The organism is Azotobacter bryophylli (assembly GCF_042643485.1).
Lineage (GTDB): Bacteria > Pseudomonadota > Gammaproteobacteria > Pseudomonadales > Pseudomonadaceae > Azotobacter > Azotobacter bryophylli.
Map to the genome: position 1 here is coordinate 101994 of NZ_JBHRSJ010000016.1, position 57671 is coordinate 159664.

Annotated in this window: 46 protein-coding genes and 3 tRNA genes (1 of these 49 only partly in view); 22 read left to right on the forward strand and 27 right to left on the reverse strand. The window is 61.8% G+C overall.

All coding sequences use genetic code 11. From position 1 onward, the window contains the following. Positions 1–25 precede the first annotated feature (25 nt). The 4 genes from ACFOJE_RS09040 to ACFOJE_RS09055 all read right to left on the reverse strand — a co-directional run bounded on the left by ACFOJE_RS09040 (position 26) and on the right by ACFOJE_RS09055 (position 7196). The gene (locus ACFOJE_RS09040; RefSeq protein WP_377813990.1) at positions 26–2725 is read right to left on the reverse strand and encodes a nitrate reductase; all 2700 of its coding nucleotides are present in this window, start codon (positions 2723–2725) and stop codon (positions 26–28) included. A gap of 125 nt (positions 2726–2850) precedes the next feature. Beyond that, on the reverse strand, positions 2851–3177 hold the full coding sequence (gene nirD, locus ACFOJE_RS09045) for a nitrite reductase small subunit NirD (protein WP_377813991.1): 327 nt from the start codon (positions 3175–3177) through the stop codon (positions 2851–2853). A 73-nt stretch (positions 3178–3250) separates the two neighbouring features. Further along, positions 3251–5701: a nitrite reductase large subunit NirB gene (gene nirB, locus ACFOJE_RS09050; RefSeq protein ID WP_377813992.1), complete on the reverse strand. Its 2451-nt coding sequence runs from the start codon at positions 5699–5701 to the stop codon at positions 3251–3253. 283 nt (positions 5702–5984) lie between these two features. Further along, positions 5985–7196: a NarK family nitrate/nitrite MFS transporter gene (locus ACFOJE_RS09055; protein ID WP_377813993.1), complete on the reverse strand. Its 1212-nt coding sequence runs from the start codon at positions 7194–7196 to the stop codon at positions 5985–5987. 585 nt (positions 7197–7781) lie between these two features. Between ACFOJE_RS09055 and ACFOJE_RS09060 the strand changes: the two genes are divergently transcribed. Beyond that, the gene (locus tag ACFOJE_RS09060; protein WP_377813994.1) at positions 7782–8708 is read left to right on the forward strand and encodes a 1-phosphofructokinase family hexose kinase; all 927 of its coding nucleotides are present in this window, start codon (positions 7782–7784) and stop codon (positions 8706–8708) included. Positions 8709–8754: 46 nt separating this feature from the next. Here the strand turns inward: ACFOJE_RS09060 and alaC are convergent, their stop codons facing one another. From alaC to acnB, 4 genes are all read right to left on the reverse strand, one after another. After that, on the reverse strand, positions 8755–9996 hold the full coding sequence (gene alaC / locus ACFOJE_RS09065) for an alanine transaminase (RefSeq protein ID WP_377813995.1): 1242 nt from the start codon (positions 9994–9996) through the stop codon (positions 8755–8757). Between the two features lie 116 nt (positions 9997–10112). Then, entirely contained in the window at positions 10113–10691 is a 579-nt protein-coding gene (locus ACFOJE_RS09070) for an ANTAR domain-containing response regulator (RefSeq protein WP_377813996.1), read from the reverse strand. Then, entirely contained in the window at positions 10673–11923 is a 1251-nt protein-coding gene (locus tag ACFOJE_RS09075) for a CmpA/NrtA family ABC transporter substrate-binding protein (RefSeq protein WP_377813997.1), read from the reverse strand. Before ACFOJE_RS09075 ends, ACFOJE_RS09070 begins: the two co-directional genes overlap by 19 nt. A 215-nt stretch (positions 11924–12138) precedes the next feature. Continuing rightward, positions 12139–14748 (reverse strand): bifunctional aconitate hydratase 2/2-methylisocitrate dehydratase, encoded by a 2610-nt coding sequence (gene acnB, locus ACFOJE_RS09080; protein ID WP_377813998.1) that lies wholly within the window; start codon positions 14746–14748, stop codon positions 12139–12141. Positions 14749–15142: 394 nt separating this feature from the next. Here acnB and ACFOJE_RS09085 point away from each other — a divergent pair, with 394 nt between their 5' ends. Then, complete coding sequence (locus ACFOJE_RS09085) at positions 15143–15619, forward strand: DUF1289 domain-containing protein (RefSeq protein ID WP_377813999.1); 477 nt, start codon at positions 15143–15145, stop codon at positions 15617–15619. Positions 15620–15644: 25 nt separating this feature from the next. Here the strand turns inward: ACFOJE_RS09085 and ACFOJE_RS09090 are convergent, their stop codons facing one another. Continuing rightward, positions 15645–16523 carry a universal stress protein gene (locus ACFOJE_RS09090; protein ID WP_377814000.1) on the reverse strand — a complete coding sequence of 293 codons (879 nt, stop codon included), beginning with the start codon at positions 16521–16523 and terminating at the stop codon, positions 15645–15647. A 235-nt stretch (positions 16524–16758) separates the two neighbouring features. On the opposite strand from ACFOJE_RS09090, the gene miaE reads away from it, so the two are divergent. Beyond that, entirely contained in the window at positions 16759–17355 is a 597-nt protein-coding gene (miaE, locus tag ACFOJE_RS09095; RefSeq protein WP_377814001.1) for a tRNA-(ms[2]io[6]A)-hydroxylase, read from the forward strand. Between the two features lie 10 nt (positions 17356–17365). On the opposite strand, the gene lpxH is transcribed toward miaE, so the two are convergent. Together lpxH and ACFOJE_RS09105 are read right to left on the reverse strand one after the other, a co-directional pair. Further along, on the reverse strand, positions 17366–18088 hold the full coding sequence (gene lpxH, locus ACFOJE_RS09100) for a UDP-2,3-diacylglucosamine diphosphatase (protein WP_377814002.1): 723 nt from the start codon (positions 18086–18088) through the stop codon (positions 17366–17368). A 5-nt stretch (positions 18089–18093) separates the two neighbouring features. Beyond that, entirely contained in the window at positions 18094–18588 is a 495-nt protein-coding gene (locus ACFOJE_RS09105; protein WP_377814003.1) for a peptidylprolyl isomerase, read from the reverse strand. Positions 18589–18743: 155 nt separating this feature from the next. On the opposite strand from ACFOJE_RS09105, the gene ACFOJE_RS09110 reads away from it, so the two are divergent. After that, a complete protein-coding gene (locus ACFOJE_RS09110; RefSeq protein WP_377814135.1) occupies positions 18744–20414 on the forward strand; it encodes a glutamine--tRNA ligase/YqeY domain fusion protein in 1671 nt (556 codons plus the stop codon). Beyond that, a complete protein-coding gene (cysS, locus tag ACFOJE_RS09115; RefSeq protein ID WP_377814004.1) occupies positions 20415–21800 on the forward strand; it encodes a cysteine--tRNA ligase in 1386 nt (461 codons plus the stop codon). Between the two features lie 78 nt (positions 21801–21878). On the opposite strand, the gene folD is transcribed toward cysS, so the two are convergent. Further along, entirely contained in the window at positions 21879–22733 is an 855-nt protein-coding gene (folD, locus tag ACFOJE_RS09120) for a bifunctional methylenetetrahydrofolate dehydrogenase/methenyltetrahydrofolate cyclohydrolase FolD (protein WP_377814005.1), read from the reverse strand. A 261-nt stretch (positions 22734–22994) separates the two neighbouring features. Here folD and ACFOJE_RS09125 point away from each other — a divergent pair. From ACFOJE_RS09125 to ACFOJE_RS09165, 9 genes are all read left to right on the forward strand, one after another. Then, positions 22995–23071, forward strand: a tRNA-Arg gene (locus ACFOJE_RS09125). Positions 23072–23100: 29 nt separating this feature from the next. Then, positions 23101–23176, forward strand: a tRNA-His gene (locus ACFOJE_RS09130). A 57-nt stretch (positions 23177–23233) separates the two neighbouring features. Then, positions 23234–23318: transfer RNA gene (locus tag ACFOJE_RS09135), tRNA-Leu, on the forward strand. A 126-nt stretch (positions 23319–23444) separates the two neighbouring features. Next, on the forward strand, positions 23445–24755 hold the full coding sequence (gene tig, locus ACFOJE_RS09140) for a trigger factor (RefSeq protein ID WP_377814006.1): 1311 nt from the start codon (positions 23445–23447) through the stop codon (positions 24753–24755). A gap of 88 nt (positions 24756–24843) precedes the next feature. Further along, positions 24844–25482 (forward strand): ATP-dependent Clp endopeptidase proteolytic subunit ClpP, encoded by a 639-nt coding sequence (clpP, locus tag ACFOJE_RS09145; RefSeq protein WP_377814007.1) that lies wholly within the window; start codon positions 24844–24846, stop codon positions 25480–25482. Positions 25483–25586: 104 nt separating this feature from the next. Further along, positions 25587–26867: an ATP-dependent Clp protease ATP-binding subunit ClpX gene (gene clpX / locus ACFOJE_RS09150; RefSeq protein WP_377814008.1), complete on the forward strand. Its 1281-nt coding sequence runs from the start codon at positions 25587–25589 to the stop codon at positions 26865–26867. A 130-nt stretch (positions 26868–26997) separates the two neighbouring features. Then, the gene (gene lon, locus ACFOJE_RS09155; protein ID WP_377814009.1) at positions 26998–29391 is read left to right on the forward strand and encodes an endopeptidase La; all 2394 of its coding nucleotides are present in this window, start codon (positions 26998–27000) and stop codon (positions 29389–29391) included. A gap of 132 nt (positions 29392–29523) precedes the next feature. Further along, on the forward strand, positions 29524–29796 hold the full coding sequence (hupB, locus tag ACFOJE_RS09160) for a nucleoid-associated protein HU-beta (RefSeq protein ID WP_028237830.1): 273 nt from the start codon (positions 29524–29526) through the stop codon (positions 29794–29796). A 220-nt stretch (positions 29797–30016) separates the two neighbouring features. Further along, positions 30017–31891, forward strand: coding sequence for a SurA N-terminal domain-containing protein (locus ACFOJE_RS09165; RefSeq protein WP_377814010.1), 1875 nt, complete (start codon positions 30017–30019; stop codon positions 31889–31891). Between the two features lie 64 nt (positions 31892–31955). On the opposite strand, the gene fabI is transcribed toward ACFOJE_RS09165, so the two are convergent. From fabI to gloB, 8 genes are all read right to left on the reverse strand, one after another. Continuing rightward, positions 31956–32750 (reverse strand): enoyl-ACP reductase FabI, encoded by a 795-nt coding sequence (gene fabI / locus ACFOJE_RS09170; RefSeq protein WP_377814011.1) that lies wholly within the window; start codon positions 32748–32750, stop codon positions 31956–31958. A gap of 19 nt (positions 32751–32769) precedes the next feature. Then, positions 32770–34383, reverse strand: a complete 1614-nt coding sequence (locus ACFOJE_RS09175; RefSeq protein WP_377814012.1) for an ABC transporter ATP-binding protein — start codon at positions 34381–34383, stop codon at positions 32770–32772. Between the two features lies 1 nt (position 34384). After that, complete coding sequence (locus ACFOJE_RS09180) at positions 34385–35404, reverse strand: ABC transporter permease (protein ID WP_377814013.1); 1020 nt, start codon at positions 35402–35404, stop codon at positions 34385–34387. A 2-nt stretch (positions 35405–35406) separates the two neighbouring features. After that, a complete protein-coding gene (locus ACFOJE_RS09185; protein ID WP_377814014.1) occupies positions 35407–36492 on the reverse strand; it encodes a microcin C ABC transporter permease YejB in 1086 nt (361 codons plus the stop codon). 3 nt (positions 36493–36495) lie between these two features. Beyond that, complete coding sequence (locus ACFOJE_RS09190) at positions 36496–38292, reverse strand: extracellular solute-binding protein (protein WP_377814015.1); 1797 nt, start codon at positions 38290–38292, stop codon at positions 36496–36498. A gap of 44 nt (positions 38293–38336) precedes the next feature. Further along, a complete protein-coding gene (locus tag ACFOJE_RS09195) occupies positions 38337–40166 on the reverse strand; it encodes an extracellular solute-binding protein (protein WP_377814016.1) in 1830 nt (609 codons plus the stop codon). A 147-nt stretch (positions 40167–40313) separates the two neighbouring features. Then, on the reverse strand, positions 40314–41885 hold the full coding sequence (locus ACFOJE_RS09200) for a LysM peptidoglycan-binding domain-containing protein (RefSeq protein WP_377814017.1): 1572 nt from the start codon (positions 41883–41885) through the stop codon (positions 40314–40316). Between the two features lie 98 nt (positions 41886–41983). Next, positions 41984–42766 carry a hydroxyacylglutathione hydrolase gene (gloB, locus tag ACFOJE_RS09205; protein ID WP_377814018.1) on the reverse strand — a complete coding sequence of 261 codons (783 nt, stop codon included), beginning with the start codon at positions 42764–42766 and terminating at the stop codon, positions 41984–41986. Between the two features lie 222 nt (positions 42767–42988). Between gloB and ACFOJE_RS09210 the strand changes: the two genes are divergently transcribed. The 7 genes from ACFOJE_RS09210 to ACFOJE_RS09240 all read left to right on the forward strand — a co-directional run bounded on the left by ACFOJE_RS09210 (position 42989) and on the right by ACFOJE_RS09240 (position 50891). Next, complete coding sequence (locus ACFOJE_RS09210; protein ID WP_377814019.1) at positions 42989–43753, forward strand: class I SAM-dependent methyltransferase; 765 nt, start codon at positions 42989–42991, stop codon at positions 43751–43753. Beyond that, a complete protein-coding gene (gene rnhA, locus ACFOJE_RS09215; RefSeq protein ID WP_377814020.1) occupies positions 43754–44209 on the forward strand; it encodes a ribonuclease HI in 456 nt (151 codons plus the stop codon). A gap of 16 nt (positions 44210–44225) precedes the next feature. Then, positions 44226–44966 (forward strand): DNA polymerase III subunit epsilon, encoded by a 741-nt coding sequence (dnaQ, locus tag ACFOJE_RS09220; RefSeq protein WP_377814022.1) that lies wholly within the window; start codon positions 44226–44228, stop codon positions 44964–44966. Positions 44967–45058: 92 nt separating this feature from the next. After that, the gene (locus ACFOJE_RS09225) at positions 45059–47311 is read left to right on the forward strand and encodes an Orn/Lys/Arg family decarboxylase (RefSeq protein ID WP_377814023.1); all 2253 of its coding nucleotides are present in this window, start codon (positions 45059–45061) and stop codon (positions 47309–47311) included. A 252-nt stretch (positions 47312–47563) separates the two neighbouring features. Further along, a complete protein-coding gene (locus ACFOJE_RS09230; protein ID WP_377814024.1) occupies positions 47564–49207 on the forward strand; it encodes a ferrous iron transporter B in 1644 nt (547 codons plus the stop codon). Next, positions 49207–50037, forward strand: coding sequence for an NAD(+) diphosphatase (gene nudC / locus ACFOJE_RS09235; protein ID WP_377814025.1), 831 nt, complete (start codon positions 49207–49209; stop codon positions 50035–50037). Before ACFOJE_RS09230 ends, nudC begins: the two co-directional genes overlap by 1 nt. Before the next feature lie 206 nt (positions 50038–50243). Continuing rightward, positions 50244–50891, forward strand: coding sequence for a hypothetical protein (locus ACFOJE_RS09240; protein ID WP_377814026.1), 648 nt, complete (start codon positions 50244–50246; stop codon positions 50889–50891). A 69-nt stretch (positions 50892–50960) separates the two neighbouring features. On the opposite strand, the gene ACFOJE_RS09245 is transcribed toward ACFOJE_RS09240, so the two are convergent. Then, positions 50961–51275 (reverse strand): SCP2 sterol-binding domain-containing protein, encoded by a 315-nt coding sequence (locus ACFOJE_RS09245; RefSeq protein WP_377814027.1) that lies wholly within the window; start codon positions 51273–51275, stop codon positions 50961–50963. Between the two features lie 56 nt (positions 51276–51331). After that, complete coding sequence (locus ACFOJE_RS09250; protein WP_377814136.1) at positions 51332–52030, reverse strand: histidine phosphatase family protein; 699 nt, start codon at positions 52028–52030, stop codon at positions 51332–51334. A gap of 323 nt (positions 52031–52353) precedes the next feature. On the opposite strand from ACFOJE_RS09250, the gene sohB reads away from it, so the two are divergent. Continuing rightward, positions 52354–53376: a protease SohB gene (gene sohB, locus ACFOJE_RS09255; protein ID WP_377814028.1), complete on the forward strand. Its 1023-nt coding sequence runs from the start codon at positions 52354–52356 to the stop codon at positions 53374–53376. A gap of 57 nt (positions 53377–53433) precedes the next feature. Here the strand turns inward: sohB and ACFOJE_RS09260 are convergent, their stop codons facing one another. From ACFOJE_RS09260 to ACFOJE_RS09280, 5 genes are all read right to left on the reverse strand, one after another. Then, positions 53434–53931, reverse strand: coding sequence for a DUF934 domain-containing protein (locus ACFOJE_RS09260; RefSeq protein WP_377814029.1), 498 nt, complete (start codon positions 53929–53931; stop codon positions 53434–53436). Continuing rightward, positions 53915–55573 carry a nitrite/sulfite reductase gene (locus ACFOJE_RS09265; protein WP_377814030.1) on the reverse strand — a complete coding sequence of 553 codons (1659 nt, stop codon included), beginning with the start codon at positions 55571–55573 and terminating at the stop codon, positions 53915–53917. The genes ACFOJE_RS09260 and ACFOJE_RS09265 overlap by 17 nt, the downstream gene beginning before the upstream one ends. 348 nt (positions 55574–55921) lie before the next feature. Continuing rightward, the gene (locus tag ACFOJE_RS09270) at positions 55922–56140 is read right to left on the reverse strand and encodes a DUF2970 domain-containing protein (RefSeq protein WP_377814031.1); all 219 of its coding nucleotides are present in this window, start codon (positions 56138–56140) and stop codon (positions 55922–55924) included. A gap of 60 nt (positions 56141–56200) precedes the next feature. Then, positions 56201–57364 (reverse strand): cyclopropane fatty acyl phospholipid synthase, encoded by a 1164-nt coding sequence (gene cfa / locus ACFOJE_RS09275; RefSeq protein ID WP_377814032.1) that lies wholly within the window; start codon positions 57362–57364, stop codon positions 56201–56203. A 282-nt stretch (positions 57365–57646) separates the two neighbouring features. After that, positions 57647–57671, reverse strand: partial view of a thioredoxin family protein gene (locus tag ACFOJE_RS09280; protein WP_377814033.1) — the final stretch only. It continues 302 nt past the right edge of the window; only the last 25 of its 327 coding nucleotides appear in the window; the start codon falls outside the window, past its right edge — the gene reads right to left on this strand; its stop codon occupies positions 57647–57649.

Below are 57671 nucleotides of genomic sequence, written 5' to 3' on the forward strand. Positions count from 1 at the left end.
GGTCTAACCCACCCTACGGTCCACGTCAGGCCGGGACTGTGGCCAGCAGGCGCTTGATTTCCGGCACGCAGGAGCCGCAGCTGGTGCCACATTTGAGTTCCTGCTTGAGGCCGTCGAGGTCGAGGCCGCGCTCGATGCCGGCGCGGATTGCCGCCTCGCCGACGTTCATGCAGCTGCACACCGTCCTGCCCTTGGCGGCGGCGCCGCCCGGTGGGGTGCTCAGCGGGGCGAGCAGCCAGCGGCGCAGTTCGGCGTCGGCGCGGCCTTCCTCCCACAGCGCCTTCAGCCAGTCGCGTGCAGCGGTTTCGCCGGTCAGGCGGATCGCCCGGATGCGCCCGTCCTCGATGCGCACCCGTTTGCCGACGGTGCGCCGAGGGTCGTCGTAGGCCAGCACCGGGCCGGCGTCGAGGTTGAGCAGGGCATCGATGCGCGCCAGCAGTGCGGCGTCCGGCGGTACGGGGCTGGCGGCCTTGACCAGCAGCGCCGGGCGCTCGCGGCCGGTGAGGGTCAGGCTGGCGTAGGCGAACTCCTCCAGCAGCGGGCGCAGTTCGGCGAAGCGCTGCTGGACCTCGCCCTCGACCAGGGCGAACAGCTGCCAGGGCAGCTCGACCTTCTCCACCTCGGCGCCGGCGTGCTTGAGTTCCGGCTGCTTCGATAGCGGGTCGCAGGCCGGCAGGGTCAGCACGTTGGTGCCCAAGCCCTTGAGGAAGCGGTCGCCCCAGTGCATCGGCAGGAAGGCCTGGCCGGGGCGCACGCTCTCGTCGGCCTGCACCGGGAGGATCAGCGCGCCGCGCCGGCTGCGCAGCCTGACCAGCTCGCCGCTGGCCAGACGGCGGCGTCGCAGCTCGTCCGGGTGCAGGCTGAGCATGGCCTCCTCGACGTGGCCGAACAGCCGGGCGACGGTGCCGGTGCGGCTCATGCCGTGCCACTGGTCGCGCAGGCGGCCGGTGTTGAGGGTCAGTGGGTAGCGTGCCTCGCGCTTCTCCTGCGGAGCGCGGTAGGCATCGGCGACGAAACGGGCGCGGCCGCTGGCGGTGGGGAACACGCCGTCGCCGTACAGGCGCGGCGTGCCGGCGCTGGCACCGGCCGGGAACGGCCATTGCTGCGGGCCGAGGTCGTCGAGCAGCGCATGGCTGAGGCCGGACAGGTCCAGGTCGCGGCCGGCGGTCAGCACCTTGTACTCGTCGAACAGCGCGGCCGGGCTGGCGAAGGCGAACAGGCTCGACCGGCCGGGGCGCAGGTGTTGTTCCAGGCGGCGGGCGAAGTCGCAGACGATCGCCCAGTCGGCGCGCGCCTCGGCCGGCGCCGGCACGGCGCGGCGTACGTGGCTGACGCGCCGCTCGGAGTTGGTCACCGAGCCTTCCTTCTCGCCCCAGCCGGCGGCGGGCAGCAGCAGGTCGGCGTAGCGGCAGGTCTCGGTGGTGGCGTAGGCCTCCTGCACCACCACGAACGGGCAGGTGGCCAGCGCCTCGTGGATCTTGCTCTGGTCGGGCATCGACTGCGCCGGGTTGGTGCAGGCGATCCACAGCGCCTTGACCTTGCCGGTCCGCACCGCCTCGAACAGCTCGACGGCGCTCAGGCCGGGCGCTTCCGGCAGGGCGTCGACGCCCCAGTAGGCGGCGACCTCGGCGCGGTGCTCGGCGTTGCCGGCCTCGCGGTGGCCGGGCAGCAGGTTGGCCAGGCTGCCGGTCTCGCGCCCGCCCATGGCGTTGGGCTGGCCGGTCAGCGAGAAGGGCCCGGCGCCGACCTTGCCGATCTGCCCGGTGGCCAGGTGCAGGTTGATCAGCGCGCTGTTCTTGGCGCTGCCGCTGCTCGACTGGTTGAGGCCCATGCACCACAGCGACAAAAAGGACGGCGCCTTGCCGATCAGTTCGGCGCAGCTCTGCAGGTTTTCAACGGAGATGCCGCAGATGTCCGCCACCGCCGCCGGAGTGTAGTCGCGCACCAGCGCCTTCAGCGCGTCGAAGCCCTCGGTGTGCGTGTCGATGAAGGCGCGGTCGATCCAGCCCTCCCAGAGCAGGATGTGCAGGATGCCGTGGCACAGCGCCACGTCGGTGCCGGGGAGGATCGCCAGGTGCAGATCAGCCAGCTCGCAGGTGTCGATACGCCGCGGGTCGACGACGATGATCTTAATTTCCGGGCGCTGCGCTTTGGCCGCTTCCAGGCGGCGGAACAGCACCGGATGGGCGTAGGCCATATTGCTGCCGGCGATCAGCAGGCAGTCGCTCTGCTCGATGTCTTCGTAGGAGCAGGGCGGTGCGTCGGCTCCGAGGCTGCGCTTGTAGCCGACCACCGCCGAGGACATGCACAGCCGCGAGTTGCTGTCGATGTTGTTGGTGCCCACCAGGGCGCGGGCCAGCTTATTGAAGGCGTAGTAGTCCTCGGTGAGCAACTGGCCGGAGATGTAGAAGGCCACGCTATCCGGGCCGTGCTCGCGGATGGTTTCGGCGAACACTGCAGCGGCGTGGTCGAGGGCGCTATCCCAGTCGGTGCGGGCGCGCGCCAGAGCCTTGCCGAGGCGCAGCTCGGGATACAGGGCGCGGGCGGCCAGGTCGCCGGTCAGGTGCAGGGTCGAGCCCTTGCTGCATAGGCGGCCGTAGTTGGCCGGGTGGTTCGGGTCGCCGGCGACGCCGTGGATGGTCGCGCCGTCGTGCTCGATCAGCACGCCGCAGCCGACGCCGCAGTAGCAGCAGGTGGAGGCGGTGGTCTCGGTCGCGCGGGTCATGGCTGTCGCTCCGTATAGTTCTGGGTCGCAGGGTGGACAACGTTCTGCTTGTCCACCGATTCGGAGGTGGTGCTGGTGGAAAAGCCTGTGGCGTTTTCCACGGGGTGGCCATTGCCACCCTACGTTCAGGCGCAGTCCTCGAGGGTCTTCAGGGCCAGCAGCACGCGGCCGCCCTCGACCTTCACGGGGTACTTGTGCGTGCAGCCGACGTCCGGGGCCAGCGCCTCGCCGCTCTCCAGGTCGATCTGCCAGTTGTGCAGCGGGCATGCCACACGCTTGCCGTGGATCAGGCCCTGGGACAGCGGGCCGCCCTTGTGCGGGCAGCGGTCGTCGAGGGCGAACACTTCATCCGCAGACGTTCTGAACAGCGCGATGTCGCCATTCGGTCCCGCGACGATGCGCGCGCCGAGCACGTTGATCTCTTCTAGGGCGCAGATATCCAGCCAGCTCATAAAATCTCTCCAGAGGTTAGGGCGATTCCGGCTCGCTCCCCCCGCCAGACCGGTGGGAGGAGCAGGGCACGGCTCAAACGGTTTCCAGTTCCTTGACCGGAATGCGCTCGAATTCCTTCTTCAGCGCCAGGGTCTCGATCTGCTGCTGCCACGGGTCCTGCTCGAAAGTCAGGGCGAACAGCAGGCGCTGATGCAGGGCCTTGCGCCGTTCGGCGTCTTCGAGCACCGCCCGTTTGACGTGCTCCATGCCGACGCGGTGCAGGTAGTGCACGGTACGCTCTAGGTAGAAGGCTTCCTCGCGGTAGAGCTGGAGGAAGGCCAGGCTGTATTCCATCACCTCCTCGGCGCTGCGGACCTTGACGAAGAACTCGCCGGCTTCGGTCTTGATCCCGCCGTTGCCGCCGACGTAGATCTCCCAGCCGGAATCCACGCCGATGATGCCGACGTCCTTGATCCCCGACTCGGCACAGTTGCGCGGGCAACCGGACACCGCCAGCTTGACCTTGTGCGGCGACCACATGCCGAACAGCGCGTGCTCCAGATCGATGCCCATCTGCGTCGAGTTCTGCGTGCCGAAGCGGCAGAACTCGCTGCCGACGCAGGTCTTCACCGTGCGGATGGACTTGCCGTAGGCGTGGCCGGAGGGCATGTCGAGATCCTTCCAGACCCCCGGCAGGTCTTCCTTCTTCACCCCGAGCAGGTCGATGCGCTGGCCGCCGGTGACCTTGACCATCGGGATCCGGTACTTGTCCGCCACGTCGGCGATGCGGCGCAGCTCGGCCGGGCTGGTCACGCCTCCCCACATCCGCGGGACCACCGAGTAGGTGCCGTCCTTCTGGATGTTGGCGTGGGCGCGCTCGTTGATCAGGCGCGACTGCGGGTCGTCCTTGGCTTCCCCGGGCCAGGTGGAGATCAGGTAGTAATTCAAGGCCGGACGACAGGTCGTGCAGCCATCGGGGGTGCGCCATTCCATGAAGGCCATGGCATCCCGGATGCCGGTCAAATGGTGCTCGCGGATCGCCTTGCGGATCTGGCCGTGGGTGAGATCGCTGCAGCCGCAGACGGCCTTTTCGCTCTTCGGCTTGACGTCTGCCGCACCGCCGACGGTGTTGATCAGGATCTGCTCGACCAGGCCGGCGCAGGAGCCGCAGGAGCTGGCGGCCTTGGTGTGCTTCTTGATCTCGTCGACGCTGAACAGCCCCTGTTCCTGGATGGCCTTGACGATGGTGCCCTTGCATACGCCGTTGCAGCCGCACACCTCCATGTCGTCCGACATGCTCGCGGCCTTGTTCTGCCCCTGATGGCCGGCATCGCCGATCGAGCTTTCGCCGAACATCAGGTGGTCGCGGATCTCGGCGACGTTGTGCCGCTCGCGAATCTGGCGGAAGTACCAGCCGCCGTCGGCGGTATCGCCATAAAGACAGGCGCCGACCAGGACGTCGTCCTTGATCACCAGTTTCTTGTAGATGCCGCCGATGGGGTCGGAGAGGGTGATGCACTCGGTGCCTTCCTCGCCCATGAAATCACCGGCCGAGAAAAGGTCGATACCGGTCACCTTGAGCTTGGTCGACGTCACCGATCCCTCGTAACGGGCGAAGCCGAGCATGGCCAGGTGATTGGCGCAGACCTTGGCCTGTTCGTAGAGCGGCGCGACCAGACCGTAGGCGATGCCGCGGTGGCTGGCACACTCGCCGACCGCATAGATCCGCGGATCGAAGGTCTGCAGGGTGTCGTCGACCAGGATGCCGCGGTGGCAGGCGAGGCCGGCCCTTTCCGCCAGCTCGGTGTTGGGGCGGATCCCAGCGGCCATCACCACCAGGTCGGCCGGGACCACTTCGCCGTCCCTGAACTCCGCTGCGCATACCCGGCCCTGGCCATCGTCCCGCAGGGCGGCGGTCTGGGTGTTCAGGCGGAAGCGGATGCCGCGTGCCTCCAGGGCGGCTTGCAGCAGCCTGCCGGCGGTCTGGTCCAGCTGACGTTCGAGCAGCCAGCCGCCGAGATGCACCACGGTGACCTCCATGCCGCGCAGCCGGAGGCCGTTGGCCGCCTCCAGGCCGAGCAGGCCGCCGCCTACGACCACCGCATGGCGATGGGTTCTGGCGGTCTCCATCATCGTCTCGGTGTCGGCGATATCGCGGTAGCCGATCACGCCCTTCAAGTGGTTGCCGGGGATCGGCAGGATGAAGGGGTTGGAGCCGGTGGCGATGATCAGGCGATCGTATTCCGCTTCGCTGCCGTCGTCGGCGACCACCCGGCGCCTCACCCGGTCGATCTCGACCACCTTGCGGTTGAGCAACAGGCGGATGCCGTTCTGCGCATACCAGTCCAAGTCGTTGAGCACTATGTCGGCAAAGGTCTGCTCGCCGGCGAGCACCGGGGAGAGCAGGATGCGGTTGTAGTTCGGGTGCGGTTCGGCGCCGAACACCGTGATGTCGTAGAGATCGGTGGTGAGCTTGAGCAGCTCCTCCAGGGTGCGTACTCCGGCCATGCCGTTGCCGATCATCACCAGTTTGAGTCTTTTCACGGTTCTTCTCCGTCACGGAAAGCGGAAAAACAAAAAAGGCGTCCCGCCGGTTGCCCGGCGAGGACGCCTTTGTCCTGTTCCCGTTCTATCGGGAAGTACGCCCCTCCACGTTGAGGGCCGTACCTATGTCATCTGTCCCATGGATCAAGCAGGAGCTGTGCCAACTTGCTTGCTACCCGGTTCGCGGGTATTTGCGAGGGTGGCGAGGGTCTCTGATCCCATCGCGTGCACAGCTTTAAGGCGCTGCGCACGGATTCGGTGCTTCTGGGGTTGCTCCCGTCACTCATACCCGTGCGGCGGATACCGCAGCCGAGCCCCAGGTGTTGCGCCAGCGTTCCTTGACGCTGTGCAGGCCGAACCAGGCGATGACGGCCAGCCCGGCGAACAGCCACAGGCCGAGCTGGTAGTCGCCGGTTGATTGCTTGATGACGCCCAGGCCGGCGGTGAGGGCGAAGCCGCCGATTCCGCCGGCCATGCCCACCAGGCCGGTCATGACGCCGATCTCCTTGCGAAAGCGCTGGGGGACCAGCTGGAACACCGCGCCATTGCCGGCCCCGAGGCTGAGCATGGCCGCCACGAACAGGCCCAGGGCGGCCGTCGCGCTGGGCAGGTTGAAGCCGAGGATGGCCAGGCAAATGGCGGCCAGGGTGTACATGGTCAGCAGGGCGCGGATGCCGCCTATGCGATCGGCCAGTGCGCCGCCGAGCGGGCGCAGCATGCTGCCGGCGAATACGCAGGCGGCCGTGTAGTAGCCGGCTAGGACCGGATCGAAGGCGTACTGGTCGTGGAAGTAACCGGGCAGGGTGCTGGCCAGACCGAGGAAGCCGCCGAAGGTGACGCTGTAGAACAGCATGAACCACCAGCTGTCGGGCGCGGACAGGGCCTTCAGGTAATCGCCCAGGGCCTTGGGTTGCGGACGCTCCGGCGCGTTCCTCGCCACGCTGGCGAAGATGACCAGGGTCAGCGACAGCGGGATCAGGGCGAGCCCGAACACGTTGCTCCAGCCGAACGCCGCCGCCAGGCCGGGGGCGAAGAGGGCCGCTAGCACGGTTCCGGAGTTGCCGGCGCCGGCGATCCCCATGGCTTTCCCCTGGTGCTGCGGCGGATACCATTGCGATGCCAGCGGCAGCGCGACGGCGAAGGAGGCGCCAGCGAAGCCGAGGGCCAGACCGAGCAATAGGGCTTCCTCGTAGCTATGGATGCCCAGTTTCCAGGCGGCGGCTAGCGCGGCGATGACGATCAACTGGCCGAGCAGGCCGGTGGTTTTCGGCGAGGTGTGGTCGGCCAGCATGCCGAGAACCAGCCGCAGCAGCGCTCCGGACAGGATGGGGGTGGCGACCATCATGGCCCGCTGCTGGGTGCTCAGCCCGAGATCGGCCGAGATCTGCACGCCCAGCGGGCCGAGCACGTACCAGACCATGAAGCTCAGGTCGAAATAGAGAAAGGCTGCGAACAGCGTCGGCGCATGGCCGGCTTTCCAGAAACTCGTATTCATCAGACACCTCATCGGCGAAGGGGTGGGGCTCCCGCGGTCCATCGCCTGGGGCGAGGCCGAACGGAATTGCAGTAATCAGGCCGGTGGCCTCTCTTCCTGCCCCGAACGCTGGGGCTTCTGAAACGCGAAAGGCGCCGCAACACGACTCGCCGGAGCGAGGTGGTGCGACGCCTTTGTCGTTCGACAGGCAACCGCCGTTGGCTGCCCTGTGCCGATCATTTAGCAAGAGACGCGCCAGGAGGTGAAAAGCGCCGTTCTCCCGCTTTCGGAGGCGATCCGGGTGGTTCGGTGAAGCAAAAGGGGGCGGGCGCCGGCTGAAGGCGCGAGCATGGGGCACGGTGGGATTAGCCAGGACTCGCCTGGCTCCATGCGTTCCTGATTGATGGGTTGGCGGCGGTGCTCTTGGCTGCTGGCGGAAACGATATACTCAGTGCACTCCAAGGAGGCCGCCGGACTCGCCCGTGACCGGCGGTCTGGTCGGAGCATCGCCTTGGCCGGCCGGCCCGATGGCCTTCGCTCCAGCAGGCGGGCGGAGGCAGGGCAATGCGCTGCGCCTTCATTTGCAAACCCAGCGGAAACATCCCCATGCCTTGCATCGCCACCCTGACCCTCAACCCCGCGGTGGATCTCTCCACCAGCACCGCGCGCGTCGAGCCGACCAGCAAGCTGCGTTGCAGCCTGCCGCACTACGATCCCGGGGGCGGCGGCATCAACGTGGCACGGGTGGTTCGCATCCTGGGTGGCGATGCCGTGGCGGTATATCCTGCCGGCGGTCCGCTCGGCGACATGCTGCGACAGATGCTGGAGCGGTTGGGGCTGCCGCAGAGACCGGTGCCGATCGCCGGGGATACCCGCGAGAGCTTCACGGTGGACGAAGGGGACAGCGGCCTGCAGTACCGCTTCATCCTGCCCGGCCCCGCGCTATCCGAGGCGGAACAGGCTCTCTGTCTGGAGACCCTGGCCCGGATCGACCCGCCCCCCGCCTTCCTGGTGCTCAGCGGCAGTTTTCCTCCCGGTGTCGAGCCGGCGTTCTTCGACCGGTTCGCTGCGCTGGCCCGGCGACTCGGCGCGCGTCTGGTGCTCGACTGTTCCGGCGAGGCCCTGCGCTACGCGGCGGCGCAGGGCGGCATCTACCTGCTCAAGCCGAGCCAGCACGAACTAGCCACCCTGATGGGCCGTCCGATGGACAGCGAAAGCGATCAGGAAGCTGCCCTGCGCTCGCTGATCGAGCAGGGCGTCGCCGAAATCATCGTGCTTTCCCGCGGCGCCAAGGGGGCGATGCTGGCGACCCGGGCGGGCGTCGAACACCTCGCGGCCTTCGATGTGCCGGTCCGAAGCACCGTGGGCGCCGGGGACAGCATGGTCGGTGCCATGGTGAGGGCGCTGGCCGCTGGAGCAGATCTGCAGGCAGCGGTGCGTTACGGACTGGCTGCCGGTTCGGCGACCATCATGCAGCCGGGTACCGGGTTGTGCCGGTCGGAGGACGTGGAGCGGTTGTTCCGGGAGGGATGAAGCGGGGGGGGGGGCCCCGCCTCCTGTTTCCTCGCCGTGGACGAGGCTAGCCGGTGATCGGCTCCTTGCCGGGCTTCTCTGCGCCGGCCGGCAGCAGGCCGTCGGCCCGGAACATGGCCTTGATGCCGCGGATGGCCTGGCGGGTGCGGTCGAGGTTCTCGATCAGGGCGAAGCGCACATGGTCGTCGCCGTAATCGCCGAAGCCGATGCCGGGCGAAACGCAGACCTTGGCATCCATCAGCAGTTTCTTGGAGAACTCCAGCGAGCCGAGGTGAGCATAGGGCTCGGGAATCTTCGCCCAGATGTACATCGACGCCTTGGGCTTCTCCACCATCCAGCCGATCTCGCGCAGACCCCGCACCAGCAGATCGCGGCGCTGGCGGTACTGCTCGGCGATGTCGCGCACGCACTGCTGGTCGCCTTCCAGGGCGGCGATGGCCGCCACCTGCAGCGGCGTGAAGGTGCCGTAGTCGTGGTAGCTCTTGATCCGCGCCAGGGCGTTCACCAGTTCTTCATTGCCGACCATGAAGCCGATGCGCCAGCCGGCCATGTTGTAGCTCTTCGACAGGGTGAAGAACTCCACCGCCACGTCCTTGGCGCCCGGCACCTGCATGATCGACGGGGCCTTCCAGCCGTCGAAGACGATGTCGGCGTAGGCCAGGTCGTGCACGACCAGGATGCCGTACTGTCTGGCCAGCGCCACCACCCGTTCGAAGAAATCCAGCTCCACGCATTGCGCCGTGGGATTGGAGGGGAAGCCGAGGATCATCATCTTCGGCTTGGGAATCGCCTCGCGGATCGCCCGCTCCAGTTCGGCGAAGAAGTCCACGCCCGGTACCAGCGGCACCGAGCGCACTTGGGCGCCGGCGATCACCGCGCCGTAGATGTGGATCGGGTAGCTGGGGTTGGGCACCAGCACGGTGTCGCCGTGGTCGAGAGTGGCGAGCATCAGGTGCGCCAGCCCCTCCTTGGAGCCGATGGTGACGATGGCTTCGCTGTCCGGGGCGATGTCCACGGCGTAGTGCTCCTGGTACCAGCGCGAGATGGCGCGGCGCAGGCGCGGGATGCCGCGCGAGGTGGAGTAGCCGTGGGTGTCCTCGCGCTGGGCGACCTGGACGAGTTTCTCGACGATGTGCGGCGGCGTGGCGCCGTCGGGGTTGCCCATGCTGAAGTCGACGATGTCCTCGCCCCGGCGGCGGGCGGCCATCTTCAGCTCGGCGGTGATGTTGAAAACGTAGGGGGGCAGACGATCGATGCGCGCAAAGCGGCGCTTGCCGTGTTCGGCCATGATTTCCTCGAGAGACGTAAGCGCCCGGAACCGTCCGAGCGACGTTGGCCACTATCCTGGCCAGGCGCCAAAATACGCCAGGCACGGCGGGGCCGCAAGCCGGCAGGGTAGCGCAGCTAGCCGCCCAGCATGTCGTGCATCGCGATGATCTGCTCGGCCACCTGGATCAGCTTCTGCTGGCGGCTCATGGCCTGGCGTCTCATGAGGGTATAGGCCTCCTCCTCGTTGCAGCCTTTCATCTTCATCAGCAGCCCCTTGGCCAGTTCTATGCGCTTGCGCTCGGCCAGCTGCGCTTCCCTGGCCTGCAGTTCGGCGCGCAGGGCCTGATCGCTCTCGAAGCGTGCCATGGCGACGTCGAGGATCGGCTGCAGACGGGCGGCCTGGATGCCCTCGACGATGTAGGCGCTGACCCCGGCCCTGATCGCCTGGCGCATCGCCGCCGGATCGTGCTCGTCGGTGAACATCACGATCGGTCTCGGGCGGTCGCGGCTGACCAGCACCACTTGCTCCATCACGTCGCGTCCGGGCGAGTCGGTATCGATCAGCACCACATCCGGTCGCACGGCCTCGATCCGGGCCGGCAGGTCGATGGTCAGGCCGGACTCGTCGACCACTTCGAATCCCGCCTGGCTCAGCGCGGCCCTCAGGCGGCCGACCTTCTTTGCCGTATCGTCAATCAGGAGGATGCGCAGCATGATGAATTCCCATCCTTTCGAGGCTCTGACTCGGTGGCGTCGCTCAGGGCGTGCAGTGCGAAGCTGCGGGCGTAGCCGGCGGGATCGGAGCCGTCCCAGCACTTGCCGTCCAGCAGGGTCGAGCGGCGCATGGGCGAAGCGGGCAGTGGAATGCCCAGGGCATCGGCGGCTTGGCGGTACGTTTCGAGTCGTTGTACGCGCTCGGCGACGGCCAGATAGTCCGGATCTTCGCGCAGCAGGCCCCAGCGCCGAAACTGGGTCATGAACCAGAGCCCATCGGAAAGATAGGGCTGGTTGACCTCTCCGTCGGCATGAAAGCGCAGGGCATGGGCATCCGTCCAGGCGTGTCCGTTGCCGTCCTCGTATCGACCGAGGAAGCGCGGCTCGATCACACGGGGAGGGGCGGCCACGTAGTCGCGGGCGCTGATCAGACGGGCGGTGCTGGCCTTGTTCTCCTCGCTGGCGTCGATGAAGCGGCTGGCCTCCAATACCGCCATGATCAGCGCCCGAGCCGTGTTGGGATATTGCTCGACGAAGTCGCGGGTACAGCCCAGCACCTTTTCCGGATGATCGGGCCAGATCGACTGGCTGGTCGCGACGGTGAAGCCCACACCCTGGTCGATGGCGAAGGCGCCCCAGGGCTCGCCGGCACAGAAGCCGTCGATGCCCCCGGCACGCAGATGTTCGACCATCTGCGGTGGTGGCACGACCAGGGTTCTGACGTCGTCCAGGGGATGAATGCCCAGGCTGGCCAGCCAGTAATAGAGCCAGAGAGCGTGGGTACCGGTGGGGAAGGTCTGGGCTAGGAGGAGTTTTGCATCATTCCGGTGCGCCCGTGACGCCAATGCCTCGCCGCTGTCCACGCCAGTTTCTCTCAGTCCGGTCGAGAGACTGATGCTCTGACCATTCTGATTCAGTCCCATCAGGACCGCCATATCGGTCGCCTGGGTGCCGCCGATACCGAGCTGCATGCTGTAGATCAGTCCGTACAGGGCCTGGCCGGCATCCAGTTCGCCGCTAAGGAGCCTGTCGCGCATGCCGGACCAGGAAACCTGTCGTTTCAGGTTGAGTGTCAGCCCATAGGGCTCGGCGAAGCCCTGGGTCGCGGCAACGATCAGGGATGCCGCATCGGTCAGCGGCATGAACCCCACGTTGATCGACGGCTTTTCCGGGGCGTCGCTTCCGTCCACCCAGGCTCGGACATCGGCTCTGGACTTGGCTTGATCGGTCATGGTCTTCATCCAGCCTTGAATGAAAAAGGCGCCGCACGACGGCTGCCGGAAGCAGTGTCGAATGCGACGCCATTGTCGAGAAAGGGAGGCCCGCCGTTGGGCTATCCCCGTGATGAGAGGGTAGAAGCAATCGACATGCCAGGCTCTTGCCCTCCATCCGGTAGCCGAAAAGAAGAAGCCCCGCCGAGGCGGGGCTTCTTCGTTACCTATCGCTCTTAGGCTTGAGCGACCGGGATCTTGGCGTTGGCCGCGGCTTCGCGGAACTCGGCGATCTGGTCGAAGCTCAGGTAGCGGTAGATATCGGCAGACATGCTGTCGATGTCCTTCGCGTACTGCATGTATTCCTCGACGGTCGGCAGCTTGCCGAGGATCGAAGCGACGGATGCCAGCTCGGCCGAAGCCAGGAACACGTTGGTAGCGTCACCCAGACGGTTCGGGAAGTTACGGGTCGAGGTGGAGACCACGGTGGAACCGGTCTGTACGCGAGCCTGGTTACCCATGCACAGCGAGCAGCCCGGCATTTCCATGCGGGCGCCAGCGCGGCCGTAGATGCCGTAGTAGCCTTCTTCGGTCAGCTGGTGAGCGTCCATCTTGGTCGGCGGGGCCAGCCACAGGCGGGTCGGGATGCCGCCCTTGACCTTGTCGAGCAGCTTACCGGCAGCGCGGAAGTGACCGATGTTGGTCATGCAGGAACCGATGAACACTTCGTCGATCTTCTGGCCTGCAACGGTGGACAGCAGACGGGCGTCGTCCGGATCGTTCGGGGCGCACAGCACCGGCTCTTTCACGTCGGCCAGATCGATCTCGATCACGGCGGCGTATTCGGCATCCTTGTCGGCTTCCAGCAGTTGCGGTTTGGCCAACCAGGCTTCCATCGCCTGGGCACGACGTTCCAGGGTGCGGGCATCGCCGTAGCCTTCGCCGATCATCCAGCGCAGCAGGGTGATGTTGGACTTCAGGTACTCGGCGATGGCCTCTTCCGGCAGCTTGATGGTGCAACCGGCAGCAGAACGCTCGGCAGAGGCGTCGGACAGCTCGAAGGCTTGTTCGACGGTCAGGCCGGTGAGGCCTTCGATCTCGAGGATGCGGCCGGAGAAAATGTTCTTCTTGCCCTTCTTCTCGACGGTCAGCAGGCCCTGCTGGATGGCGTAGTAGGGGATCGCATGCACCAGGTCACGCAGGGTGATGCCGGGCTGCAGTTTGCCCTTGAAACGCACCAGCACGGATTCCGGCATGTCCAGCGGCATTACGCCGGTGGCGGCGGCGAAAGCCACCAGGCCCGAACCGGCCGGGAAGGAGATGCCGATCGGGAAGCGGGTGTGCGAGTCGCCACCGGTACCCACGGTATCCGGCAGCAGCATGCGGTTCAGCCAGCTGTGGATGATGCCGTCGCCCGGACGCAGGGATACGCCGCCGCGGGACATGATGAAGTCCGGCAGGGTGTGGTGGGTCTTGACATCGATCGGCTTCGGATAGGCCGCGGTGTGGCAGAAGGACTGCATCACCAGGTCGGCGGAGAAGCCCAGGCAAGCCAGGTCTTTCAGCTCGTCGCGGGTCATCGGGCCGGTGGTGTCCTGGGAGCCGACGGTGGTCATCTTCGGCTCGCAGTAGGTGCCCGGGCGCACGCCCTTGCCTTCCGGCAGACCGCAGGCGCGGCCAACCATCTTCTGAGCCAGGGTGTAGCCCTTGCCGCTGTCGGCCGGAGCTTCCGGCTTCTTGAAGAGGGTGGACGGAGCCAGGCCCAGTTCGGCACGGGCCTTCTCGGTCAGACCTCGGCCGATGATCAGTGGAATACGGCCGCCGGCGCGGACTTCGTCCAGCAGCACGTCGGTCTTCAGCTGGAAGGTGGTGACCAGCTCGTCGCTGCCATGGCGGCGCACTTCGCCCTTGACCGGGTATACGTCGATGACGTCTCCCATGGCCAGGTTGGTGCAATCGAATTCGATCGGCAGAGCGCCGGCGTCTTCCATGGTGTTGTAGAAGATCGGGGCGATCTTGGTGCCGAAGCAGAAGCCACCGGCGCGCTTGTTCGGGACGTAGGGGATGTCGTCGCCGAAGAACCACAGCACAGAGTTGGTAGCGGACTTACGGGAGGAACCGGTACCGACCACGTCACCGACGTAGGCAACCGGGAAGCCCTTGGCCTTGGCGGCTTCGATCTGCTTCAGCGGGCCGACGGAACCCGGCTGTACCGGCTCGATGCCGTCGCGGGCCATCTTCAGCATGGCCAGGGCGTGCAGCGGGATGTCGGGGCGCGACCAGGCGTCCGGAGCGGGGGACAGGTCGTCGGTGTTGGTTTCGCCCGGGACCTTGAACACGGTCAGGGTGACTTTTTCCGGTACGGCCGGCTTGGCCAGGAACCACTCGCCGTCAGCCCAGGATTGCAGCACGGCCTTGGCGGCAGCGTTGCCCTTCTTGGCGCGCTCGGAGACGTCGTGGAAGGCATCGAACATCAGCAGGGTGTGCTTGAGTTGCTCGGCCGCGGCGTTGGCCAGTTCGGCGTTGTCCAGCAGCTCGACCAGGGTGGAGATGTTGTAGCCACCCTGCATGGTACCGAGCAGTTCGACGGCGCGCTGCTTGCTGATCAGCGGGGAAGAGGTTTCGCCCTTGACGATGGCGGTGAGGAAGCCTGCCTTGACGTAGGCGGCCTCATCCACGCCGGCGGGGACGCGGTTGGTGATCAGGTCAACGAGGAAATCTGCTTCGCCGGCCGGCGGGTTTTTCAGCAACTCGACCAGGCCCGCGGTTTGTTCGGCGTTCAGCGGCTGGGGTACGACACCCAGAGCGGCACGCTCTTGTACGTGTTTGCGATAGGCTTCAAGCACAGTTTTACCCTCATCATGGTCCTGGCAGTTCCAGGACACTCATCCTGGGAATCGCCGAGCACATGCGCCCTACCGCTTTATGGGCAGCACGGCCATGACTACGGCGATCCCCCTCAAGAAGCTGTTTTCAAAGTTTTACGCCGAGGGCGAGGGGCGCTGGCACCATGTGCCGGGATGCTAGCGCCGGATTCCGTCCCGCTCGGATATGCTGTTGCGACTGTGCTCGTGACGCTTTGAAAACAGCTTCGACCGGATAGTGACGCCTAAAAAGGCCCTGAGAGTCTAATGGAAAGCAGTGGCAAAGTTAAGCTACGCACCGTTCATGGCGGGATGACCGCCCTTAGACAAAGGGCTAAGATGCCGCCCCGCATTTCCGTTACAGCTGTTCTTCACCATGTCCATTCAGCGCGTCAAGACGCCTTGCGTCGGTCTTTGTTCAACGGTCTATGGCGATCTGGTCTGCCGGGGCTGTAAGCGCTTTCACCACGAGGTGGTGAACTGGAACCGCTACGACGACGAGGAGAAGCGGGCGGTCTGGCGGCGCCTCGAGAGCCTGCTGGTGCAGGTGGTGCAGGCCAAGCTGGAGGTGTTCGATGCGGCGAAGCTACGTCAGCAACTGGAGCTGCGCCAGATCCGCTTCGTCGCCGAGCAGTCGGTCTATTGCTGGGCTTACCATCTGATCGCGCGCGGGGCTCGGGCCATCAATCAACTGGGTGCTTATGGTATCGCCCTATTGCCCGAGTTTCGCGATTGGGATCTTCCCGCTCTGCGCGATGCCATCGATCGGGAGTTCTTCCTGCTGTCCGAGGCCCACTACGAGCGCTACATGGCTCCGCGGTTTCTGCACGAGGGGATGGAGAACCGCAACTGAAGGAGTCCGGGGCAGGGGTGGGGGCTCAGAAATGGGCGATCATCTCCTCCAGTTCTTCGATGACTCGCTCAGGTTTGATCACCAGTACGTCGCTTTCTAGGGCGTCCAGCACGATCTCGGCGGTATTCCCGATCAAGGCTCCCGATAGTCCGGTGCGGGCGATGGTCCCGATCACCGTCACCACGGCATGCAGGTCGCCCGCGAGCTGCGGGATCAGGATGTCCGCAGCGCCTTCCACGACATGCAGCCGCTCGTCGGTAATGCCGTATCGTGCCTGGAAGTCCTGCTGATCTTTCCGATGGTGTGTTTGGATTTCTTGCTCGGGCTGAAAGCCCGGGTCAGCGGCCGAGACCAGCGGCGAGGGTTGGGCGTAGAGAACGTGCAGCTCGCCATGGGTCAGCTCGGCTAAGGCTGAGCCATACTGCAGGATGCTTCCGTGCAGGGTGTCGTGCTGGCGCTCGGCATTGCCGATGTCGACAGCGGCGAGAATTTTGCCGCCCTTCCAGGGCTTATCGGTTTTGACCATCAGAAGCGGTGCAGAGCAGCAACGCAGCAGCTTCCAGTCCTCCGGCGTGAGCAGAGCCTTTTTCAGCGGGTTGTCGGCTCGGTGCTGTTTGATGACCAGATCGCAGCCTGATGCCTGCTGGGCAATGGTTATGGTCTGATGCAGGTTCTTGTGCCACGCCTGCTGTGTGCTGATGACGAATCCGTCCTCGGAGAGGCAGGACCGAAGTTGATCGAGGAGCGGGGAATGATCGTCCTTCTCGTCGCAGACCAGTAAATGAAGCTTCGGCTTGAGGGCATCGGGCCGATCCGGGCTTGCGATCAGGCGGCCGCGTTGGAGTGCCAGCATTTCCGGCTGTTCGGGATCGATCACAATCAGGATGTTGTCGATGGCTTGCATGGTCGTGAGCTCTACAAGGGGTGATATTGCCCAACTATAGATGCCAACGGTTGCGGCCCGTTGATGCCCATCAAGCAAGACTGGTTGACGTGCGTATGTATAATGCGCCCCGTTTTCGGCTCCCGACTTTCAATCCATGCCTCGATCCAGTCAAAACGAGTTTCCGTTGCCCAATTCCTGCCCTGGCGATACCGGGGCTCCGGCCCGCGCCTCGGCTCTGAGGGGGGGCTAGCTGATGCAGGAGATGCTGGATTTTCTTGCTTGCGCAACGCCCCAGAGCTGGATCGAGGCGGCCTTGAAGCAGCAACAGGTATTGCTCATCGATCACAAGAACTGCGAGTGGAAGGCCGCCGCGACAGCCTTTCATCTCATGGGCAAACACGCCACCAAGCTGGATCTGGTCAACAAGATGAGCCGCCTCGCCCGCGAGGAGCTGGTGCACATGGAGCAGGTTCTGCGCATCCTCAAGAAGCGGAACATCGCGCTGGTGAGCGTTTCGGCCTCTCGCTATGCCAGTAGTCTGCGCGAGCTGGTCAGGGCACAGGAGCCTTACAGGTTGACAGACACCCTGGTGATAGGTGCTTTCATCGAATGCCGATCCTGCGAGCGTTTCGCGGCATTGGCGCCGCATCTGGACGAGGAGCTTGGCACCTTCTACGGGGGGCTGCTCAAGTCGGAGTCCCGTCACTTCCAGGATTATCTGAAACTTGCCTATACCTATGGCGAAAGGGCTGACGTCGACGCGGCGGTGGATCGGGTGCGTGCTCTCGAGGCCGAATTGGTCAGCAGTCCGGACAGGGAATTCCGCTTCCATAGCGGCTGTCCCGTCTGATCGAGGCGGACTAGATAGCCACGGGCTCCAGACGGAAGCCCTGTCGGTCGACCTGTAGTACCCAGGCCTGGCTGTCCCAGTCGCCCAGTACGATGCGGCGGGCCTGGCGTCCGTTGAGCTGGAATTCATGCACCGCCGGACGGTGCGTGTGCCCGTGAACCATTATCTGCACGCCATGCCTGGCCATTAGCGGCGGCACCTCCTCTGGAGTCACATCGGTGATTTCGACGGGCTTTCGCAGTGTATGCACGCGGCTTTCCTTGCGCAGTCGTCGAGCCAGCCGGCGCCGAGTGGTCAGTGGTAGATGGTGCAGTATCCATAGCGATAGCGGATTGCGCAGCCAGCGACGCAGGCGCATGTAGGCCTCGTCGCCGGTGCAGAGTCTGTCGCCATGCGTCAGCAGGACCCGTTCGCCTCCGAGTTCGACGACGCTGGCATCGACCAGCAGCCTGCAGCCTGCCTCATCACAGAAGCGCTTGCCGATCAGGAAGTCGCGATTCCCATGCATCAGAAATATGTGGGTTCCGTGCTCGGCCAGTTCGCGCAGCGCCTTGGCGATGGAATGGTGGAAGCGGCTCATGGCGTCGTCGCCGATCCAGGACTCGAAGAGATCGCCGAGTATGTAGAGTGCTTCGGCCTTGCGAGCGCGCTCCTGCAGGAAAAGCAGAAACGCCCGGGTGATTTCCGGGCGTTCCTCTTCCAGGTGCAGATCGGAGATCAGCAGCGTGGTCATCGGGTTTATTCGACGATCTCGGCCTTCTCGATGATTACGTCGTCCTTCGGTACATCCTGGTGGCCAGCGCGCGAGGTCGTGGCGACATTCTTGATCTTGTCGATCACATCCATGCCTTCGACCACCTTGCCGAACACGGCATAGCCCCAGCCTTGGGTGGTCGGTGCGCTGTGATCCAGGATGCTGTTGTTGGCGACGTTGATGAAGAACTGCGCGCTGGCCGAGTGCGGGTCCATGGTGCGGGCCATGGCGATGGTGCCGATCTCATTGGACAGGCCGTTGTTGGCCTCGTTCTTGATGGGCGCGCGGGTGGACTTCTGCTTCATGCCCGGCTCGAAGCCGCCGCCCTGGATCATGAAATTGCCGATGACACGGTGGAAGATGGTGTTGTCGTAATGGCCACTACGCACGTATTCCTCGAAGTTGGCCACGGTTTCCGGGGCTTTATCGGCGAATAGTTGCAGGGTGATAGTGCCGTGATTGGTATGCAGCTTGATCATGGGGGATTTTCCACTTGATGGGTGGTAAAGGCCTCGGAGGCACCGCCTGGCGTTGTTGCAGCGGGGTGTCTGTCGGGGGCTTGATGGGTTCGCTATCATAAGCGCTTTGCATTGGCCGGCCTACCCTGGCCGGCGCTGACATGTCCAAGGATCCCATGAGCAAGCCCGAGACTTCCGCCGCCGCCGCGAATTTCCTCCGTCCCATCGTCCAGGCCGACCTGGAGAGCGGCAAGCACGCCAAGATCGTCACCCGCTTTCCCCCGGAGCCCAACGGCTACCTGCACATCGGGCATGCCAAGTCGATCTGCCTGAACTTTGGTCTGGCCGAGGAGTTCGGTGGCGAGTGCAACCTGCGCTTCGATGACACCAACCCGGCCAAGGAGGATCAGGAGTACATCGATGCGATCAAGAGCGACGTAGAGTGGCTGGGCTTCCGCTGGGCCGGTGAGGAGCGCTACGCCTCCAACTACTTCGACCGGCTTTACGAGTGGGCCGTGCATTTGATCGAGGCGGGCAAAGCCTACGTCTGCGACCTGTCGCCGGACGAGGCGCGCGAGTATCGTGGAAGCCTGACCGAGCCGGGTAGGAACAGCCCGTACCGCGAACGCTCGGTGGAGGAAAACCTCGATCTGTTCGCACGCATGAAGGCCGGTGAATTCCCGGATGGGGCCAAGGCGTTGCGTGCGAAGATCGACATGGCGTCCCCCAACATGAACCTGCGTGATCCGATCCTGTACCGCATTCGTCACGCCCATCACCATCAGACCGGCGACAAGTGGTGCATCTATCCGAGCTACGACTTCACGCACGGCCAGTCTGACGCCATCGAAGGCGTGACCCATTCGATCTGCACCTTGGAGTTCGAAGATCACCGTCCGCTCTACGAGTGGTTTCTCGACAACCTGCCGGTGCCCTGCAAGCCGCGCCAGTACGAGTTCGCTCGCCTCAACCTGAATTACACCATCACCAGTAAGCGCAAGCTCAAGCAGCTGGTCGACGAGGGGCATGTCAACGGTTGGGACGACCCACGTATGTCGACCCTTTCCGGCTACCGCCGCCGCGGCTACACCCCGGCATCGATCCGCCACTTCTGCGACCTGATCGGCGTCAACCGCGCTGGCGGTGTGGTCGACATCAGCATGCTGGAGTTCGCCATTCGCGAGGATCTGGACGCCAACGCCGCGCGTGCCATGTGCGTGCTCAAGCCGCTCAAGGTGGTGATCACCAACTATCCCGAAGGCCAAGTCGAGAACCTCGAGTTGCCGCGCCATCCCAAGCAGGACATGGGCGTTCGCGTGCTGCCGTTCTCCCGCGAGATCTACATCGATGCCAGCGATTTCGAAGAAGTCCCTCCGGCCGGCTATAAGCGCCTGATCCCCGGCGGCGAAGTGCGCCTACGCGGCAGTTACGTGATCCGCGCCGACGAGGCGATGAAGGACGAAGCCGGTAACATCGTCGAGCTGCGCTGTTCCTACGACGAGAACACCCTCGGAAAGAACCCGGAAGGCCGCAAGGTCAAGGGTGTGATCCACTGGGTGCCGGCCGCCGAGAGCGTCGAATGCGAAGTGCGTCTCTACGACCGCCTGTTCAGAGTCGCCAACCCGGAGAAAACCGAAGAGGGCGGTAGTTTCCTCGATAACATCAATCCGGATTCGCTGGTGGTGCTCAAGGGTTGCCGTGCGGAGCCGTCGCTGGCCAACGCGGCGCCTGCGGAGCGCTTCCAGTTCGAGCGTGAAGGTTACTTCTGTGCCGATCTGAAGGACTCCAAGCCGGGTGCGCCGGTGTTCAACCGCACCGTCACCTTGCGTGACTCCTGGGGGCAGTGAATGACGCTTTCCATCTTCAGCACCCTGTCCAAGAGCAAGGACGAGTTCAAGCCGCTGGAAGGCAACAAGGTGCGCATGTACGTGTGCGGCATGACCGTCTACGACTTCTGCCATATCGGTCACGCGCGAGTGATGGTGGCGTTCGACGTGGTCGCCCGCTGGCTGCGCCATCGCGGCTATGAGCTGACCTACGTGCGTAATATCACCGACATCGACGACAAGATCATCAAGCGTGCCAACGAGAACGGCGAGAGCTTCGATACCTTGACGGCTCGCATGATTGCCGCCATGCATGAGGACGAGGCGCGTCTCAACGTGCTGCGCCCGGACCTAGAGCCGCGTGCCACCGATCACATCGCCGGCATGCACTGGATGATCCAGACCCTGATCGACAAGGGCTACGCTTACGCGCCGGGCAACGGCGACGTCTACTACCGGGTCGGTAAGTTCGAGGGCTATGGCAAGCTGTCGCGGCGCAAGATCGAGGATCTGAAGATCGGCGCGCGCATCGAGGTCGATGAGGCCAAGGAAGATCCTCTCGACTTCGTGCTGTGGAAGGGCGCCAAGCCGGGCGAGCCAAGTTGGGAATCGCCTTGGGGGAGCGGCCGTCCGGGCTGGCACATCGAGTGCTCGGTGATGTCCACCTGCTGCCTGGGTGAGACCTTCGACATTCATGGTGGCGGTCCGGATCTGGTGTTTCCGCACCACGAGAATGAGATCGCCCAGAGCGAGGCGGCCACCGGCAAGCTCTACGCCAATACCTGGATGCATGCAGGGGCGGTGCGTGTCGACGGTGAGAAGATGTCCAAGAGCCTTGGCAACTTCTTCACTATTCGTGAGGTGCTGGAGAAGTATCACCCGGAGGTGGTGCGCTACCTGTTGGTGTCCAGCCACTATCGCAGCCCGATCAACTACTCCGAGGACAGCCTGCGAGAAGCGAAGGCCGCGTTGGAGCGCTTCTACAACGGCCTGAAGGGGCTGCCGGACGTCCAGGCGGCTGGCGGTGACGAGTTCGTTGCACGCTTCGGTGCGGCGATGGACGACGACTTCAACTCGCCGGAGGCCTGCGCTGTGCTGTTCGAGATGGTTCGGGAGGTTAACCGCCTGCGCGAAACCGACCTGAGCGCTGCTGCCGCACTGGCCGCGCGTCTGAAGGAGCTGGCTGATGCGCTCGGTGTACTGCAGCTCGATCCCGATGCCTTCCTGCAGGCCGGTGCCGAAGGCAGGGTCGACGCCTCCGAGGTGGAAGCACTTATCGCCGCGCGTCTGCAGGCGCGAGCTGAGAAGAACTGGACCGAATCCGACCGCATCCGCGATCAGCTCACTGGCATGGGTGTGGTGCTGGAAGATGGCAAGGGCGGGACTACCTGGCGTCTTGCGGACTGAGAAAGGCTGAGTGAGGTCCGGGTAGGAAAAAGGCACCTTCGTGGTGCCTTTTTTGTGTCGCCGAATCTTGGGCTCGACTTATTTGTGCAAATGCTCGGCGGCGTACAGGGTGTTCTCCAGCAGGCAAGCGCGAGTCATGGGGCCGACACCGCCGGGAACGGGGGTGATCCAGCCTGCACGCTCGTAGGCGGTTTCGAACACGACGTCCCCGGTCAGCTTGCCATTAGCCTGGCGATTGATGCCGACATCTATGACGATCGCGCCTTCCTTGATCCACTCGCCCTTGACCAAGCCGGTGATTCCGGTGGCGACGACTACCAGGTCGGCGCGTCTGATATGGGCTTCGAGGTCCCGGGTGAAGCGGTGGGTCACGGTGGTCGTACAGCCAGCAAGCAGTAGCTCCAGCGCCATGGGGCGGCCGACGATATTGGAGGCGCCAACCACGACAGCGTCCAGTCCATGAAGGTCGATACCGGTGCTTTCCAGCAGCGTCATGATGCCTTTGGGGGTGCAGGGGCGGAGCAGGGGAATGCGCTGGGCAAGACGGCCTATATTGTATGGATGGAAGCCATCGACATCCTTGTCGGGACGGATGCGCTCTAAAAGCTGAGAGGCATCGAGATGCTTCGGCAATGGTAGCTGCACCAGGATTCCATCAATGGACGGATCTTCGTTGAGATTGTCGATCAGGGTCAGAAGATCATCCTGGCTCGTATTGACCGGCAGGTCGTAGGCATGGGACTGGAAGCCTACTTCTTCGCAATCCTTGCGCTTGTGTGCGACGTACACTTGGGAGGCCGGATCGTTGCCCACCAGGATTACTGCCAGGCCGGGCGCTCTTAGTCCCTGCTGGAGGCGTTCGGCGACACGTTGGGCGATCTCCTGGCGGAGGCTGGCGGCGATCGCTTTGCCGTCGATCAGTTTTGCGGTCATGACGCGTGCTTAACCATGGGAGTGTTAAAAGAGTGCTCATTGTCGCATGTGAAGAATAGTGGGCAAAGGCGATGGCGGGAGCAAATTCCTTCGGAATCCGCATCTTGCTGATTTGTTTAAAAAAGTTGTTGACGGGATGTCGGTGTCTCTTTAAGATTCGCCCCGCTTGCCGAGCACAGCCTGCTACAGGATGTGAAGCTGGTAGTATCAGCTTCTGATAAGGCTTAAAGTTTGCGCTCTGCTCAGAATGCAAATGAATAAGCGCCCGTAGCTCAGCTGGATAGAGCATCCGCCTTCTAAGCGGATGGTCGCAGGTTCGAGTCCTGCCGGGCGCGCCAAGAGCGGCTGGCACAAGCAATGAAATATGGTGGGCGTAGCTCAGTTGGTAGAGCACAGGATTGTGGCTCCTGGTGTCGTGGGTTCGATTCCCATCGTCCACCCCATATTCCAGAAAACGCCAGGCCACCTAGGTCTGGCGTTTTCGTTTGAAGGTTTGCCACGCGGATGTGGTGGAATTGGTAGACACACTGGATTTAGGTTCCAGCGCCGCAAGGCGTAAGAGTTCGAGTCTCTTCATCCGCACCATCTTTTATCCCTCCCGATTGCCGCCTGCGCTCTCTAGGGTGACTTCTCACAATCGACCCACTAGAATGCATGCCCTTGATTCGGGGCCGTTACGGCCGGCTAACGTATGTGCAACGAGGAATACCCATGCAAGTTTCTGTTGAAAGCACCTCCGCTCTTGAGCGTCGGCTGACTATCGGCGTGCCGGCTGAACGCATCGAGAGTGAAGTCAACAAGCGTCTAGAGCAGACCGCCCGTCGTGCCAAGATCCCGGGTTTCCGTCCGGGTAAAGTCCCGATGAGCGTGATTCGTCAGCGCTATGAGGATGCGGCTCGTCAGGAGGCTCTTGGCGACGTCATTCAGGCTACCTTCTATGAAGCCGTAGTCGAGCAGAAACTGAAGCCGGCTGGTGCTCCGTCTGTTGAGCCGAAGGTGTTCGAGAAGGGCAAGGATCTTGAATACATCGCTACCTTCGAGATTTATCCGGAATTCGAAGTGACCGGCTTGGAAAGTATCGCTGTCGAGCGCCTGCAAGCTGAGGTGATTGACGCCGACGTAGACAACATGCTGGAAATCCTGCGCAAGCAGAATACCCGTTACGAGCAGGTAGAGCGCAAGGCGCGTAACGACGATCAACTGAACATCGATTTCGTCGGCAAGATTGATGGTGAGGCTTTTGCTGGTGGATCTGCCAAAGGGACTCTGCTCGTATTGGGTTCTGGTCGCATGATCCCCGGTTTCGAGGAGGGGCTGGTTGGCGCCAAGGCTGGCGATGAGCGCGTGCTTTCGCTGGTCTTCCCCGAGGACTATCAGAATCTGGATCTGGCTGGCAAGGCTGCGGAGTTTGCTGTAACGGTGAACTCTGTCGCCGAGGCTAAGCTGCCAGAGCTGAATGCGGAATTCTTCGCGCTGTTCGGTATCAATGAATCCACCTTGGAAGCGTTCCGCGCCGAGGTTCGTAAGAACATGGAGCGTGAGCTGCGCCAAGCGATCAAAGCCAAGATCAAGAATCAGGTGATGGACGGTTTGCTCGCCGCCAACCCGGTTGAAGTGCCGAAGGCGCTGGTGGAGAGCGAAGTGAATCGCCTGCGCGTCCAGGCTGTTCAGCAATTTGGCGGCAACATCAAGCCGGAGCAGCTGCCTGCCGAGCTTTTCGAGGAGCAGGCTAAGCGCCGCGTGGTTCTGGGGCTGATCATTGCCGAGATGGTCAAGCAGTTTGAGATCAAGCCCGACGAGCAGCGTGTCCGTGGTCTGATCGAAGAAATGGCTGCGGCCTATCAAGAGCCGGAACAGGTGATCTCTTGGTACTACAAGAACGAGCAGCAGTTGAACGAGGTTCGTTCAGTTGTGCTGGAGGAGCAAGTTGTAGATACTGTCCTCCAGAAGGCCAACGTAACCGACAAAGCGGTCTCCTACGAAGAAGCTGTCAAGCCGGCGGAAGCTAAGCAAGCCGCCTGATCCTTCCCTCGTTCGAGCACAACCATAAGCCAGCCTTCGTGCTGGCTTATGCGCTTTATAGACCTGACCATTAGGGAGATATCAGGACATGCAGCGTAATCCTCTGATGCAAGTGCCGGAAATTCAGGCTGCTGGTGGCCTCGTGCCGATGGTGATCGAGCAGTCTGCCCGCGGTGAGCGTGCCTATGACATTTATTCCCGCCTGTTGAAGGAGCGGGTGATCTTTATGGTCGGCCAGGTCGAAGACTACATGGCCAACCTGATCGTGGCCCAGCTGTTGTTCCTTGAGGCCGAAAATCCGGACAAGGATATCCATCTCTATATCAATTCGCCGGGCGGTTCCGTAACGGCTGGCATGTCTATCTACGACACCATGCAATTCATCAAGCCTGATGTTTCAACCATCTGTATCGGCCAGGCCTGCAGCATGGGGGCGCTTTTGTTGGCCGGTGGGGCGGCGGGTAAGCGTTTCTGTCTGCCCCATTCCCGTATGATGATTCATCAGCCGCTTGGTGGCTTCCAGGGTCAGGCATCCGATATCGAGATTCATGCCCGAGAAATCCTGACCATTCGCGAACGGCTGAACAAAGTGCTTGCTCATCACACTGGCCAGCCTCTTGATGTAATCGCGCGTGACACGGATCGTGACAATTTCATGAGCGGTGAGGAGGCGGTCAAGTACCGCCTTATTGATCAGGTGCTCACCCAGCGCCAGATGGTCGAGTGACCCAGTCGATAGGGGCGGCATGCGCAAGCGGTCGCCCGTGGGGTTGAAAATACCCGCATTTGCCTTCATCTTGTGTTGCAAGCCTACCGGATTGGATCGAACGAATGACTGACACCCGCAACGGCGAGGACAACGGCAAACTGCTTTATTGCTCCTTCTGCGGCAAAAGCCAGCATGAAGTGCGTAAGTTGATTGCAGGGCCCTCGGTCTTTATCTGCGACGAGTGCGTCGACCTGTGCAATGACATTATCCGTGAGGAAGTGCAAGAAGCTCAGGCCGAGAGCAGTGCCCACAAACTGCCAACCCCTAAGGAAATCAGCACTATTCTTGATCAGTATGTGATCGGTCAGGAGCGTGCCAAAAAGATTCTGGCTGTAGCGGTATATAACCATTACAAGCGTCTGAATCAGCGTGAGCGTAAAGACGACGTCGAGCTTGGCAAGAGCAATATTCTCTTGATCGGGCCTACTGGCTCTGGCAAGACGCTTCTCGCCGAAACTCTGGCGCGTTTGCTTAACGTGCCGTTCACCATCGCTGATGCTACTACCTTGACTGAGGCTGGCTACGTTGGTGAGGACGTTGAGAATATAATTCAAAAGTTGCTACAGAAGTGCGACTACGATGTCGAAAAGGCCCAAATGGGCATCGTTTATATAGACGAGATCGACAAAATTTCCCGTAAGTCGGACAACCCCTCCATTACTCGTGACGTATCGGGTGAGGGTGTGCAACAGGCGCTGTTGAAGCTGATCGAGGGAACCGTTGCTTCTGTCCCTCCGCAGGGAGGACGCAAGCATCCGCAGCAAGAATTCCTGCAAGTCGATACACGAAACATCCTTTTTATCTGCGGCGGAGCTTTTTCCGGTTTGGAAAAGGTGATCCAGAATCGTTCGACCAAGGGTGGGATCGGCTTCAAGGCCGAGGTGCGTAGCTCGGAGCCGGGTAAGAAAATCGGTGAGGCTTTGCGTCAGGTCGAGCCGGACGACTTGGTCAAGTTTGGTCTTATTCCTGAGTTCGTGGGCCGTCTGCCAATCATAGCGACCTTGGATGAATTGGATGAGGCTGCGCTAGTTCAGATTCTAACCGAGCCCAAGAATGCATTGACCAAACAGTATGGCAAACTGTTCGAGATGGAAGGCGTTGACTTGGAATTTAGGGTCGATGCTCTACATGCGGTCGCGCATCGTGCATTGGAGCGTAAGACTGGTGCTCGTGGGTTGCGTTCGATCCTTGAAGGCATTCTTCTGGACACTATGTACGACATTCCTTCTCAATCTGGCGTCAGTAAAGTCGTCATTGACGAGAGTGTTATCGATGGGGCATCCAAGCCCTTGCTCATCTATGAAAATTCAGAGCCGCCTGCGAAGGCTGCACCTGACGCCTGACTTATGAAGGGGCCTTCGGGCCCCTTTGTATTTCTGCTGTAATGCTTGTTTTTTCCTAGAGCTGCCTCCATCTTAGACGGCAAGGGAGCATCCCATCCGTTACGGTCGTAGGCCGCATAGAGTAAAAATTATGAACAGATACGAGATTCCTCTTCTGCCGCTACGCGATGTCGTCGTCTATCCGCACATGGTGATTCCATTGTTTGTGGGGCGAGAGAAGTCCATCGAAGCTCTGGAAGTGGCCATGAGCAGCGACAAGCGTATCCTTTTGCTGGCTCAGAAAAACCCGGCCGACGATGATCCCTGGGAAGACTCCCTCTATAGGGTCGGTACCGTGGCGACTGTGCTGCAATTACTCAAGCTGCCTGATGGTACCGTCAAGGTTTTGGTTGAAGGTGAGCAGAGAGGGATTGTCGAGCATTTCATCGACGCCGAAGGGCATAGCCGTGCCGATGTGACGCTGGTCGAAGAGACTGCCGTGCCAGAGAGGGAAGGGGAGGTCTTCGTTCGTAGTCTATTGAGCCAGTTCGAGCAGTATGTCCAGCTGGGTAAGAAGGTGCCTGGTGAGGTTCTTTCATCCCTGAACAGCATTGATGATCCGGCTCGCTTGGTCGATACCATGGCTGCTCACATGGCTCTGAAGCTCGAGCAGAAGCAAGAGATTCTGGAGATCACCGATCTCACTGCTAGGGTCGAGCATGTTCTGGCTCTATTGGATGCCGAAATCGATCTGCTTCAGGTGGAGAAGCGTATCCGTGGCCGCGTTAAGAAGCAGATGGAGCGCAGCCAGCGTGAGTACTATCTGAATGAGCAAATGAAAGCTATTCAGAAGGAACTCGGCGATATCGATGAAGGACATAATGAAATTGATGACCTGAAGCAGCGGATCGAAGCTGCTGGCCTTCCCAAGGAAGCCTTGGCCAAGGCTAATGCCGAACTGAACAAACTCAAGCAGATGTCTCCGATGTCAGCTGAGGCCACTGTTGTACGTTCTTACATCGATTGGCTGGTCAATGTTCCATGGAAAGCAGAAAGCAAGGTCCGCTTAGACTTGGCCCGGGCTGAGGATATCTTGGATGCCGACCATTACGGCTTGGAGGAGGTCAAGGAACGTATTCTTGAATACCTAGCCGTCCAGAAGCGGGTTAAGAAGATCAAGGGGCCTGTGCTTTGCTTGGTTGGCCCGCCTGGGGTGGGTAAGACGTCACTGGCTGAGTCCATCGCTCGCGCAACCAATCGCAAGTTCGTCCGCATGGCATTGGGTGGTGTGCGAGACGAGGCTGAGATTCGTGGTCATCGCCGTACCTACATTGGTTCCATGCCAGGGCGGTTGATTCAAAAGATGACCAAGGTCGGCGTGCGTAATCCTTTGTTCCTGCTTGATGAGATTGACAAGCTGGGCAGTGATATGCGGGGTGATCCCGCTTCTGCGCTGCTCGAAGTGCTGGATCCGGAGCAGAACCACAATTTCAATGACCACTACCTGGAGGTTGACTACGATCTCTCGGATGTAATGTTCATCTGTACCTCCAACTCCATGAATATCCCGGCCCCGTTGCTGGATCGTATGGAAGTGATCCGTCTGCCTGGGTATACGGAGGATGAGAAGGTCAATATTGCCGTCAAGTATCTCGCTCCTAAGCAGACTCAGGCCAATGGGTTGAAGAAAGGAGAGCTAGAGTTCGAGGAGGCGGCGATTCGCGACATGATCCGCTATTACACCCGCGAGGCGGGTGTGCGTAGTCTGGAGCGCCAGATTGCTAAGGTTTGCCGCAAGGCAGTCAAGGAACACTCCCAAGAGAAGCGTTTTCACGTTCTAGTGACGGTTGATTCCCTTGAGCATTTTCTCGGTGTTCGCAAATACCGCTACGGTCTTGCTGAGCAGCAGGACCAGATCGGTCAAGTAACGGGGCTGGCTTGGACTCAGGTCGGTGGCGAGTTGCTGACTATCGAGGCGGCGGTTGTTCCAGGAAAGGGCCAACTGACGAAGACAGGATCTCTTGGCGATGTAATGGCGGAGTCCATTACAGCGGCCCTCACCGTTGTCCGTAGTCGTGCCAAGAGTCTTGGCATCGCTCCCGATTTTCATGAGAAGCGCGATATTCATATTCATATGCCTGAGGGTGCCACTCCAAAGGACGGTCCAAGTGCGGGTGTGGGCATGTGCACTGCGTTGGTTTCGGCGTTGACGCAAATTCCGGTTCGTGCGGACGTTGCAATGACGGGTGAAATTACTTTGCGCGGTCAAGTATTGGCAATCGGGGGATTAAAAGAGAAATTGCTGGCGGCACATCGCGGGGGAATCAAAACCGTCATTATTCCGGAAGAGAACGTAAGGGATTTAAAGGAAATTCCGGAGAACATTAAGCAAGACCTTCAGATCAAACCGGTCAAATGGATTGACGAGGTCCTGCAAATTGCGCTGCAATACGCGCCGGAGTCCTTGCCCGATGCGGCTCCAGAGATTGTCGCCAAAGATGAGAAGCGTGATTCTGATTCCAAGGAGCGAATCAGTACACACTAACCGGGTTACTTCCTTGACACACTTTTCGAGCCCTTGATATAAAGCGGCTCTTTGTGTTTCGGCAGGCTTTCAGCACCCGCTTTGCCTACATCAGAATTAAGAAATAACCCAACAGAAATAAGGGGACTTAGAGTGAACAAGTCGGAATTGATTGATGCTATCGCAGCATCTGCTGATATCCCGAAAGCTGTTGCTGGCCGCGCGTTGGACGCAGTGATCGAATCCGTCACTGGCGCCCTCAAGGCTGGTGATTCCGTGGTGCTGGTTGGTTTTGGTACTTTCGCTGTTAAAGAGCGTGCTGCTCGCACTGGCCGTAACCCGCAGACTGGCAAGCCGATCAGCATCGAAGCAGCCAAGATTCCAGGTTTCAAAGCAGGCAAGGCTCTGAAAGACGCTGTCAACTAAGCGTTTTTCTTTGCCCTACCAGATCAGGAATGCCTGATCGGGCAACGGAGCGGTAGTTCAGCCGGTTAAAATCGGCTTGCCATGCGGGGGTCGCAGGTTCGAGTCCCGCCCGCTCTGCCAGCTATGAGAAGGCGCATCCTTGGATGCGCCTTTTCTTCTATTAGGACTCTACCCGTGCTACGCGGCTGTATTCGCTCCGTGCAGCCGTTCTGGGGGAAGCATGCTGCAGAACATCAGGGACAATTCACAAGGGTGGATTGCCAAAACTCTTATCGGCCTGATTATTGTGCTGCTGGCTTTGACCGGGGTCGATGCCATTATCAGTAGTACCAGTAACAGTCAGAATGCTGCTGAAGTCAACGGAGAGAAGATTACCCTCACCGACTTGAATCAGGCAGTCGACATACAGAGGCGTCAGTTGATCCAGCAACTGGGTAAGGATTTTGATGCCTCGCTACTCGACGAGAAGCTGCTGCGCAATGCCGCGCTGAATGGCTTGATCGAGCGAGAGCTTCTTCTGCAGGGGGCTCAGTCCGCCGGCTTCGCGTTCTCACAGGCCGCGCTGGACCAACTGATCCTGCAAACTCCGGAATTTCAGATCGATGGTAAGTTCGACGCCAATCGATTCGATCAAGTCATCATGCAGATGGGATACAGCCGCCTGCAATTTCGCCGGATGCTCGAGCAGGAGATGCAGATCAATCAGCTGCGAGCCGGCCTTGCTGGGAGTGCCTTTGTCACCGATGCTCAGGTCAACTCCTTCGTGCAGCTGGAAAAGCAGACCCGCGACTTTGCCACTATGAACGTGAAGGCCGATGAAGCCGGTGCGCAAGTCCAAGATGCCGATATCAAGGCTTATTACGACGAGCACGCCAGCCAGTATCTGACCCCCGAGCAGGTTGTCGTGGAGTATATCGAGTTGAAGAAGGATGACTTTTTCAGCCAGGTCGAAGTCTCCGATCAGGATCTGCAAGCTCTTTATCAGAAGGAAATTGCCAATCTCGTCGAGCAGCGTCAGGCCGCCCATATCTTGATCGAAGTGAACGACAAGCAAAGTGATGCGCAGGCCAGGGCTAAGATCGAGGAGATCAAAAAGCGTCTTGATCAAGGTGAAGACTTTGCCACTTTGGCCAAGGAGTACTCCCAAGACAGGGGGTCGGCTACCAATGGCGGAGATCTGGGGTATGCCGGCCCTGGCGTCTATGATCCTGCCTTCGAGCAGGCACTCTATGCCCTGTCGAAAGGTCAGGTTTCCGCACCGGTACATACCGAATTCGGTTGGCATCTGATCAAGCTGCTGGATGTGCAAGAGCCAGAGGTTCCTAGCTTCGACAGCATGAAGGAAAAACTGGTACGCGATCTGAAAGAAGAAAAAGTCGAACAGCGTTTCGTCGAGGCTACGCGTGAGCTCGAGTCCTCCTCTTTCGAGGCAGCCGATCTTGCGCAGCCTGCCCAAGAGCTGGGGCTGAAAGTGAAGACCTCCGCACCCTTCGGGCGTGAAGGCGGAGAGGGAATCACTGCCAACCGCCAAGTCGTTCAAGCCGCATTCAGTCCGGCTATTCTGGAAGAGGGCAGCAATAGCGGTGCTATCGAGCTTGATCCTGACACCGTGGTAGTGCTGCGCTTGAAGGAGCATCGGAAACCTGAGCAGTTACCGCTGGAGCGGGTGGCCGACGGTATCCGCCTGCAGTTGAAACGGCAGCATGCCGCCGAAGCTGCGAAGAGCCAGGGCGAGAAGCTGCTGAGCGAACTCCGCAGTGGTCAGACGCCTGCTAGTCAGGCGAAAGTGGGGGAAGGATGGAGTGTGGTCGAGGCCGCTACTCGCAGCCAGGAAGGTATAGACCCATCAGTCCTTCAGGCGGTATTCCGCATGGCCAAGCCAAGCACTGCCGACAAGCCGACCTTCACCGGGCTGTCCCTGCCTAACGGCGACTACCTGCTGGTCCGTCTGAATGGAGTCAGCGAGCCGAATGCTGAGCTGACCGACGAAGAGCGCGATATGTATCGCCGCTTCCTCGCCTCGCGTATCGGTCAGCAGGATTTCGCGGCCTATCGTCGCTTGCTGAAAGACAAGGCGGAGATCGAGCGCTTCTGATCCCGAGCTGACTCTGGCCAATAAAAAACCCGCATTCATGCGGGTTTTTTATTGGGTTGGAGACTCAGTCTTCCAGGGAGCCCATGGCGGTAGTGTTGAAACCACCGTCGACGTAGAGAATTTCACCACTGATGCCCGAAGCCAGATCGGAGCAGAGGAAGGCGCCAGCATTGCCGACTTCATCGATGGTCACGTTGCGGCGCAAGGGGGTCTGACGCTCGTTGGCAGCGAGCATCTTGCGGAAACTGGCGATGCCGGAAGCGGCCAGGGTACGGATCGGGCCTGCAGAAATGCAGTTCACGCGGGTACCTTCCGGGCCGAGGCTAGCGGCCAGGTAGCGGACTCCGGCTTCCAGGCTGGCCTTGGCCATGCCCATGACGTTGTAGTTGGGCATGGTGCGCTCGGCGCCCAGATAGCTCAGGGTCAGCAGGCTGCCGTTACGTCCCTTCATCATCTCGCGTCCGGCCTTGGCCAGGGCTACGAAGCTGTAGGCGCTGATATCGTGGGCGATTTTGAAGCCTTCACGATTGGTGACTTCGGTGAAGTCGCCGTTGAGCTGGTCGCCTGGGGCGAAGCCTACCGAGTGGACGATGCAGTCCAGTCCATCCCATTTCTTGCCCAGCTCCTCGAAGACCTTGGTGATGTCCTCGTCCTTGGCCACATCGCAAGGGAAGCACAGCTCTGCGCTGGAGCCCCAGCCGGCGGCAAATTCCTCGACCCGCCCTTTTAGCTTGTCGTTCTGATAGGTGAACGCCAGCTCGGCACCTTCGCGATGCATGGCGGCGGCGATACCCGAGGCGATGGACAGTTTGCTGGCGACGCCGACGATCAGTACGCGCTTACCGGCGAGAAATCCCATGGATCAGTTCCTCTTCTAGTTAATCGGCAGTACCGGGGGCCAGGAAAGCGGCCTCCAGCAGCTGCCGTGTGTAAATGTGTTGGGGGGCGTCGAAAATTGCCTTCGCCGGCCCCTGTTCGACGACTCGTCCCTGCCTCATGACCACCAACTGGTGGCTCAGTGCCTTGACCACGGCGAGATCATGGCTGATGAACAGGTAGGTCAGGTCGTACTTGCGCTGCAATGATCGCAGCAGTTCCACTACCTGGCGCTGAACTGTACGGTCGAGCGCCGACGTGGGCTCGTCCAGCAGGATCAGCGCCGGCTTCAGCACCAAAGCGCGGGCGATGGCGATCCTTTGCCGCTGCCCGCCGGAAAACTCGTGGGGATAGCGATGCCGGGTTTCCGGATCCAGCCCCACCTCCACGAGCGCCTCGACGATTGCCCGCTCCTGCTCGACCGGTGTTCCTATTCCGTGGATTTGCAGGCCTTCGCCGACGATCTGTCCCACCGACATGCGCGGACTGAGGCTGCCGAACGGGTCCTGGAAGACCACCTGCATTTCCCGGCGCAGAGGGCGGACCTGCTCCTGCGACAGGCCGTCGAGGGGCTGACCGTGGAAACGGATGGAGCCCCGACTGCCGAGCAGGCGCAGGATCGCCAGCCCCAATGTGGACTTGCCCGATCCGCTCTCGCCGACGATGCCTAGGGTCTGTCCCTTGTGCAGCGTGAAATCGATACCGTCGACCGCTTTCACGTGGTCCACCGTACGGCGCAGCAGACCTTTCCTGATCGGGAACCAGACACGTAGGTCCTTGATTTCCAGCATCGGCTCGCCGACCGGATTGTCCGCCGGCCCGCCACTCGGTACGGCCGCGAGCAGTTCCTGAGTGTAGGCATGCCGGGGAGCATGGAACAGTTCATTGCATGGCGCCTGTTCGACGATCCGACCACGCTGCATGACACATACGCGGTGGGCGATTCGCCGAACTAGATTGAGATCGTGGGTGATCAGCAGTAGGGCCATGCCCAAGCGAGACTGCAGATCCTTGAGCAGTTCGAGGATCTTCAGCTGCACGGTGACGTCCAGGGCCGTGGTCGGCTCGTCGGCGATCAGCAGCTCCGGCTCGTTGGCCAGGGCCATGGCGATCATCACCCGTTGCCGCTGGCCGCCGGAGAGCTCATGGGGAAAGGACTTCAGGCGCTTCTGCGGTTCGGGGATGCCGACGAGCTCAAGGAGCTCGAGGGTACGCGCCGTGGCGGCGTTGCCGCTCAGGCCCTTGTGCAGTGTCAGCACCTCGTTGATCTGCTTCTCGATGGTATGCAGCGGATTCAGCGAGGTCATCGGCTCCTGAAAGACCATGGCTATTCGGTTGCCGCGGATGCCCCGCAGCCTGCGCTCATCGAGCTGCAGCAGATCCTCTCCGGCGTAGTGGATGGTGCCGCTCGGATGTCGAGCCAGGGGGTAGGGGAGCAGGCGCAGGATGGAGTGGGCGGTGACGGACTTGCCGGAGCCGCTTTCCCCGACGAGAGCGAGCGTCTCGCCCTTGCGGATGTCAAAGCTGACGCCTTCCACCACGCGCTGCGCCTTGTCGCCACTGACGAATTCGACGGCGAGATCGCGTATCTCGATCAGATTTTCCGGATTGCTCATCTCACTTCCTCGGATCGAAGGCATCGCGCGCAGCCTCGCCGATGAACACCAGCAGGCTCAGCATCACGGCCAGCACCAGGAAGGCGCTGATACCGAGCCAGGGCGCCTGGAGGTTGGACTTGCCCTGGGCCACCAGCTCGCCGAGAGAAGGGGCGCCAGGCGGGAGGCCGAAACCGAGGAAGTCCAGCGCGGTGAGGGTGCCGATAGCACCGGTGAGGATGAAGGGCATGAAGGTCATGGTCGAGACCATGGCGTTGGGCAGGATATGGCGATACATGATGGCGCCATTGCTCATGCCCAGTGCCCGGGCTGCCCGGACATACTCCAGATTGCGGCCGCGAAGGAACTCGGCGCGGACCACGTCCACCAGGGTCATCCAGGAAAACAGCAGCATGATGCCCAGCAGCCACCAGAAGTTCGGCTGCACGAAGCTGGCCAGGATGATCAGCAGATAGAGTACCGGCAGGCCGGACCAGACCTCGATGAAGCGCTGGCCGAGCAGGTCCACCCAGCCGCCGTAGAAGCCCTGCAGGGCGCCGACGATAACGCCCACCAAGGAGCTGAGAATGGTCAGGGTCAGCGCGAAGAGCACGGAGATGCGGAAGCCGTAGATCACCCGGGCGAGCACGTCACGGCCCTGGTCGTCGGTTCCCAGCCAGTTCACCGTCGAAGGCGGGGCCGGAGCGGGTACGGTCAGATCGTAGTTGATGCTCGAATAGCTGAATCTGATCGGCGGCCAGAGCATCCAGCCGTCCTTTTGCGCGATCAGCTCCTGGATATAGGGGCTCTTGTAGTTGGTGCGCAGGGGAAATTCGCCGCCGAAAGTGGTTTCCGGATAGCGCTTGAATACCGGGAAGTACCATTCGCCGTCGTAGCGCACCGCCAGGGGCTTGTCGTTGGCGATCAGTTCGGCGCCCAGGCTCAGGCCGAACAGGACGAGAAACAGCCAGAGCGACCACCAGCCACGCTTGTGCGCCTTGAAGCTTTGCAGTCGACGTCGATTCAGGGGAGACAGCTTCATCCTCAAGTCTCCCGGCTTTCGAAGTCGATCCGCGGATCGACCAGGGTGTAGGTGAGGTCGCCGATCAATTTCACGACAAGTCCCAGCAAGGTGAAGATGAAAAGGGTGCCGAAGACCACCGGGTAGTCTCGGTTGATCGCCGCTTCGAAGCTCAGCAGGCCGAGGCCGTCCAAGGAGAAGATCACCTCGATCAGGAGCGATCCGGTGAAGAACAGGCCGATGAAGGCCGCCGGGAAGCCGGCGATGATGATCAGCATGGCGTTGCGGAAGACGTGCCCGTAGAGCACACGGTTCTTCGACAGGCCCTTGGCGCGGGCGGTGATCACGTACTGCTTGTTGATCTCGTCGAGGAAGCTGTTCTTGGTCAGCAGGGTGAGCGTGGCGAAGTTGCCGATCACCAGAGCGGTAACCGGCAGGGTCAGGTGCCAGAAATAGTCGAGGATCTTGCCGCCCAGGCTGAGCTCCTCGAAGTCGTTCGAAGTCAGTCCGCGCAGGGGGAACCAGTCGAAATAGCTGCCGCCGGCGAACAGCACGATCAGCAGAATGGCGAAGAGGAACGCCGGAATCGCGTAGCCGACGATGATCGCCGAGCTGGTCCAGACATCGAAGGTGCTGCCGTGGCGGATCGCCTTGGCGATGCCCAGGGGGATGGACACCAGATACATGATCAGGGTGCTCCATAGCCCGAGGGAGATCGAAACCGGCATCTTTTCGACGATGAGATCGACCACCTTGGCGTCGCGGAAGAAGCTCTCGCCGAAATCCAGCTTGAGGTAATTGGTCAGCATCAGCCAGAAGCGCTCGTGGGCCGGCTTGTCGAAACCGTACATGCGCTCGATCTCGGCGATCAGGTCGGGGTCCAGACCCTGCGCGCCGCGGTAGTTGGAGCTGCCCGAGGCCACCTCGCTGCCGCCGCCGGAAATCCGTCCCGTGGCGCCGCCGGCCGCCGCCTCGAAGCCCTCCAGTTTGGCGATGGCCTGTTCCACCGGGCCGCCGGGTGCGGCCTGGATGATGACGAAGTTCAGCAGCAGGATGCCGAACAGCGTGGGTACGATCAGCAGCAGGCGCCGCAGGATATAGGCAAGCATCGGTTACTGTCCCCCGACGCCCGGCGCGACTGGCACGGCCGGCTGAGGCTGCGCCTGGGTCTTCATCCACCAGGTGTACAGGCCGATGTCGTACAGCGGCGTGACCTTCGGGTGTTCCAGGCGATTCCAGTAGGCCACCCGCCAAGTCTTGATGTGCCAGTTGGGGACCACGTAATACCCCCAGAGCAGGACCCGATCCAGCGCCCGGGTGTGGCTGATCAGGGATTCGCGGGAGTCGGCCTGGATCAGCCCCTCCACCAGGCTGTCGATCGCCGGGTCCTTGAGACCGATGAAGTTGCGGCTGCCCGGGTTGTCGGCGCTGACCGAGTGCCAGTATTCGCGTTGCTCGTTGCCCGGTGAATTGGATTGGCCGAAGCCGCCGACCATCATGTCGAAATCCCGTGAACGGAGGCGGTTGATGTATTGCGAGACGTCGACCCGGCGGATCACCAGATCGATGCCGAGATCGGCCAGATTGCGCTTGTAGGGCAGGAGGACGCGCTCGAACTCGGCTTGGGCGAGGAGGAACTCGATGCTGACCGGCTTGCCGCTGGCGTCCAGCATGCGGTCGCCCTCGACGTGCCAGCCGGCCTCCTGGAGCAACTGGTAGGCGCGGCGCTGCTGATCCCGGATGATGCCGCTGCCGTCGGAGACCGGAACCTTGAACTCCTCGGTGAACACCTGAGGAGGAATCTTCCCGCGCAGCGGCTCGAGGATTTTCAGTTCGGCCGCATCGGGCAGTCCGCGGGCGGCCAGTTCGGAGTTGTCGAAATAGCTGTGGGTACGGGTGTAGGCGCCGTTGAACAGCTGACGATTGGTCCACTCGAAGTCGAACAGCAGGCCCAGTGCTTCGCGTACGCGGCGATCCTGGAACAGGGGACGGCGAATGTTGAAGACGAAGCCCTGCATGCCTGCCGGGTTGTGGTTGGCGATCTCTTCCTTGATCAGCGCGCCGCTGTGTACCGCCGGAACGTTGTAGGCGGTCGCCCAGTTCTTCGCGCTGGTCTCCAGCCAGTAGTCGAACTGACCGGCCTTGAGCGCCTCCAAGGCGACGGTGTTGTCGCGGTAGTAGTCGTACTGGATGGCGTCGAAATTGTAGAAGCCGCGATTGACCGGCAGATCCTTGCCCCACCAGTCCTTCACCCGCTGATAGCGGATCGAACGCCCGGGCTGTACTTCCGCGACCTGGTAGGGGCCGCTGCCGAGGGGGATGTCCAGGCTGCCGCGGGTGAAGTCGCGGCCCTGCCACCAGTGCTTGGGCAGCACCGCCAACTGGCCGATGATCAGCGGCAGCTCGCGGTTGTCGGTATGGCGGAAGTCGAAGCGTACCCGGCGCTCGTCCTCGGCGACCGCTTTCTCGACATCGGCATAGTAGGCCTTGAAGGACGGCGACCCGTCCTTCATGAGGGTCTCGAAGGAGAAGACCACGTCCTCGGCCGTCACCGGATGACCGTCGTGGAAGCGCGCCTCGGGACGCAGGTAGAAGCGCACCCAGCTGTTGTCCGGCGCCTTCTCCATCTTCTCGGCGAGCAGGCCGTATTCGGTGAAGGGTTCGTCCAGGCTATGACGCGTCAAGGTGTCGTAGATCAGGCCGATGTCGTCAGCGGCCACCCCTTTGTTGATGAAGGGGTTGAGGCTGTCGAATCCGCCGAAGCCGGCCTGACGCAGGGTTCCGCCCTGTGGCGCGTCGGGGTTCACGTAATCGAAGTGGCGGAAGTTGGCAGGGTATTTCGGCGCCTCGCCATAAAGCGTCAGGGCATGCTGCGGTGCGGCCTGGCCCAGACCGGTCAGACTCAGCATCAGCCCGCCTACGGCGCATAGCAAGACGGAACGAAGGGGGCGCATCATTGGGCTTTCTCCGTGGGCTTTAACCACCAGGCGCGCAGGCCCAGGGTGTAGGGCGGCGTGCGGACGAAGGCGAACTTGTTTCGGTACGCCAGACGGTGGTGGCCGGTGTACCAGTTGGGGATGCTGTAGTGCTGCCAGAGCAGGACGCGGTCCAGGGCCCGAGTGGCGGCTATCTGCTGCTCCCTGGTCTGGGCGGCGAGCAGACTGTCCAGCAGGCCGTCGACCGCCGGATGAGAGATGCCGGCATAGTTCTTGCCCCCTTTCAGGCGGGCCTGGCTGGAGTGGAAGTACAGCCACTGTTCGAGGCCGGGGCTGAGCGTCTGCGGCAAGGTCAGCAGAATCATATCGAAATCGAACTGGTCGAGGCGATGCTTGTACTGGGCCCGATCCACCGTGCGCAAGCGGGCCTCGATGCCGATGCTGGCGAGGTTTTCCGCGTAGGGCTGTAGGATGCGCTCGAGGTTGGGGTTGACCAGGAGGATCTCGAAGCTCAGCGGCTCGCCCTGGCCGTTGACCAGGCGCTCCCCGGACAGCTTCCAGCCGGCATCGGCCAGCAGGGCGAGGGTGCGGCGCAGGGTGTCCCGGGGTATGCCGTGGCCGTCGGTGACCGGCATCTGGAACGGCTCGCGGAACAGCCGTTTGGGCAGTTTCCGGCGATAGTTGGATAGCAGCAGGCGCTCTTCGCCCTCCGGCTTGCCGGTGGCGGAGAACTCACTGTTCGGGTAGTAGCTGGTGGCGCGCTGGTAGGCGTTGTTGAAGAGGGCCCGATTGGTCCATTCGAAGTCGAACATCAGTCCGAGGGCTTCTCTGACGCTGCGTTTGCCGAAGAGATGGCGGCGAGTGTTGAAGAACAGGCCTTGGGTCTGCGTGGGAATCCTGTGCGGGATCTCGGCGCGGATCACTTCACCCGCGGTAACGGCCGGAAAGCTATAGCCATTCGCCCAATTCTTGGCCTGGTGTTCGATATAGAAGTCGAAATGGCCTGCCTTGAACGCTTCGAAGGCAACGTTGCTGTCCCGGTAGAAGTCGACTTCGACGCGATCGAAATTGTATTTGCCACGATTGACCGGCAGGTCCTTGCCCCACCAGTCCTTCACCCGCTCGAAAACCAGGCGCCGGCCCGGCTGTACCTGGACGATGCGATAGGGACCGCTGCCCAGCGGCGGCACATAGGTCGTGGCTTGGAAGTCCTTTCCTTTCCAATAATGCCGCGGCAGCACCGGCAGTTCGCCCAGGCGCAGGATCAGCAGCGGGTTACCGGAGCGCTTCAGGACGAAACGGACGCGATGGCGACCGAGAACGTCGACGCGTTGCACCTCCTTGAGGTCGGTACGGTACTGCGGGTGACCCTGTTTGCTCAGCACCCGGTAGGAAAACGCCACGTCCTGCGCGGTGATCGGCTTTCCATCGTGGAAGCGGGCCTCCTTGCGCAGATTGAAGACCACCCAACTGCGGCTTTCGTTGTACTCCACCGATTCGGCGATGAGCCCGTAGTTGGATGCCGGCTCGTCGCCGGAGGGATCGTAGAGACCCGATCCGGCCATCAGGGGCTCGTTGAGTTCGGAGACGCCATACTGCAGAAAGTCGGCCGTCGAGGACGGACTGACGCCCTTGAAGGTGTAGGGGTTGAGGGTGTCGAAGGTCCCCAGTGCCATGATCCGCAGGGTGCCGCCCTTGGGGGCTGCGGGGTTGGCCCAGTCGAAATGGCCGAAGTCGGACGGATACTTGAGCGTGCCGAATTGGGCGTAACCATGGCTCTCGGTGATGCGCGCGCAGGCCTGTGCACTCAGGAACAGCGTGAGGGACAGCAGGAGCAGGGGACGCATGGCTAGGCGGGTCCGGTCCATGGTGACTTCAAGGCAAACGGGCGGCTACAGTAACAGCTTGTCCTGCCTGGAAAAAGGCGTCATGCGGTTGGCCCGGGGCGCCGTCGTCGGGCCCGGGTTCCCATGCTTGAAGGCCGTCTGCTTCGGTCAATTTGGCAGATAGAGCGTCAGCGTCTGCCCCGGTCTCACCAGGCGGCTGTCGATCGAGTTCCAGCGCTGCAACGTCTTGAGGTCGACCTGGAAGCGCTTGGCGATCAGGGCGAGGGAGTCGCCCTTGCGGACCTTGTAGTAGGTGACGGTCTCGCGCTTCTTGCTGCCGCCGGCCGCTGGACGGCTGGAGCCTTGCAGGGCCAATACCTGGCCGGCTTTCAGGTTCTTGCTGCGCAGCTTGTTCCAGCGCTGCAGATCGCCGACGTCGACCTTGTTCGCCTTGGCGATATCCCAAAGGCTGTCGCCTTTCCTGACCCGGTAGGTGCGAGGTCTCGCTACGGGCTTCGCCGTCGCAGGCTCCTGGCTGGCGAGATTCTGGTACAGCGGTATCGGCTTGACGCCCGGTTGGGCCGGAATGCTGAGAACCTGTCCGACGCGCAGACGGTTGCTCGGCAGGTTGTTGATGTCCTTGAGGGTTCGCGCGGTCATCTGATAGAGGTTGGCGATGCCGTGCAGGCTTTCCCCGGGGCGCACCTGATGCTGCTTCCATTCGACTAGATCCTGGGGCTTCATCAGCGCCAGGTTGGCTTGCAGGAGTTCGGCCTTGCTGGCCGGCACCAGCAGATGCCTGGGGCCGTCCATGGTAATGCCGCGTTTGTAGGCTGGGTTCAGCTGAATCAGCTCGTCCTTGTCCATATCGGCCATTTCCGCGAGGCGCGAGAGATCGACGCTGCGATTCAATTCGACCTTCTCGAAGTAGGGTTCGTTGGCGATCGGGCTGAGCTCCATTCCGTAGGCTTCGGGCGTCATGATCAGCTGAGACAGAGCGAGCAGCTTAGGAACGTAGTCCTGCGTCTCCTGAGGCAGGTTCAGGTTCCAGTAGTCGGTCGGCAGGCCGAGCCTGCTGTTGCGCTCCATGGCACGGCTGACCGTGCCTTCGCCGGCGTTGTAGGCTGCCAGGGCGAGAAGCCAGTCGCCGTTGAACATCTCGTGGAGTCGAGACAGGTATTCGATTGCCGCGCGAGTCGAGGCGGTGATATCGCGACGCCCGTCGTACCAGTGGGTCTGGCGCAGGTTGTAATCGCGGCCGGTGGAAGGGATGAACTGCCAAAGCCCCACCGCCTGGGCACGGGAGTAGGCCATCGGGTCGTAGGCGCTCTCGATGACCGGGAGCAACGCCAGCTCCAGCGGCATGCCCTTTTCTTCCAGTCGCTCGACGATGTAGTGGATATAGAGGGCGCCCCGCTCGCTCACCTTGTTGATGTGCGCCGGCCTGCTGACGAACCACAGGCGCTGACGCTCGACGCGCGGATTGACGCCGATCTCATTCTGCAGGGCGAATCCGCCCCGCATGCGCTCCCATATGTCCTCGGGCTGCCGGGTGGTCGCCACGTTGTTCAGCCATTCGGTTTCCTTCTGCAGGCCGACGGCGATCGTGGTTTCGTCTGCGTCCTCGATGTGGCCGGTGCTCTGGCAGCCGGCCAGAGCCGCCGCGAGAACGACGACGAAAACGTGGCCACTTCGCATCAACTGACCAGAAAACGAGGGCTTTTGTTGTGGTGGGGACATTGGCGAAGGAGTGGCCCGGAAGGAAAAATTGGGGGGATTCTAGGAACCCCCTGCAAAGAGGGTCAAGGCTTCGCCTGTTTGCGAATGTTAGATCGGTCTTAAAAATGGTCCTTCCATTCGCGTAATGCTGCGAAAGTTTGCACGGCCGACAACAAGGACTCGGATCGAGCATGACGGGCGGCGGAGCGCATGACCGCGGCGGTCTCTGCTCGCAGGAAAGGGTTGGTCTGCCGCTCCAGAGTCAGGTTCGATGGCAGCGTGCCCTGCCCGCTGGCCCGTAGGGCCTCCACTTCGGCAATACGTCGGACAAGTGCGGGATTTTCCGGTTCGACCGCCTCGGCGAATCGCAGATTGTTCTGGGTGTACTCGTGGGCACAGTAGATGAACGTCGAATCGGGAAGGGCTGCCAGGCGTTGCAGCGAGCGGTACATCTGTCCCGGGGTTCCTTCGAAGATCCGACCGCAGCCGGCGGCGAACAGGGTATCGCCGCAGAATAGGCGGGCGGCATCGCCGTCGGTCTGGAAATAGGCGACATGGCTGCGGGTGTGCCCTGGGACCTCCAGCGTCTCGAACTGGCTGCCCAGCACCTCGATTCGGTCGCCGTCACGGACAGTGGCATCTCGCACGGGGATGCGCTCCTCGTCCGGCCCGATCACGCGGGCCCCGGTGGCTGCCTTGAGCGGCTCGACCCCGCCGATGTGATCCGCATGGTGATGGGTAATGAGAATATCGCAGAGCTGCCACCCCGGGTGCTTGCTCAGCCAGTGAAGGACGGGAGATGCGTCTCCGGGGTCGACTACGGCGCAGCGCCGCTGCTCCCTGTTCTGCAGCAGCCAGATATAGTTGTCCTGAAATGCAGTCAGTGCTTCGATGTCGATCATGATACGGGGCGGGAGAGATCGCCTCCGGGGACTTGAGAGCCCAGCCAGTGGTGGCGCCTTCTCTCGCTTTCTCCTTGGGGCCGAGCCGTCTATCGGGGAGATGGAGCGTGCCCCCGTTCCCTAGCTGCTGCTGTCGCCACGCTATTGACCAGGGCAATGGTCCATCCCATAAATGGCTCCATATTAGGCAACTGATCGAGCGGCTGCACCCAGGAGTGCTTCATGACCGACCAAGCTTTCGCCCAGGCTGATCCCAGGTGGTTGTCCTTGATGGCCGAATCCAGCGCATGGTTCGCCAGTGCGCCCGGGCAGCAACTGCTCGGCGAGGAGCAGCGGCTGCTCAAGGAGGAACTGGCCCGCTTTTTCGGCGGATACCTGGTGCATTACGGTCCGCCAGCCGGGTTGTCCGACCCGGCCGGGCAGATCCGTTGCTGCGTGCGGCTGGGGCCGCCCCAGCCGGGGATTCAGATCGTCTGCGAGGAACAGGCTTGGCCGCTGGTCGAGCATGCCGCGGACGTGGTGGTGCTGCAGCATGGCCTGGATTTCAGCCTGTCGCCGCATGGACTGCTGCGGGAAGCCGCCCGCAGCGTGCGTCCCGGCGGTCATCTGCTGATCGTTGGTATCAACCCGCGCAGCCTGTGGGGGGTGCGCCGCTATTTCGCCAACGATGCCTTGCGCCAAGCCCGCTGCATCGGCTCGCATCGGGTGGGCGACTGGCTGGCCTTGCTGGGGTTCGCGCTGGAGAAACGCCGTTTTGGATGCTATCGTCCGCCGCTTTCATCCACCGCCTGGCAAGCCCGTACCGAGCGTCTCGAGTCATGGGGCCGATCCGGGCAGATGCCGGGAGGCGGCTTTTACCTGCTGGTGGCCCGAAAGCTGGTGGTCGGCCTTCGGCCGTTGCCACAGAGCCGCCGGGAGCCCATCGGCAAGCTGGTACCGCTGCCGGTGGTCAAGATCAGCCGGCGCGATTCGAAGCATGAGGCTTAAGTGAGCGACAAGGTCGAAATCTATACCGATGGTGCCTGCAAGGGTAACCCCGGGCCGGGAGGCTGGGGCGCTTTGCTGATCTACAAGGGCGTGGAACGGGAGCTCTGGGGGGGCGAAGCGGAAACCACCAACAACCGGATGGAACTGACCGCGGCCATCCGGGCGCTGGCCGAGCTCAACCGTCCCTGTGAGGTGTCGCTGACCACCGACTCGGAATACGTGATGCGCGGCATCCAGGAATGGCTGCCGAACTGGAAGAAACGCGGCTGGAAGACTGCAGCTCGCCAGCCGGTGAAGAACGCCGATCTCTGGCAGCAGCTGGACGAGCAGGTGAACCGGCACCGGGTCACCTGGTCCTGGGTCCGCGGTCACACCGGGCATCCAGGCAACGAGCGGGCCGATCAGTTGGCCAACCGGGGCGTCGTCTCGGCGAAAAGTCAGAAACACAGCGTTTGACAGGAACGGCATACCCATGCGCAGCGTAGTACTCGATACCGAAACCACCGGCATGCCCGTCACCGACGGCCACCGGATCATCGAAATCGGCTGTGTCGAAGTCATCGGCCGTCGTCTCACCGGGCGGCATTTCCATGTCTACCTGCAGCCCGATCGCCAGGTCGACGAGGGCGCGGTAGCGGTGCACGGCATCACCGATGAGTTCCTGGTCGGAAAGCCGCGCTTCGCCGATGTGGCCGAGGAATTCTTCGAATTCATCAAAGATGCCCAACTGATCATCCACAACGCGGCGTTCGACATCGGCTTCATCAACAGCGAGTTCTCCCGACTCGGCCAGACCGACCGGGCGGATATCACCGCGCACTGCAGCGTGCTCGATACCCTGCTGATGGCCCGCGAGCGTCACCCCGGCCAGCGCAACAGCCTCGATGCCCTGTGCAAGCGCTATGGCGTGGACAACTCCGGCCGCGATCTGCACGGCGCGCTGCTCGACGCCGAGATCCTGGCCGACGTCTGGCTGGCGATGACCGGTGGCCAGACCCACCTGTCCCTGGCGGGCGAAGGCGCAGAGGAGGGGGCCGACGGCCGGCCCCAGGTGACACCGATCCGCCGCTTGCCCTCCGAGCGCCCGCGGACGCCGGTCATCCGAGCCAGCGAGGAGGAGTTGGCTGCGCATGCGGCGCGCCTGGCGGCGATCGAGAAGGCCGCCGGAGGCCCGGCTCTCTGGGCGCAGCTGCTGGAAACGCCGCAGCAATAAGTGCGAGCAGGTGGTACGACCTTGACCGAGGTATTCGCTACCTCGGTGCCCAGCTTGGCTTATCCTGAAACAAAACCTTTCGGGATGCCGACGTGTACAAGGATCTCAATTTTCCCATCCTGATCGTCCATCGCGACATCAAGGCCGACACCGTGGCCGGTGAGCGCATCCGGGCAATCGCCCGGGAGTTGGAGCAGGGCGGTTTCGGCACCCTCACCAGCGCCAGTTCCGCGGAGGGTCGCATCGTTGCCTCGACCCATCACGGCCTGGCCTGCATCCTGGTCGCCGCGGAGGGCGCGGGGGAAAACCGGCGCTTGCTGCAGGACATGCTCGAGCTGATCCGCATCGTCCGCTTCCGAGCGCCGCGGCTGCCGATCTTCGCCATCGGCGAGCAGGTCACTATCGAGAATGCACCGGCCGAGGCCATGGCCGAGCTCAATCAGTTGCGCGGCATCCTCTATCTGTTCGAGGACACGGTGCCCTTTCTTGCCCGCCAGGTCGCCCGGGCCGCGCGGAACTACCTGGCGGGCCTGCTGCCCCCGTTCTTCAGCGTGCTGGTCGAGCACACCCTGCAATCCAACTACTCTTGGCACACGCCCGGCCACGGGGGCGGAGTGGCATTCCGCAAGAGTCCGGTGGGGCAGGCTTTCCATCAGTTCTTCGGGGAAAACACACTTCGCTCCGATCTGTCGGTGTCGGTACCGGAACTGGGCTCGCTGCTCGACCATACCGGGCCGCTAGCGGCGGCCGAGGCCCGAGCGGCGTGCAATTTCGGCGCCGATCACAGCTTTTTCGTGACCAACGGCACCTCGACGGCCAACAAGATCGTCTGGCACGCGATGGTCGCCCGCAACGATCTGGTCCTGGTCGACCGCAACTGCCACAAATCGGTCGTACACGCGATCATCATGACCGGGGCGATTCCCCTGTATCTGATGCCGGAGCGCAACGAGCTGGGCATCATCGGGCCGATTCCGCTCGAAGAATTCAGTCGGGAGTCGATCCAAGCCAAGATCGCTGCCAATCCGCTGGCCCGCGGACGGGAGCCCAAGGTCCGGCTGGCGGTGGTCACCAATTCGACCTACGACGGCCTTTGCTACAACGCCGAGCTGATCAAGCGGCAGCTAGGCGATTCGGTCGAGGTGCTGCACTTCGACGAGGCCTGGTACGCCTATGCGGCCTTCCACGAGTTCTACGCCGGCCGCTACGGCATGGGAACGAGCCGCGGACCGGACAGCCCTCTGGTGTTCAGTACCCACTCCACCCATAAACTGTTGGCGGCCTTCAGTCAGGCTTCGATGATCCATGTGCAGGATGGCGGCCTCCGCCAGCTCGACTGCGAACGCTTCAACGAGGCGTTCATGATGCATACCTCGACGTCCCCCCAATACGGGATTCTGGCTTCGCTGGATGTGGCGTCGGCGATGATGGAGGGCCCCGCTGGCCGTTCGTTGATTCAGGAGACTTTCGACGAGGCCCTCAGTTTCCGCCGTGCTCTCGCCAATCTGCGGCAGAGTCTGGCGGCGGATGATTGGTGGTTCGACATCTGGCAGCCGCCGCTGAGTGAAGGCATGGAGCGGTTCGATACCCAGGACTGGGGGCTGGCCCCGGGAGACGAATGGCATGGTTTCGGGGGGCTGGCAGAGGACTACCTGTTGCTCGACCCGATCAAGGTGACCCTGGTCACGCCGGGGCTGAATGTGAACGGCGAACTGGCCGAGCAGGGTATTCCCGCTACCGTCGTCAGCAAGTTTCTCTGGGAGCGGGGCCTGGTGGTGGAAAAGACAGGGCTCTACTCCTTCCTGGTCCTGTTCTCCATGGGCATCACCAAGGGCAAGTGGAGCACGCTGCTGACCGAGTTGCTCGAGTTCAAGCGTTACTTCGATGGCAACCTGCCGCTTGCCGAGGCGTTGCCCTCGGTTGCCCGCGCCGGCGGCCCGCTGTATGCGGGGGTGGGGCTGCGCGACCTGTGCGGGCAGCTGCATGCATACTATCGCGAGAGCGCCCGCGCCAAGATGCTGAAGCGGTTATATAGCGTTCTCCCCGAGGTCGTTGTCCTGCCTTCGGAGGCTTACGACAAGCTGGTGAAGGGCGAGGTCGAAGCGGTGCCCATCGAAGAGTTGGAGGGCCGTGTCTCGGCCGTGATGCTGGTGCCCTATCCGCCGGGTATTCCCCTGATCATGCCCGGTGAGCGTTTCACTCGAACGACCGGCTTCATCGTCGACTATCTCAGATCCGCCCGAGCCTTCGATTTGCGCTTTCCAGGGTTCGATTCGGACATTCATGGGTTGCAGCGGGTGGTGGGGTCGACCGGTTATAGTTATACCGTCGACTGCATCCGCTGACGGGAGGCATTAAGCCATTGAAAGAGCAGGGCGTGTGCTGCATCACAGAGGCCGGCATCGAAATCGCCTTGCCCCTTGCTATAGTTGCGCGGTTTTCGACAGGCCCTTCATATCCTGGGGCTTGGCTTGACGGCCGCTCGCTTGGGCGATTGGTTATGAAGCGTGGTAATGGCTGCGCATTTGGGCAAGCAGAAGCCGGAGTTCGCCGACTGATGCCGTACGAGAGCTTCGCGCGGGAGGCGCAATAGATCCATGGTCACTGGTGCTACGTCCCTCAGCCTGGTGCGTAACGAGCTGTTCACCACCATCGACGAGGCCGAGCAGAGTCTCGAACAGTTCATCGTCGAGCGCCAGAATGGCAGCCTGCTGCAGCAGGCTGTGGTGAATCTGCAGCAGGTGCGCGGCATCCTCAAGCTCATCGAGCTGACCGGCGCCGAGATGCTGGCACAGGAAGTGCTGCAGCAGGCGACGAATATCCCTGCCGGTGTCGGCGAGGTATGGGACGTGCAACTGGCTGCCCTCAGCGGCGCGCTGCATGTGCTGCGTCGCTATCTGGAAAGCGTGGATCTGCATCGTCAGGAAATTCCCGAACTGCTGCTGCCGGCCATCAACGATCTGCGCCTGGCTGGCGGCCAGGCTGCCTTGCCGGAAAGCCTCTTCTTCAGCGTTCGACTCGATGCGCCGCGGCCTCCCCAGACCCCACAGCCAGCCGGAGAGGGGGAGGTCTCACGTCTGCGCCACATGTACCAGCTCGGCTTGTTGGGCTTCATCCGTGAGCAGAGTCTTCAGTCCAGCATCGGTCTGATGCTCCGGGCGATGAAGCGTCTGAAGCGCATCTTCGCCGCCAATTCGCAAGGCAGGCTGTACTGGATCTGTGCGGCTGCCCTCGAGTCGCACCTGGATGGCGGGCTGATCCCGCGCAAGTCGCGCAAGTTCCTCTTCGCCCAAGTCGACCGCGAGCTCAGGCGAGCCCTGACCTGCGCCGACAATGAGCCTCCCCGGAGCCTGCTCAAGGAACTGCTCTATCTCGTGGCTCTCGCCGACAGCCATGGACCTCTTGCCACGCAGGTGCGAGAGGCTTTCGTCCTTCAGCCGCTGCCTTTCACCGATCAGCTCCTGGAGGAGGAGTATCGTCGCTTGGCCGGGCCAGGACAGTCCGTGATGCGCTCCCTGTCCATGGCTATCTGCGAAGAGCTGACGGGCCTCAAGGATTCTCTCGATCTGATCGAAAGAGGCGCTAGCGGAGGGGAAAGCCTGCAGGGCCTGTATATCCGGTTGGGCAAACTGGTGAAGACCTTGAGCATGGTCGGCCTGATCTCGGCCAGCAATGCGATCGGCGCCCTGTTGCCCTCGATCGCCGAGGTCAGTGCGAACGGCAAGCCTATGGAGCTGCAGGTGCTCACCCGCCTCGCGGAGGCCTTGCTCTATGTCGAGGGAGTCGTCACCCATCTGGAGCGCGGCGAGCGGGCATTGCGCCCGGAGAAAGAGTCCGATTCCTTTGCCAGCCAACAACTGGCCGAGGCGCGCATCGTGGTACTCGACGAGGCCAAGGCCGGCCTCGCCCTTGCCCGCCGGGCGATCACCGCCTATATCGAGTCCAACGGCGACAAGATGCACTTGGCCAATGTGCCGATAAGTCTGGATGCAGTGCGTGGCGGCCTCTGGTTCCTCGAGCAGCAACGCGCGGCATCGCTCATCTCGGCCTGCGGCGAATATATCCAGAAACGCATGCTGGAGAGCCAGAAGATGCCCGCCGAGCCTATGCTGGAAACCCTGGCCGATGCGCTGACCAGTCTCGAGTATTACCTCGAAGGCGGGGCTCCGGATGGTCAGGCCCATATCCTCGACCTGGCCAGCGACAGCGTTCGTGCCCTGGCGTTGCCGGTAGCGGCATAATGACCAATCATCATATGGCGGAGTCGGGCGAGGCCAAGGCTGACGAGTCATTGGTGCTCGTTCATTGCAGACAGGATTTCCTGTGCAGTTCGCAAGGTCCGCTCTTTTCGCTCGATTGGTTGCGTGAGCTGCAATTGCCAGCACTGGCCGAGCATGAGGTCGGGCTGTACGGATCGATCCCCGTCCGCCTTCTCGAATTGGAAAGACCTGCCGAGATCGCCGGTTGCAGTTGGCAGAGCCTGCGTCGGCTCATGCTCGAAGGGGACGCCGACACCTTCAGGCTGCTGGGGTATGCGGCACAGATCGGTATCTGGGCCAGGCAGCATCGTTTCTGTGGCAGCTGTGGTGAGCCCCTGCAGCCTGTTTCCGGTGAGCGTGCCATGCGTTGTTCGCGTTGCGACGAACAGCACTACCCACGTCTTTCCCCCAGCATGATCGTTCTGGTTACCCGGGGTGATGAGGTTCTGCTCGCCCGTTCGTCCCGTTTCGCCAGCGGGGTTTTCAGCACCCTCGCAGGCTTCGTCGAGCCAGGAGAAACGGTCGAGCAATGCGTGGTGCGGGAGGTACGCGAGGAGGTCGGGCTCGAGGTCAAGAACCTGCAGTACATCGCTAGCCAGTCGTGGCCCTATCCCCATTCGCTGATGCTGGGCTTCCATGCCGAGTATGCAGGCGGAGAGATCGTTCCGCAGCCCGGGGAAATCGAGGAGGCCCATTGGTTCGATCTGGCCCGGCTGCCGCTGCTGCCCTCGCCATACTCCATCGCCCGCTATCTCATCGAGCTTCACCGGGCTCGCCATCTGGGGCTTCCCGAGCCGCTTCCACCTGGCTAGCGATCGAGCCCTTTGCGCTCGAACGGAGCGCTGCGCTTCCTTCATCAAGCCTTTCGCTTTCTCAGTCTTCCATGGTCGAAGGTGTGGCGGGGTTGCGGGTTCTTTTTTCGACCTGCGTCTTATTATGGACTGGTGTGAGTGGTAGCAGTCCGACTGGCTGCCCATAATCCAGCCGTCTCAATGTGCGGAACCAATGGCGGGAACTCATGCAGTATGGTGGAGTGGCTTGGGCGATGGCTCTGGTGGGGCTGCTGGTGCTGATCGTTGCTGCCCGGCTGTTGTTCGACCGCGATTGGCTGCTTGGCTGGCTGCGCGGCACTCTCGGACTAGCATTCCTCGCCACGGCCGGAGTGATCGGATTGATCGTCTGCGACCTGTTCAGTTATCGGGCTCTCCCCGAGGACGGGAGGCTGGCGCTGGTGAGCTTTCACGCCGATGGGCTTCAGCATTACCGGGTAGATATCGAGGAAGGGAGCAAGACGCGCAGCACGACCCTCGACGGCGATCTTTGGCAGCTTGACGCCCGCCTGTTCAAATGGAAGGGCCTAGCCGCTCTGATCGGTCTGGAGCCAGGCTATCGTCTGGATCGGTTGAGCGGTAGCTACCTTGCCATCGAACAGCAGCAACTGGCGCACAATATCCAAGTGACCCTGGCGGAGAGTCCTGGGGGTATCGATACCTGGCGCTGGTTGCGCTTGAGCCGGCACGATCTGGGGCTCTTCGATCCGCAGGCACTGAGGGCGGCGTTCCTGCCCATGGCCGACAATGCTACCTACGCGCTCGACCTCAAGCCAACCGGCTTGCTGGTACAACCGCTCAGTCCTGAGGCTCACCAAGCGATGAAGGACTGGTAAGCCGGAGGAAGGGCGGAGTTGGGCATGTCCGATGCCTGCTGATGCCTAGACTAGGTGCTGGTCCGTCGCTCAGTTGGGAAACAGCTCGCTCAGTTTCATGGCCAGCATCATTTCACCTTCCGCGCGTATCTTTCCGAAAAGAAATGCCTGCATCCCGCCGATTGTCCCGTTGGTGACTCCCTTCAGGGTCGCCTTATCCATGATGAGGGTTACGTTGGGGTTCTCGGCATCGCCAAGACAAACCTCGCAGGTACCATCCTTGACGACCAGGTAATGATTGTCGCCGTCTTTGATGTTGAATTGGTAAATCACATCCAGGCCGCTAGCGGCGCTGGGAGAAAAGCGGGATTTCATGGTTTCAATGATGGTGGCGGCTGAGGACATGGCTAACTCCCTTATCAGGTTCGGAGGCGGCATTTGAACAGCGATGGCTGGTCATTTCAAATGTAAGTTATGAGTTCTCGGTCGAGGTGGGCATGACTGTTGAAGGCGGTCAGAGTCACCTCGCCGTTCCGGAAGCTTAACCGGCTGAGCGAAGTATTGGCGATCTGCCATGCCTGCTCGAAGGCCTTGCCTGCAGGTACGTCGGCGATGAGGTGGAGCAGAGCGATAATAGGGCCACCGGACGTGAAAACTGCGATTCGGGTATCGGGGCCCGAGTCGCGGATCAGATGCTGGAGACCTTCACGCACGCGCATGCGGAAATATTCCCAGCTCTCCAGGTTTTCCTTCCCCTGCTTGCCTGCGAGCCAGTGTTCCACCGCTCGGCTGAACAGTCGCTGGAAATCGCTGGCTCTTGATGTCGCATTTTGCTGGGGAAGGAATAGCCCCTGTTCGCTCGAGAGAATATCGGGCAAGAATGCTTTGACCATCCCATCAAGATCGATCTCGTTGAAAGCCGGCATCGTTTCGATTGCCGGTGGTTGCTGGCCTGCTGCGCGGAATTCTTTCAGCACTATGCTGGCTGTCTGAATCTGCCGTTTCAGGGAGCCGCTGATGCAGCGATCGAAGCCCATCTGCCGCTGGGCCAGATGGCGGCCGAGAATCTCTGCCTGTCGTATGCCCAATGGGGACAGAGCGTCGTAGTCGCATGCTCCGAGAGAAGCCTGGCCATGCCTGATCAAATAAACGCTGCCCATATCCTGATCCTTGACGTTCATTGTTGCTCCACGAGAGGGTGAAAGGCGTTTCCTGCCAAACGCGTCTCCAGGTTTGGGTTCTGCATGAATGGACATCGCCGGGGCGACTAAATGCTTAGCTGGCTGTGTATTTATTACAGCAGTAAATCCATCTCGCTGCGTAATGGCCTCTCGTGCTGCTCTTGTTCGGCGATTATTCAACGATGGGGACGCTGTCGCCTTCCTCCAGGCGATCTCTGGCCGATGACGGATTCGCTCGGTATGCTTGAGCGCTTGGGTGGGCTTCGTCCGGGCACACTGGATGGCGAATCAAGGGGATAGGTGTGGATTTTCTTCTCGACTATGCGGGCTTTCTGGCCAGAGTGGTGACCGTGCTGGCAGCTGTCCTGGTGGTGCTGGTTGCACTGGCTGCCTTGCGCAGCAAAGGGCGGCACAAGAGTGCCGGACACCTGGAGGTGAACAAGCTCAACGATTTCTACAAGGCCTTGCGTGAGACCCTCGAGGAGGCCGTGCTGGACAAGGATCGGCTGAAGGCTCAGCGAAAGGAGGAGGCCAAGGCCGAGAAGCAGGCGAAGAAATCCGGCAAGCACAGAGCCCGGGTTTTCGTCCTCGATTTCGATGGCGACATCAAGGCTTCCGCCACCGACAATCTGCGCCATGAGATCACGGCGCTGTTGAGCATGGCTACGCCTCAGGATGAAGTGGTCGTCCGGCTGGAAAGCGGCGGCGGTATGGTTCATAGCTATGGTCTCGCCGCCTCGCAGCTGGTTCGTATCCGCAAGGCCGGTGTGCCGTTGACCGTCTGCGTCGACAAGGTGGCTGCCAGTGGCGGCTACATGATGGCTTGTATCGGCGAGCGCATCCTGGCGGCCCCCTTTGCGATCCTTGGCTCGATCGGTGTCGTGGCGCAGTTGCCCAATGTCCATCGGTTGCTGAAGAAGCACGATATCGACTTCGAGGTCCACACTGCTGGTGAGTACAAGCGCACGCTGACCGTGTTTGGCGAGAACACCGAGAAGGGCAGGGAGAAGTTCCAGGAAGACCTGGAGACCACCCACGAGCTCTTCAAGGGTTTCGTCGCCCGCTATCGTCCGCAGCTGTCCATCGAGGAGATCGCCACCGGCGAGATCTGGTTGGGCCAGGCCGCCCTGGGTAGGCATCTGGTCGATGATCTGCTGACCAGCGATGAGTACTTGGCCGAGCGTGCCCGAGAAGCCGATCTGTTCCACCTGCATTACGCGGAGAAGAAGAGTCTTCAGGAGCGTTTCGGTTTCGGCGTGAGTCTCGCCCTGGACAAGGTCCTTTTGAAATGGTGGGAGCGACTCAGTCAGCGCCATTACCAGTGAGGTGTCGAAAGCAAAAAGCCCCGCAGTGCGGGGCTTTTTGTTTGAGGTGTCGCAGACTCAGGCCTGGCGGCGACGGAACAGCGGGGGCTGATTTACCGCAGCCTGATAGGTCACGGAGAAGTCCTGCAAGCTCTGCAGGGCCTCGTAGGGATCGCGATCCGGACGGATAGCGAAAGCATCGAAGCCGCAGCGCTGCATATAGAACAGCTGGTCGCGCAAGACGTCGCCAATGGCGCGTACTTCGCCCTGGTAACCATAGCGTTCACGCAGCAGACGGGCACTGGAGTAGTGGCGCCCATCGGTGAAAATCGGGAAGTTCAGCGCGACCACTTGAAAGTGTGATAGGTCGTCGACGATTTCCTCGATCTCTTCGTCGCTATCCAGCCAGACGCCCAAGCCGCCATCGCGGACCTTCAGGGCATGGGCATGCTCGCGCCACAGGGCCAGGGGGACGATCAGGTCGTCGGAGTTGGACAACCCGTCGAGACTGGAGTCCTTGTCGAGCAGATGCCAGGATTCGTCGATTACTTGGCCATTCTTAATGATTCGCTGCATAAACACGCTCCTTGAAGGAATCGATGCCGATACGGCGGAAGGTGTCGATGAAGCGTTCGTCTTCATTTCGGTTCTCAACATAGACCTTGATGATCTTTTCGATCACATCGGCCATTTCCTCCTGGGCGAAGGATGGACCGAGAATCTGACCGAGACTGGCGCCGCGGTGGGAGTCGCCGCCGAGGGAGACCTGATAGAACTCGGCTCCCTTCTTGTCCACCCCGAGGATGCCGATGTGGCCGATGTGGTGATGGCCACAGGCGTTCATGCAGCCGGAGATGTTCAGGTCGAGTTCGCCGACGTCGAACAGGTAGTCGAGATCGTCGAACCGCCGCTGGATGGCTTCGGCGATCGGAATCGATTTGGCGTTGGCCAGGGAGCAGTAATCGCCGCCTGGGCAGCAGACGATGTCGGTCAGCAGGCCGATGTTCGGGGTGGCGAAGCCCTGCTCGCGCAGTTCGCTCCACAGCTCGAAGAGACGGCTCTGCTCCACGTCGGCGAGAATGATGTTCTGCTCGTGGGAGTTGCGTACTTCGCCGAAGCTGTAGCGGTCGGCCAGGTCGGCCAAGGCGTCGAGCTGTTTGTCGCTGATGTCGCCCGGTGCGGTGCCGGTGGGTTTCAGGGACAGGGTCACCGCGCAATAGCCGGGCTTCTTGTGCGCCATCACGTTGCGTTGGCGCCAGCGGGCGAAGCCGGGATGTTCGGCATCCAGACGGGCGAGGGGCTCGTCCTGGTCTTCGAGTGCCTTGTAGGCCGGCTCAACGAAGAACTTGCTGACGCGCTCGACCTCGGCTTCGGTCAGGGTGCCCGGGCCATCCTTCAGGTGAGTCCATTCGGCGTTCACGCGTTCGGCGAAGACCTCCGGGGTCAAGGCCTTGACTAGGATCTTGATCCGCGCCTTGAATTTGTTGTCGCGGCGACCATAGCGGTTGTAGACGCGCAGGATGGCATCGAGATAGGTCAGCAGGTGCCGCCAGGGCAGGAATTCGTTGATGAAGCTGCCGACGATCGGGGTGCGGCCCAAGCCGCCGCCGACGGAAACGCGGAAGCCCAGCTCGCCCGCCGCATTCTTCACCGCCTCCAGGCCGATGTCATGCACCTCGATGGCCGCCCGATCGTTCACGGCACCGTTGACGGCGATCTTGAACTTGCGCGGCAGGAAGGCGAATTCCGGATGGAAGGTCGACCACTGGCGGATGATTTCGCACCAGGGGCGCGGGTCGATCAGTTCGTCCCGGGCGACCCCGGCGAACTGGTCAGTCGTCGTGTTGCGGATACAGTTGCCGCTGGTCTGGATCGCGTGCATCTGTACGGTCGCCAGTTCGGCGAGTATGTCCGGCACGTCTTCCAGTTCGGGCCAGTTCAGCTGCACGTTGGTCCGGGTGCTGATGTGGGCATAGCCCTTGTCGTACTTGCGGGTGATTTCCGCCAGCTTGCGCACCTGGGTAGAGGACATCAGGCCATAGGGCACCGCGATGCGCAGCATGGGAGCGTAGCGCTGGATATACAAGCCGTTCTGCAGGCGAAGAGGAAGGAACTCCGAATCGCTCAGCTCGCCGGCCAGGTAGCGGCGAGTCTGATCACGGAACTGGCGAACCCGGTCCTCGATGATGTGTTGATCGTACTGGTCGTATACGTACATGAAATGTCCTGTCAGTCAGGCGGCTACTGCTATTTCTGCGCGCACGGCCGCTCACCGTGGCTGAGCGGACCAAGATATCAGTTCATTCTTATACGTAAAAGTGCTGTTTTAATATATACAGATAATATTAAGTTATTAAAAGGTTGTCTTGGGCGACAAAAAATCCTCTACTTACTCGAATTACTCGAAGCGAATCCTCTGAAGAAAGGGAAAGCATCCTGGCAAGTTATTCCGTTCGAACGATAAGGACAGTGTCATCGAGGCTGCGGCTGTCGTGTCTCTGATCGGCCTGGCGGTGGCAACGGCCGTATTCTGGGGCAGTGTCACCAACAACAAGTTTAGTGTGCTTCAAGTATGGACGAGATGAAGTATCAACTTGACCACGCCGAGAATGATCAACACGAATATAGCTGTGAATCCCAGGCCCAATAAGATGAAATGGCTGGGTTTGCCACGGGCGAAGTCCCGTGCCCGGTTTTTGCCGCTCTGAACGCCCAATGCTGCTGCCAGCACGCTCTGCAGCATTTGCCGGAAAGTGAGGGGCTTGTCGTCGTTGTCTTCGTTCATAGCGGCATCACTCTTCTCGTTGTCCCGGGCTGCCCGGCATCTCCCCATGGCGGTGGCGCTCTACATCGCTGGACGCTCGTAGCCCCCGGGGACCCCGTTTTTCGAGAGCACCAGCTGCCACAGCTGGAGATCCCGGGCCCGGAAGGCGCCGGCGCAGGAGAGAAGGTAATAGCGCCACATGCGACGGAAGCGCTCGCCCAGCTGGTCGGCGAATTGCGGCCAGGCTTTTTCGAAGTTGTGACACCAGGCCGTCAGCGTCTTGTCGTAATCCGCCCCGAAGTTGTGCAGGTCCTCCAGAATCAGCAGATCGTTCGCGGCATCGCCGATCTGGCCGAGAGAAGGCACGTCGCCATTAGGAAAGATGTAGCGGTCGATCCATGCGTCCGTCGAGGAACTGCGATCGTTCTTGCCGATGGTGTGCAGCAGGAAAAGGCCACCTTCGGCGAGGCAGCGCGTGGCCACTTCCATGAACACCCGATGGTTCTTGTGCCCTACGTGCTCGAACATGCCGACGCTGGCGATACGGTCGAAATGCTCCTCGATCTGGCGGTAGTCCTGCAGGCGGAACTCCAGGGGAAGGCCAGCATAGCGCTGGCTGGCCCAGATTGCCTGCTCCTTGGAAATCGTCACGCCGACGCCTTGTACACCGTAACGCTCGGCGGCATAGCCCAGGAAACTGCCCCAACCGCAGCCGATGTCCAGCACCCTCATCCCCGGCTCCAGGCGGAGCTTGCGGCAGATCAACTCCAGCTTCGCCTCCTGGGCTTCGGTCAGGTTGCCGGCATTCTTCCAGTAACCGCAGGTGTAGGTCATGCGCGGGTCGAGCATGGCGGCATAGAAGGCGTTGCCTAGGTCGTAGTGAGCCCTGCCCACTTGCCAGGCCCGCCGGCTGCTTTGCAGGTTGACCAGGCGGGCGCGCAGGGCGTGGAGCATCATGCGCACGGGCTGCACCTGGCGATCCAGGCGTGCGGACAAAAGCCGGTGGAAGAACTCGTCCAGCCGCTCGGCCTCCCAGGCCCCGTCCATGTAGGCTTCGCCAAGCCCCAGGTTCCCTTGGGCGAAGATTCGCTCGGGGACTCTGGGGGCATTGAGGCGCATATCCCAGGGACGGTTGCCCCCGATACGGATATCGGCACGCTCTAGAAGCTCGACCATCAGACGGTGCAAGCTTGAGTCTTGCGAGATGAAGCTGGTCGAGGCGTTGTCCCTGAATGCTTGATTCATGGTTCATCCGTCCTTTCCATGAACATGTTGCACTTACCACAATAGATGACCCGCAGCCTTCGCTCCCGGTTCAAAACGGCCGGGAAATCGAAACCTAACACTCCTCGAATACGGTTCGATGACCGCTTTCGGTCGATGCTTGATCAGGCAGCGAAGTCCACCCGCTGGTGAGGGTCGACGAACAGGTACTGTTCCCCGAGTGCGGATGATCACCGAGGGCCTTCCGGTGTGCGGATTGGCGGAGCGGAACGAAATGCGCAGTTTGCCTTCGGAAAACGTGCTTCAAGCTCCCGGACAGATCATCGCC

Bases quoted from the DNA above. Each gene is read 5' to 3' on its own strand.
- ACFOJE_RS09040 (WP_377813990.1), bottom strand. From the start codon at position 2,725: ATGACCCGCGCGACCGAGACCACCGCCTCCACCTGCTGCTACTGCGGC.
- nirD (WP_377813991.1), bottom strand. From the start codon at position 3,177: ATGAGCTGGCTGGATATCTGCGCCCTAGAAGAGATCAACGTGCTCGGC.
- ACFOJE_RS09055 (WP_377813993.1), bottom strand. From the start codon at position 7,196: ATGAATACGAGTTTCTGGAAAGCCGGCCATGCGCCGACGCTGTTCGCA.
- ACFOJE_RS09060 (WP_377813994.1), top strand. From the start codon at position 7,782: ATGCCTTGCATCGCCACCCTGACCCTCAACCCCGCGGTGGATCTCTCC.
- alaC (WP_377813995.1), bottom strand. From the start codon at position 9,996: ATGGCCGAACACGGCAAGCGCCGCTTTGCGCGCATCGATCGTCTGCCC.
- ACFOJE_RS09070 (WP_377813996.1), bottom strand. From the start codon at position 10,691: ATGCTGCGCATCCTCCTGATTGACGATACGGCAAAGAAGGTCGGCCGC.
- ACFOJE_RS09075 (WP_377813997.1), bottom strand. From the start codon at position 11,923: ATGACCGATCAAGCCAAGTCCAGAGCCGATGTCCGAGCCTGGGTGGAC.
- ACFOJE_RS09085 (WP_377813999.1), top strand. From the start codon at position 15,143: ATGTCCATTCAGCGCGTCAAGACGCCTTGCGTCGGTCTTTGTTCAACG.
- ACFOJE_RS09090 (WP_377814000.1), bottom strand. From the start codon at position 16,523: ATGCAAGCCATCGACAACATCCTGATTGTGATCGATCCCGAACAGCCG.
- miaE (WP_377814001.1), top strand. From the start codon at position 16,759: ATGCAGGAGATGCTGGATTTTCTTGCTTGCGCAACGCCCCAGAGCTGG.
- lpxH (WP_377814002.1), bottom strand. From the start codon at position 18,088: ATGACCACGCTGCTGATCTCCGATCTGCACCTGGAAGAGGAACGCCCG.
- ACFOJE_RS09105 (WP_377814003.1), bottom strand. From the start codon at position 18,588: ATGATCAAGCTGCATACCAATCACGGCACTATCACCCTGCAACTATTC.
- ACFOJE_RS09110 (WP_377814135.1), top strand. From the start codon at position 18,744: ATGAGCAAGCCCGAGACTTCCGCCGCCGCCGCGAATTTCCTCCGTCCC.
- cysS (WP_377814004.1), top strand. From the start codon at position 20,415: ATGACGCTTTCCATCTTCAGCACCCTGTCCAAGAGCAAGGACGAGTTC.
- folD (WP_377814005.1), bottom strand. From the start codon at position 22,733: ATGACCGCAAAACTGATCGACGGCAAAGCGATCGCCGCCAGCCTCCGC.
- tig (WP_377814006.1), top strand. From the start codon at position 23,445: ATGCAAGTTTCTGTTGAAAGCACCTCCGCTCTTGAGCGTCGGCTGACT.
- clpP (WP_377814007.1), top strand. From the start codon at position 24,844: ATGCAGCGTAATCCTCTGATGCAAGTGCCGGAAATTCAGGCTGCTGGT.
- clpX (WP_377814008.1), top strand. From the start codon at position 25,587: ATGACTGACACCCGCAACGGCGAGGACAACGGCAAACTGCTTTATTGC.
- lon (WP_377814009.1), top strand. From the start codon at position 26,998: ATGAACAGATACGAGATTCCTCTTCTGCCGCTACGCGATGTCGTCGTC.
- ACFOJE_RS09165 (WP_377814010.1), top strand. From the start codon at position 30,017: ATGCTGCAGAACATCAGGGACAATTCACAAGGGTGGATTGCCAAAACT.
- fabI (WP_377814011.1), bottom strand. From the start codon at position 32,750: ATGGGATTTCTCGCCGGTAAGCGCGTACTGATCGTCGGCGTCGCCAGC.
- ACFOJE_RS09175 (WP_377814012.1), bottom strand. From the start codon at position 34,383: ATGAGCAATCCGGAAAATCTGATCGAGATACGCGATCTCGCCGTCGAA.
- ACFOJE_RS09180 (WP_377814013.1), bottom strand. From the start codon at position 35,404: ATGAAGCTGTCTCCCCTGAATCGACGTCGACTGCAAAGCTTCAAGGCG.
- ACFOJE_RS09185 (WP_377814014.1), bottom strand. From the start codon at position 36,492: ATGCTTGCCTATATCCTGCGGCGCCTGCTGCTGATCGTACCCACGCTG.
- ACFOJE_RS09190 (WP_377814015.1), bottom strand. From the start codon at position 38,292: ATGCTGAGTCTGACCGGTCTGGGCCAGGCCGCACCGCAGCATGCCCTG.
- ACFOJE_RS09195 (WP_377814016.1), bottom strand. From the start codon at position 40,166: ATGCGTCCCCTGCTCCTGCTGTCCCTCACGCTGTTCCTGAGTGCACAG.
- ACFOJE_RS09200 (WP_377814017.1), bottom strand. From the start codon at position 41,885: ATGTCCCCACCACAACAAAAGCCCTCGTTTTCTGGTCAGTTGATGCGA.
- gloB (WP_377814018.1), bottom strand. From the start codon at position 42,766: ATGATCGACATCGAAGCACTGACTGCATTTCAGGACAACTATATCTGG.
- ACFOJE_RS09210 (WP_377814019.1), top strand. From the start codon at position 42,989: ATGACCGACCAAGCTTTCGCCCAGGCTGATCCCAGGTGGTTGTCCTTG.
- dnaQ (WP_377814022.1), top strand. From the start codon at position 44,226: ATGCGCAGCGTAGTACTCGATACCGAAACCACCGGCATGCCCGTCACC.
- ACFOJE_RS09230 (WP_377814024.1), top strand. From the start codon at position 47,564: ATGGTCACTGGTGCTACGTCCCTCAGCCTGGTGCGTAACGAGCTGTTC.
- nudC (WP_377814025.1), top strand. From the start codon at position 49,207: ATGACCAATCATCATATGGCGGAGTCGGGCGAGGCCAAGGCTGACGAG.
- ACFOJE_RS09240 (WP_377814026.1), top strand. From the start codon at position 50,244: ATGCAGTATGGTGGAGTGGCTTGGGCGATGGCTCTGGTGGGGCTGCTG.
- ACFOJE_RS09245 (WP_377814027.1), bottom strand. From the start codon at position 51,275: ATGTCCTCAGCCGCCACCATCATTGAAACCATGAAATCCCGCTTTTCT.
- ACFOJE_RS09250 (WP_377814136.1), bottom strand. From the start codon at position 52,030: ATGGGCAGCGTTTATTTGATCAGGCATGGCCAGGCTTCTCTCGGAGCA.
- ACFOJE_RS09260 (WP_377814029.1), bottom strand. From the start codon at position 53,931: ATGCAGCGAATCATTAAGAATGGCCAAGTAATCGACGAATCCTGGCAT.
- ACFOJE_RS09265 (WP_377814030.1), bottom strand. From the start codon at position 55,573: ATGTACGTATACGACCAGTACGATCAACACATCATCGAGGACCGGGTT.
- ACFOJE_RS09270 (WP_377814031.1), bottom strand. From the start codon at position 56,140: ATGAACGAAGACAACGACGACAAGCCCCTCACTTTCCGGCAAATGCTG.
- cfa (WP_377814032.1), bottom strand. From the start codon at position 57,364: ATGAATCAAGCATTCAGGGACAACGCCTCGACCAGCTTCATCTCGCAA.